The following is a 57,671-nucleotide window of genomic DNA, read 5'->3' as shown; positions in this document are numbered from 1 at the left end:
CTGCTCAGGCCCGGAAGTGGTGGAACTGAACGATAATGTGGTGATCATCGTCGCCGATTCGCAATGGTGGCTTACCGACTGGGACCGCGATCAGAAGATTAATGACGGCTGCGAGATCAGGAACCGCGAGCAGTTCCGGTTTGTATGGGAGAATGTGGTGCGTAAATACCGCAACAAGCACGTCGTGATCGCGATGCACCACCCGCCTTATACCTATGGCCCGCATGGGGGAAGGTTCACCATCAAGCAGCACATTTTCCCGCTTACCGAGCTGAATCCGAAGCTGTACATTCCGCTGCCGGTACTCGGCAGCCTCAGCGCATTGTTCCGCGCGACGATCGGTTCCCGGCAAGACGTCGCCAACAAGCATTATAAGGAGCTCCGCACGGCGGTGCTCGCGGGCGCGAAGAAGAACGGGAAATTCATTTTTGCGAGCGGGCATGAGCATGCATTGGAGTTTATCGAGAATGACGGGCAGGAGTTTATCGTGAGCGGAAGCGGCTCGAAAGTCAGCCCGGTGAGCCTTGGCAAAGGATCGATGTTCTCTTCTTCCAAACTCGGTTTCTCGACATTGAGCTTCTACGCGGGCGGCGAAACCTGGGCCAAATTTTGGGAAGTAACACCGGATGGCAAAGATGCCAAACTGGTTTTTCAGCACAAAGTGAAGGATAAGCAACTGACCGAAATTCCGGATTCGACCATCGCATTTACCGAATACAACCAGCATGCGGACTCGACTACGAAATTCATTGTCAGCAACGAGGTAAAACCGATTGGCAAGATCCACAAGGCGATGCTAGGAGAGCATTACCGGCCATTATACCTCCAACAATACCGATTTCCGGTGCTGGATATGGCTACCTACAAAGGCGGCGTGATCCCTATCAAGCAGGGTGGGGGTAACCAGACCAATTCGCTGCGCCTCCGCGACGGCGATGGCCGGGAATATGCCATGCGCGGCCTTACCAAGGACGTGAGCCGGTTCCTGCCATTTCCGTTCAATCAGATGATCGCGGCGCAATACCTGGTGGAAGATAACTTCCTTTCGACGAACCCGTTTGCGCCCTTGAATATGCCTGCATTGGCGGGGGCGATCAATGTGTATCATACCAATCCAAGAATGTACTATGTGCCTGCCCAGCCCGGGCTGGGAACATTCAACAGCATTTTCGGCGGAACAATGAACCTCGTGGAGGAACGGGCCGACGGTAAGAAATGGAAGAATGCCGATTTCTTCGGGAATCCCGATAAAATCGTGAGTACGCCCGAACTGGTGGAAGCATTGCTGGAAAACAGCAAAAACAAAGTAGATGAATCATGGGCGATCCGCACGCGTTTGCTCGATTTCGTGGTTGGCGACTGGGACCGCCACGACGACCAGTGGGCCTGGGCTTCGACCAAGCAGAAAGACGGTACCATCATTTACCGTCCCATTCCCCGCGACCGCGACCAGGCATTTTCGCGTTACGATGGCTTCCTGACAAACATTGCCCGGCAAACGCTGCCATTCCTGAGGCAATTGCAAACCTACGGTCCCGAGATCCAGAGCATGAAATGGACCACTTGGAGTGCCCGCCTTTTCGACCGCACGTTCCTGAACGAGCTGAGCTGGGAGCAATGGGAGGAGCAGGTGAAGTACATTCAAAAGAACCTTACCGACGATGCTATCGAGGCGTCTTTCAATGACTGGCCGCCCAAAGCGCGCGAAATGGTATCCGCCAAAATGATTGAAGGCCTGAAAGCACGCCGGGCACATTTGATGGAGATCGCACGCACGCACTATGAATTTGTGAGCAAGGAAGTGAATGTGATCGGTACCGAAGAGAAGGAACGCTTCCTGATCGAGCGGATGGACGACGCGCATACGCGTGTGACCGTATATGAGACGGGCAAAGAAGGGCGCATCAAGCACCAGAATTACCAGCGGGTTTTCGAAAATGCGGTGACGCATGCTATTAATATATATGGAAATGGCGACGACGATGAGTTTATCGTAAAAGGCGACGTCCGTAAAGGCGTTAAGCTGCGGCTCATCGGCGGGCTGGGTAAGGACGTTTTCGCAGATAGTGCGCGCGTGAGCGGGGGCGGGAAGAAAACACTCGTTTATGACGATTTAAAAAGCAATACCGTTATCTCGGGCCCCGACACGAAGGACAAGCGCACCAGCCTGTACCGTTTTAATGTGTACGACCGCAGGAGTGCCGACAGCAACTATGATATCACCTTGCCGCTGCCATTGCTCGGTGCGAACCCCGACGACGGTTTCTTCCTCGGCGGGGCGGTGAATATCACCAAATACGGCTTCAAAAAAGAACCCTACGCCTCGGTGCAGAGCATTGGCGGGAGTTTTGCGGTGAGAACGCAGGGTTTCAAAGTCAATTACACCGGCGATTTTATCAATGCATTCAAGAAATTCGATTTTTACCTCGATAGCTATTACCGCGGTCCTCGCTATGCATTCAACTATGCGGGGTTAGGGAATGAAACCGAGCGGCCTGTGGACGATGCCAATTTCTACCGCGTACGCCAGAGTGCATTTTACGTGTATCCTGCGCTCAAAAAACGTTTCGGCGGCCATAATGGCTTTGTTACGTTAGGTCCGGTGTTTGAAGTGAACGACATCCAGGCAACCGGTGGCCGCTACATCACCAGCAGCGAGAATGGCTTGCCGAACGATATTTTCAAAACCAAATATTATAGCGGCGCTAAGTTTACCTTCAATTTCAGCAGTGTCGATAATATCTTTTCGCCGCATACAGGTATCCGTTTCAATGCCGCATTGAACTGGACGGCCGATCTGAAAAGCGACAAAAATTTTACCGGCCTCCGTGCGCAATTTGCCTGGTATACCGCACTCGATCAGAAGGAAAACCTCATCCTCGCCACACAGGCAGGTACGGGTGTGAACTTCGGGAGCGGGTTCCAGTTTTTCCAGATGCCGAACATTGGCGGCAAGTTGGGGCTACGGGGATACCGTACCGAACGGTTCTACGGAAAGAGCTCATTCTGGCACGATACCGACCTGCGTTTGCGCCTCGGCAGCAGCTATAATCCCACGTTACCGCTCACCTACGGCATTTTCGGAGGCTTTGATTACGGTCGTGTGTGGCTGGAAGGTGAATCGTCGGACAAATGGCATTACAACTATGGCGGCGGCATCTGGCTCTCGCCGGTCGACGCGCTGACTATTGCGGTAGGCGCATTCATCCCGAAAGAAAAGAAAGAAGAGAAGCCGCGGATTGCTTTGCAACTCGGGTTCTGGTTTTGAGGGCGGGAGGGGCGACGGCTGACCGCCGACCATGGACCATGGACCGCCGACCATGGACCGCCGACGGCTGACCGCCGACCGCCGACCATGATTTGATCCTGAAAAAACAAGAATAATAGGCCTGCGGCCGAACGCCGACCACGGTCTGGTCGTGAAAAAACAGGAGTAATAGGACGGTCGATGGTCGATGGTCTATGGTCCATGGTCCGTTGTCGGCGGTCAGCGGTCAGCAGTCGGCGGTCACCCGTCGCTCTCGCCCGTCGCCCGGCCGCTATTCCAGCGAATCCCGCAAGGCTTTGGCGCGTTCTTCGAACTGCCTTACGAGGGGAAGGCGATCGGCCGCCCATTGTTTCAACTCGGTGTCTTTGCCGGAGGTCCCTTCGATCTCCATCATTCGTATCACGCGTTCCTGAATCGCGACCATCTGGTTGAGATACAGGGTATCAAGGCTCATTCCGGTTTGCATGGAAAGGCTGTCGAGCTGCTGTTGGCGCTCATCGGAGAGCGTGGTGGGAAGCTGTACTTTCCTGGCTGCGGCGAGCGTCTGTAACTCCTTTCCGGCCTGGGTATGGCTCGCCGTCATTTCTTCGCCGTATTCCTGAATGCTGTCCCGCGTCGTGCGTGATGCGGCTACTTGTCCGGCATTGACCTGAAACAAGGCATCGTCGGCTGCTTCCAGGATAAACTGTTTATCGAGCTCGCCGATCACCGACGGGTCGGTTTTATCGTTGTTTTCGCAGTTTGTAAGGGTGAAGAAGAAGCATGTTAGTGTTAGAAATATGTATCCGCGCATAAACTTCCTGGTTGTTTTGCAACCCGAAGGATAATTATTATGCCAGCGAGATATAAATTTGTAATATTAAATCTACATGACACCTATTCCCGTGAGGGGTTGAATGAATGAATACAGCGCGGCAGGAAGAGTTTGAAGACAGGACGCCGGTGGCTTCTGAGATCATGTACCACGATTTGTTTGCGCTTAACCCGCAGCCCATGTGGGTTTATGACGTGGAAACTTACGGTATACTGGATGTTAACCAGGCTGCGGTGCGGCATTACGGCTTCACCAGGGAGGAGTTCTTGGGGATGACCATCCTGGCTCTGAGGCCTGAAACGGAAATTCCGGTAACGCTGGAAGCCGTAAGCATTGTGCGGAAACACGAGCAGCTTTTCTCATCGGGCGTGTATAAGCACTGCAAAAAGAACGGTGCGCTTATGGATGTCCTCATTCAGAGCAATATCGTTTATGTGAATGGCAGAAAGGCCGAACTGGTACTTGCAACGGACATCACGTCCTGGATCGCCTCGGAGCAGGAGCGCAGGATGTCGGAGGAGAAGTTTAAAGCGATTTTCGACCATACCACGGACGCGATCGTACTTTGCGACGACAATGGCTGCTGCACCGACCTCAACGAGGCAACGCGCCGGATGCTCGGTTATGAAATCAGCGATCTCCGGGGTATTTGCATCGAAGACTTTCTGCAATTACCACAAGAAATGGATTTCAATGTGGTATGGAAGAACTTCCTCAATGGTGAAATTCTCAACGGTTTGATGAAAATCAGGAGGAAGGACGGCACACTGATAACCGGCAGTTTCAATTCCAAATCCAATATTTTACCTGGCTTGCACATGTGCGTGATCACGGATGTGACCGAGAGCCTGGAAAAGAAACGAGAGCTCATGGCGAGCGAGCGGCGGTTTAAAGCATTGGTCCAGGAGGGCGCAGACCTCATTGCGATCCTGGATGAACAGGGAAATTACCAGTTTGTGAGCGAAAGCTGCTATCCCATTCTTGGCATCGAGCCTGGCTTTTTGGTAGGGAAAAATGCATTCGACTGGATCCATCCCGACGACCGCGAGGCTGTACTGGCATTGTTTTTAAAAATCAGGGAACACCGGCAGATCAGGACGGAGCCTTTTCGCTTTAAGGACGGGTTCGGGAAATACCGGTGGATCGTGACCATCGCAACCAATATGACCGATGATCCGGCGGTTGGCGGCGTGGTGGCAAACTCCCGGGACATTACCGATGCCGTAGAGAAGGCGAGGGATCTCGAGGTCAGCAACGAGCGGTACCGGCAACAGAATGAGCGGCTGAGGGAAATCGCGTGGACGCAGTCGCATGTGGTGCGCGCGCCGCTTACGCGCCTGATGGGCCTGGTGGAGCTACTTCAATCCGGCGACACCGCGGGTATGCCGGTCGAGATGGCCCTGGGGCTGATCAAATCCTCGGCGGATGAGCTGGACGAGGTGATCCGGGAAATTGTAAGCAAGGCAGATAAAGTTCAGAACGATGACGAATGACGGGCTTAAAATCCTTTTGGTAGACGACGACAAGATCATGTTGTTTCTTCACGATACCTTTCTCAAAAGAAGCGGCGTATTGTGCGATACCGTGCTTTGCTATAATGGGCAGGAGGCGCTGGATTACCTGGATAGCAACCAGGCGATGGAAACGACGTTTCTGGTGCTGCTCGACATCAATATGCCGGTCATGAATGGCTGGGAGTTTCTGGGGGCCATCCGCGACAGGCCCTATTTGTCGAAGGTGCTGATTGTCATGGTGAGCTCCGCAACCGAAGAGAGCGAGAAGTCCCGCGCGTTGACGTTCGGGCAGGTGATTGATTATCAGCAAAAACCGCTCACTGTTGAAACCTGCCGCCGGATCATTGGCTCGGAAAAATTGAGACGATTTTTTGACAACGTCATACTGGAATAGCCGCATTTGATCCGCAGGGTAATAAAAACCCGTATTTGCGCCTTAAAATGCGCTGTCTTTAATATTTTTAAGGGTATTTTTGGGTTTAAACGTTCAAAAAAGCTCCTATTTGAAAGATATCTACTATTCCGAATCTTTTGAGCAGCTTTGGCAGGAAGAGACGGAAATCAAGACCCGGGTTCAAAACCGGCTGTTCTGCCTGACGTTCCTGGTTTGCAACCCCTTGTCGGCGATCGCCTTTTACCTCTCCGGCGACCCGTTTTTTTACACATTGTTGCCGACCCACCTGCTGTCCGATTCCATCATTCTCGGATACATGTTCCTGAATTACAAAAGGGTGATTTCGGGGCAGCAGATGAGCTTCTATACCTTTGCGACGCTGGTTTGCTTTTACGCGTTTCTCCTATCCAGGCCACATTTCTCGTATGTGCAATCCTGCATCAACCTTACGCTCGCGGTCATATTTGCGGGGCTGGTCCTGCGTTGGCCGCTACGTTACGGCGTGGTTATTTCTGTAATGGCCCTCGTGCTCTATCCGGCGTCGATCCATTTTGTGAGCAATACCTCCCTGTCCGATTTTGTGGAGCAGGGGGCCATTTTCGTAATGGCGGCTCATGTAGTGTTCCCTTTTGTGGTTAAAATGAATTATAACAAGGATAAACGAGAGTTCTACTTCCGCTACACCCTGCAACAGCAAAACGACGCTCTGGAACGACAAAAAACCATTGCCGAGCAGGCTACCCGTGCCAAAACCGACTTCCTGTCGATGATGAGCCACGAGATCCGTACGCCATTGAACGGGATCGTAGGCATGGTGCATTTGATGATGCAGGAAGACAGCGGCGAAAAGCCCAATGACTTACTAAAGACCCTGAAATTCTCGGCCGACCACCTCATGGCGGTGGTGAACGATGTGCTGGATTTCAACAAGATCAACTCCAACCACGTGGTGCTCGACCCGCAGCCGTTCAATCCGTTCGATTTTTTTGATACACTCAAGAAGACCTTCGATCCGAAAGCCAATGAGAAGGGCGTTTCCCTGGTGTTCTCCGTTGATCCCGGATTACCCGTGCAGCTCGTCGCGGATCGCCTTCGTTTAAGCCAGGTGATTACTAATCTGGTGCATAATGCGATCAAATTTACCCCCAAGGGATCCGTTACGCTCGATGTAAAACAGGTGGCCCGTACACCTGAGGCCGTGACCATCGATTTCGCAGTGACCGACACAGGCATCGGTATCCCGAAGTCGGAGCAGCCCGGTATTTTTGAAATTTTTACCCAGGTTCGGGCCAGGACTCACTCCGACAGCGTGAGCGGAACAGGACTTGGCCTGGCCATTTCCAGGGAACTTATGCGTCTGTTCGGCAGCGAAATCCATTTGGAAAGCGAGGAGGGGAAAGGGGCGCGGTTTATGTTTCAGTTATCGATGCCCTACTCGGAGCAGCCGATGGTAGTGAACCAGCCATCGCCCGCGGTGGTAGCCGGCGACATGCCGGAAGTGCGGGTGCTGGTAGCCGACGACAATAAAACCAACCTGGTACTGGCCACGCAACTGCTCAAACGCAGGAATATCCTTCACGACACGGCATCGAACGGACAGGAAGCTTATGAAATGTTTAGTAGGAACCGGTACGATCTCGTGCTGATGGACCTTCGCATGCCCATTATGGATGGTTTTGAAAGCACCGCGCTCATTCGCCAGCTCGATCCCGTTGTGCCTATCATCGCGCTTACGGCTTCGGCCTTCGAAAACGAAAAAGAGCGGGCCATGGCTAATGGTTTCTCAGGGTATTTCATCAAACCTTTTATTCCTCAGGACTTCTACGATTATATCTTTCCTTTTCTGGGAATCGCTGTAAAATAATATTTATTAGGTTTATAGTTATATAAATATAACTTTGGCCCCCAGCTTATGCAGCCCAGCTTGCGCAGCCCGTCCTTGGTATCTGCCTGCATAACCCAGCAAAGAAAACGTTCGATCATGCATGACTAGCGGTGGAAATTCCTCTCAATCCAGGGATACCCGGCTCTGGAAAGAGCTGGTGGAAGGCAGTGACCAGGCTTTGGGGCAGCTGATGCATTTCCATTTCAAAGCCCTGCTCAATTATGGCTTCAAGTTTGTGAAAGACGAAGCCTTCGTCAAAGACTGCATTCAGGAAGTATTTATTGATCTCTGGCACAGCCGCAGGAGAGTGGCTGAACCAATGCACGTCAGAGCTTATCTGCTGGTTTCCCTTCGCCGTAAAATAGCCCGCAACCGCCGCACCATGCGCCTGGCCGACGATTCGCTCCATGACGAATATGCCTTTTCCATGGAGTTCTCTCCCGAATGGTGGATGATCAAAGACGAAACCCTGGCCCGGAAAGCACAGGTGGTTTCGGAAATGCTCGCAGCCTTACCTGTACGGCAGCGGGAGGTGATCTACCTCAAATATTACCAGGAGCTCAGTCGCGAGGAGATTTCGGCTATGCTCAACATAACCCCGCAAACGGTTTCCAATCTGCTCCAAATGGCCTACGGCCAGCTTCGCAAACGCTTCAGTCCATTAGCAATCAGTGCACTTTTGGTGTTTCTATTTATTTGATTTTTAGGTATTTGTGATGTTTAAATAAAAATATTTCAAAAAAATCTGTAAATCATGGTATCTGGAAGGTGCCATTTGTATCTCTTTATCAGAAGCGTTCCCCATCATGAATTATCGACATTATACGGCTACCGATTTTGTTACGGATCCGTTTTTCAGATCCTGGATACTGGAACAGGATTCATCGGCGGCGGCTTTTTGGGAAAACTGGATGAACGAAAACCCGGATCGTCGGGAAGAGCTGGACGAGGCGCGTGCATTGTTGTATGTTTTGGCTGAAAAAGCGTTGTACGTAGGAACGGAAGAGCTGGACGGGCGCGTGACGGACTTGCTCGCACACATAGGCGGGAACGCACAGCGTACGGAAATGCGTACGAGGCCTGCATTCTACCGGTATTGGGGTATTGCTGCTTCGATATGCGCCGTGGTAGGACTCGGCTGGCTCGGATACCGTTCCATGGAAGTAAAGCCGGACAGAGTGGGGGAGTCAGCGACTATGACTGAAAATGTGGCAGGGCATATCGTGCGTTTCAACCAGACTACCAAGCCCATTACGATCCTGCTGGATGACAGCAGCGTGGTAACGCTGGAACCGCAAAGTGAGTTGACATTTCCGGAGAAATTCGCTCCGGAAAAACGGGAGGTGCATTTGAAAGGAGAGGCATTTTTCCAGATCAGCCACAATCCGGAAAGGCCTTTTCTGGTGAAAACAAAAGAACTGGTGACCCGCGTACTCGGGACGAGTTTCACGGTAAGGTCATTTGAAAAAGATCGCAATGCATCGGTTTCGGTCAAAACGGGCCGGGTGTCGGTTTATTCGAAGAAAGATGAACCCGGTGCAGGATCGCCGGAAAAAGTGATGGGCGTGGTGCTGAAACCCAATCAGCGGGTGCTGTTCGACAAGCAGGAATCCCGGTTGGTGAAGGTTATAGTGGACATGCCGCTGAGAGTGAGTGAAATACCGGCGGCGTCACTGGTATTCGATGAGGCGCCGGTTAAAAATGTATTCAAAACGCTCGAAAAAGAATACGGTATCGAGCTGTTTTTCAACGAAGAGTTGCTGTCGGACTGCCAGCTGACGGCGAATCTTTCGGGATTACCGATGTATGAGCAGCTAGACCTGATATGCCGGATCATCCACGCGAAATATGAAGTAGTGGACGGGCAGGTGATCATACATGGCGAAGGCTGCAAAGCCGATTGAAATAATGTTCCGACCTGTTTAATGCCCTACGCTCATGCGGATGAGACGGGAAAATATTGCCTTGTTTTTTCAATACGGAATCAAATTGAAACTGAATATGCCCGGAAATCTACATTTCAAAACTTTTGTGTGGGATATCATGAAACTATCCTTTTTACAGTTGTGCATAATCGTCGTCTTTTCTCATGCGACGTTTAGTCATTACCGTTTACTTGGGCAGGATCTGCTGGAAAGAAGAATAACGCTCAAAATGGAGGATAAGAGCCTCAAAAGTGTACTCTTGTCTATCGAACGGAACTCTGAAGTAAAATTTATTTACAACCCGGCCGAGATACGGTCGTCGACGCGCGTCACGTTTCAGGCGTCGAACGAGCCGTTGGCGGAAGCGCTGGTGAGGCTGTTCAGGCCGCTCTCCATTCGCTACGAGGTGGCGGGAAAGCAGGTAATGCTTTTCAGGGCGGAAAAGAGCTCGTCGGTGCCGTTGCCCGAAGCGGAACCGAAAGAGAATAACAGCGAAGTACTAGCTTCGATCAAAGGAAGAGTGACTGACGAGAAAGGCGAGGGCCTGCCGGGCGTAAGTGTGGTGGTGAAAGGGACTTCCCGAGGCACCACCACTAACTCGGCGGGGCAATATGAGCTGGAACTGGGGCAAGGAGAGAACACGCTGATATTCTCTTTTGTGGGGTATCTCTCGCAGGAAATCCAGGCAGGTGCACGGTCGGAACTGAACGTGGCCATGAAAGTGGATACCAAGGCACTGGACGAAGTAGTGGTGGTAGGGTACGGCGAAATGAAGCGGGCCGATCTTACGACCGCCCAGACTTCCGTTTCATCCAAAGACATTGCACGGACCACCAACACGACGTTGGAGCAAGCGATCCAGGGCCGTGCGGCGGGGGTTTACATTACGCAGAACTCCGGGCAACCGGGCGGCGGTATTTCAGTGAATATCCGCGGGATTAATTCGATCAGCGGCAGTAATGAGCCGCTGTACGTGGTGGATGGCGTGCAAATTCAGGGACAATCGGTGTCATTCGGGGCGCAAAGCTCCTCCAACCCCCTGGCCGGCCTTAACCCGGCTGATATCGAATCGGTGGAGGTGCTGCAAGGCCCCTCCGCCACGGCAATTTACGGCTCGCGCGCGACGAACGGAGTGCTGCTGATTACGACCAAAAGGGGGAAGTCGGGCGATACCAAAATTGCGTATGGTTATCAATTCAGCCTCCAAACACCTCCCAAACCGTTGAAAGTAATGGATTTGCAGCAGTATGCACAAATGGTGGGCGAATACCACCAGCTGGCAGGTGGCGAAACGCCGGAGGAATTCCTCGACCCTTCGTTACTCGGGAAAGGCACCGACTGGCAAAAGGAGCTTTTCAAAAATGCACCTATGCACAAGCACCAGCTGAGCCTCAGCGGCGGTAACGACCGTACAACCTATTATTTGTCCGGCGAATACCTGAAACAGGACGGCGTCGCATTGGGCTCCGGGTTTAACCGGTACGCGTTCCGGCTCAACCTGGATAACAAACCCCGCGAATGGGCGAGCATCGGGGCGAATCTCAGCTTTAACCAAACCAACGACAACCTGACTACGAGCCAGGAAAACATCATCTCGAACGCATTGCAGCTCACGCCCCAGGTGCCTGTGAAGAACGTGGATGGTAGCTGGGGTGGCGGTGATGAAAACAACGGAGCGAATATTTTCGCACCGGTCAATCCCATTGCAATTGCCAACCTGACGACCAACAAGCTGGTCAGGAGGCAACTGCTGGGCGGGCTTAACATCGGTGTGCGGATCGCAAAAGGCCTGCAATTCAAGACTTCATTCAACACCAACCTGGGTTTTTCAAATTCGTCCTACTACATCCCGACCTATAAGATCGGCTGGGCGCAGAATGTGACGGCTTCCTATACCAATGGCTCGGGCGTGAATACCTACTGGAACTGGAACCAACTGTTGGAGTACAACAGGCAGTTTGGCAGACACAATGTGAATGTCATGCTTAGCCACGAAGCGCAGGAATCGAGCTGGAAGAACCTGGGGGGAGGGCGTACGGGCTTTCTTACCAACGATATTCTCGACCTCGCGGCGGGCGATGCGCTTACGGCGAGTAATTCGGGCGGATCGGGTGAATGGGCGATGGAATCGTACCTTGGAAGGCTGAGCTACAACTTCGCGGACCGGTACATTATGATGGGTACTATCCGGCGCGATGGTTCGGCCAATTTTGGCGCCGACAACAAATGGGGCTTCTTTCCATCGGTATCGGCGGCGTGGCGCGTTTCGCAAGAGCCCTTCTTTCATGTGCCGGCCATCAGCGAGCTGAAATTGCGCTTTGAAACGGGTATTACCGGCAACCAGGGCAGCGGTGGCATTTATTCGCCTATGGGCACCGGCACGACGCCTACTACCACCGGCTTCCTGCCTACAAAATACGCCAACGACGGCCTGAAATGGGAAGAAACTAAAACGAACAACTTCGGGATTAATCTGGCATTGTTTCAAAACCGCATTCAGTTTGAATTCGATTATTATATCAAAAATACAGACAACCTGCTGATGGAAAAGCCGTTGCCGTGGTACATGGGTACCAACGGTGTAGGCGCAGTGGGATCTCCGACGGTTAATATCGGTGCGTTGCAGAACAAAGGCTGGGGATTTACGATCAATACGGTTAATGTCAACCGCGGCGGGTTTAAATGGGAATCCAATCTGAACATATCGGGTTTTAAAACGAAGATCAAATCATTTTACTCCGATGCGGCGTTTGTGGACCGGACGTCGTGGTGGCTGGCCGACTGGACCCAACGTTCGGAAGTGGGCAAAGCGCCATGGCTGTTCCGCGGCTACATCGAGGAAGGATTGTTCCAGTCGGTGGAGGAAATTGAAAAGAGCGCATTACCAGTGGATAATAACGGCGTGAAGCTGCCTATCAGCGAAAACAATATCTGGGTGGGGGATGTGAAGTTCAAGGATGTCAACGGCGACGGCATTATCAACGAGAAAGATCAGACGGTGATCGGTAATCCTTGGCCCAAGCTGTTTGCGGGTTTTACCAACACATTTTCCTATAAAGGTTTCGACCTGAGTATTTTACTGACCAGCACCTACGGCAATGATGTGTACAACTTCCTGGGCAAGCTGAACACCAACGCGAGCAATATCAACCTGAGCCGTAATCTGCTCGTGCATGCGATGGATTATGCCAAACCGCTCAAAAACGCCGACGGAACCGTCACGCTCTCGAACCCGGGCACCGACGTGGCCCGCATTTCGAACGGCCCGAACGGCAATTTCGCACGCCATACCGATAAATGGGTGGAGGATGGGTCGTTTATCCGGCTGAAAAACATTTCGCTCACCTACAATCTGCCGGTATCACTGGTATCCCGCCAGAAAATCATCCGGGGAGCGAGGGTATCGGTAGGCGCCCAGAACGTCGCCACACTGACAGGCTACTCAGGTTTCGATCCGGAAGTGGGCGCTTATGTTTCGAGGGATGCCAGCGCTGCGAACCAGGCGGTAGGCCTCGACTATGGCCGCTATCCGCTGACGCCCGTTTACACATTCAGTTTAGGATTGGATTTCTAAAACAGCCGAAAAATGAAATACGCGAAAAACATTTACACGAAGCTGATCGCGCTGCTTCCATTCGCATTGCTGGGCGCCTGTTCGGAAGATTTTCTCGAACGGCCGCCCAAAGATGCCATTGTGGATGCCGGTTTTTACCAGACCGACGACCAGGTGCTGGCGAGCACCTCATTGCTGTACAGCAAGGTATGGTTCGATTACAACGATAAGGCGTCGTATAACCTTGGTGATTTTCGTGCCGGTACCGCGTTTTCGGCATGGAACGACAGGGGAAATGTGCTTTTCAACACCACAGGGAACACGCCTGAAAATGGTTCGGCGTGGCGGTCGTTTTTCATCGTGGTAGGCCAGTCGAACCTGGCTATTCAAAACATTCAGAAATATGCCGGGGCGTCGGTGTCAGAGGTTGTCAAAAAGCACGCTATTGCCGAGGCGCGGTTCATGCGGGCATTGGCCTACCGGTTCCTGGTGATGAACTGGGGCGCTGTGCCGGTGATCGAGAACAATCTCACACTGCTTTCGGATACGACCGTGCAGCGCAACACGCCCAAGAGTGTGTGGAAATTTGTTACAACCGAAATGCGCCAGATTGCAGAGGATCTGCCAGAAAAGCCGATGCGGGTCGGGCGGCTTACCAGATGGTCGGCGGAAGGGATGCTGGCCCGGTTTTACCTCGCACGTGCGGGCGTGGAAGCGAATGCGTCGGGCCAGCGCAACCAGGTATTCCTGGACAGCGCAAAGTATTACGCCGATCGCGTGATAACCCTCAGCGGGGCATCGCTGCTGCCGAAGTACGAAAGCCTGTTCCGGTATCCTTACGATAACAATGCGGAATCACTATTCTCACTGCAATGGGTCTATTCGCCGGGCGCGTGGGGTACGCAAAACTCCACACCGGCCTACCTGGCTTACGGGCCCGACATTGCCAATGGCGATGGCTGGGGAGGTGATAAAGGCGCCACCTGGTGGGTGATGCAGCAGTATGAGGGTATTAAAACCGTTTCTGAAACGGTGCTGCAAGGCCGGACGGTCGACCAACGGCTGAAAGCGACGTTCATGCTGCCGGGCGCGAGCTATCCGGAGATTACCCAAACGATACCCGGCGGAAGCCAGAAACTGGTTTTTCCGTTCGTGGGAACCGATAATAATTTTATCGCTATCAAAAAATACATTACCGGTAAAGCCGTGGATGTGGGCGGGCAGGCTGCGCAGCAAAATTACGGGCATGATACCTACATGATGCGCCTGGCCGAGATGTACTTGACCTACGCGGAGGCGGTATTGGGCAATGCTGCTTCTACCACCGACAGCAAGGCATTGCAGTATTTCAATCACGTGCACACCCGCGCCGGACTCTCGCCGGTTACCGGGGCGCTTACTTTTGATCAGATCTTTAAAGAGCGGATCGTCGAGTTTGCCATGGAAGGAATGGCATGGTACGACCTCGTGAGCCTGCATTATTACAATCCAACCAAAGCGTATGCGATCCTGAATGCGCAGGACCGGGGATTTTTCTTTACCAAACCCGACCGTTTTCCCGATCCGACTTCATGGACTTTCACGAAAACGGCCTGGGCCACTGCAGAGCGGAAAATCGATGCGAACAGCGGCAATTTCCTGCTGCCGATTCCGTCGGCAGAGCTCAGCCAGGCACCCAACCTTCAAAAACCGGCGGTCGATTATCAACGTAAATGATTTTGTCAGGCATTTTTATGAATAGACTATTAAAGCTAAAAAACCTTGCGCTGATGGCCACATTGGCACTGATTGGAGCATTCGGTATCTCTTGCCAGAAGGACGATCTTCCGAACAACGGGGAGCCTGTGATCAACTTTATCCGCGTGACGGACCCGGAGGATGCCGATTCGCTGCTTACCGGGGCGGGGCAGGGCAATCTGATCGCTATTGTGGGAGAAAATTTGCAGGATGCGAAGGAAATCTGGTTCAACGACCAGCGCGCCAGCCTGACGCCCACGTACATTACGAGCACGACAATCCTGGTGTCCGTGCCGACGCAGATCCCGGACGAGATCAGTAACAAAATGCGGATCATCTTCTCCAATGGCAAAATCCTGGAACATAGCTTTGAAGTGAAGATCAGCGAGCCGCTGATATCGGCCATGCTGAGCGAATATGTCCCAGCCGGAGGTGTGGCGACGATCCGTGGTGATTTCTTTTACCAGCCGCTTACTGTGACATTTGCGGGCGGGAAGCAGGGCACACTGGTGAATGTGAAAGATCAGGAAATACAGGTGACAGTGCCCGAGGGCGCTCAGCCGGGCCCCGTGACGATCAAAACCAAATTTGGGGAAACGAAGTCGGACCTGTGGTTCCGCGATAACCGCAACATTTTCCTGAGCAGCGATCCGTTTACCGGCTGGTGGAATGCTGCATTTGTGGTATCGAAGCCCGGCGCAGGGGACCCGCCGTCGATTAATGGGAATTACATCCGTGTCAAAAAAGCGATAGGTGGCTGGCAATGGACTGAGGTAGCCGGTGGCCCGCCGGATGCAATGGGGGCTATCAGCAAGAACATTCCTGACTCGGCGATTCTGAAACCCGCCAATTATTTCCTGAAATTTGAGGTGAATACCATGAAGCCCTACAATAACAATGTACTGAAAATTACGGCGGGCCTGGCAAGCGGCTTCAACGATAGCCAATATACCTGGCTGCCGCCTTACGATACCAAAGGGCAATGGCAAACAGTGGTGATACCGTTCGACGAGATCGCCGCCAGCTACGAAAGCGCAGGTTCGAAACTCGCAGTTAGTGCCAAAGGCTACTACACACGCCTGCTTTTCCACGGCGGCGGAGACCTCGATTGCGATATGGCGTTTGACAATTTCAGGATCGTGCCGAAGGGAGGGGAGTGACGACTGTTGACGGCTGACTGCCGACCGCCGACCGCCGACCGCCGACCATAGACCATGGTCCATGGTCGATCGTCTATGGTCTTCCCCCAACGGGACCTGCTTGCGATCCGCAATCGGCGATCCGCAATCGGCGATCAGCCGTCGGTGGTCGGCGGTCGAATACTCCACATTCTGTATCTTGCGTTTCAAGCTAAACCTGAACCCATGAAACGCAGAAAAGTTATTCAAAGCCTTACCACATTGCCATTAATCGGCTCGTTACCGGTTTCCGGAGAGCGGGTTGAACATGTTTCCCGGAAGAAAAAGCGGGATGTTATTGCCGAGCTCGGTATCCGTTCGTTCATCAATGCGGCCGGAACGCTCACTTATATGTCGGGGTGCATTATGCACGACGAGGTCGTGGAAACGATCGAAAACACCTCCCGGCATTTTTGTATGATCGATGAAGTGCAGGACAAGGTAGGAGAGAAGATTGCCAAATTGGTACATTCGGAAGCGGCGATGGTGACGTGCGGTGCTTTTTCCGCAATGACACTCGGCCTCGCGGGTGTGCTCACGGGCCTGGATGTACGCAAGGTGGAACAGCTGCCGCATCTGGAAGGAACCGGTATGAAGTCGGAGGTGATCTGCCAGAAATCCCACAACGAGCGTTACAACCACGCTTTTTTGAACACGGGCTGTACCGTAGTAGAAGTAGAGACGATTGAGGACGTGGAAAAGGCGATCAGTGAAAAAACAGCATTGCTCCATTTCCTGAACATTACAGCTAATGCCGGGCAGATCAAACACGAGGAATGGCTTGCATTAGGCAAAAAACACAATATCCCCACCTCCATCGATATTGCCGCCGATGTGCCGCCTGTTTCCAATCTTTGGAAATTCAATGACATGGGTTTCGATCTCGTGTTCATTTCCGGGGGCAAAGCCATGCGCGGACCGCAAAGCGCCGGGATATTGATGGGGCGGAAGGACATCGTCGCGGCTGCGCGCCTGAATGCGCCCCCGCGTGGGTTCACGGTTGCACGCGGGCACAAGGTTAACAAGGAAGAAATATTGGGCATGTACGTGGCACTCGAGAAGTTCATTTCCGGCGATCACGACCGGGAATGGAAAGATTGGGAAGCACAAATTGCACGCATCGAAAATGCGGTGAAAGACTTGCCCGGCATTACAACCAAAGTGACTATTCCCGAGCTGGGGAACATCACGCCCACGCTGACAATCAGCTGGGATGACAGCATCGTAAAACTGACGGGCCGCGGGCTGCGTGATAAACTGCGGTTCGGTTCGCCATCTATCGAAGCGGGGTTTTCCGGATTGCCGCTGTATTACTACCAGGCAGGTTCCGATTCGATTGACCCCGCTACGGAAGACTCGCTGAAAGGGGCCAACCTCATCCGCATCACAGCGTGGATGTTGCAGCCCGGCGAAGATAAGGTGGTGGCGCGGAGGTTACGGGAGGAGTTGATGGCTGCTGGCCTTCGGCCGACCACCGACGGCCGACTATGATCTGTGTTCAGCGGTCAGCGGTCGGCTGTCAGCCGAAGGCCTATTCCCTCAGCGCGTTCACCTTTTGATAAAGCTCGATAACCGTGTTGACGCCGAGCTTTTCGAAGATCCTCAGTTTGTAGGTACTTACCGAGCTGCCGGTGATATTCAGAAGTGTGGCGATCTCTTTCGTCCACTTGCCTTCCAGCAGCAGGTCCATTACTTCGATTTCACGTTGTGAAAGTGCGGCGAGCGGATTGCTTTGCCGCATTTCAGGCGTGTTACCGTGAAGAAGGAGCCGCTGTACCATTTCGCTCACGTACCGGCCATTCGTGAGTATGGCCGCGATAGCAGTGCGGATTTCCTTTGTGGACGAACTTTTTGAAAGAAAACCATTTGCGCCCGCTTTGAGATAATGCATGGCATACAGCTCTTCGTCGATGTCCGAGAACACCATAATGGTTACGCCGGGTTGCAGCCGGCGGATCTTCGCGATCATTTGAAAGCCTTCTCCATCGGGTATGTTGATGTCGAGAAAGATGAGGTCGAGCCGGCGGGTGGAAACAATGTGAAGGGCATCCGGAAAGTTATCAGTTTCCCAGGAAGCAACCTCAGGTAGTACATCGCGTATAATGAAAAGGGTTGCAAGCCTAACGATGGAATGATTTTCAATAAGCAGTATGTGTTTCATTTACGAAACGGGTCAAAAGGTGTTTCCCAACGGAATCCGAATGCCGTTCCCGTGCGGTAAATTTAAGTGACCGATCGGTTTGTCTGTGTAGCGTTGACGCAAGTTCGGAATAGAATCTTTTCTGTTGCTATTTAATAAAAGCTACACGTAATGTATTGTTAATCAATTAATTGTATGTGAAAATAGAATTAATTTCAATACTTGCAATAATTGTTTAATTTAATTTGGGTTACTTGTGTAGTAGTTTTAATACTACGCTTGTTTACAAAATTTCTGCGTCTATATTTGTTCAATATATTTTTTACGAAATAGTTCGGGAGGTAAAAATCCGCAACCCCGCCGGCTATGCAGACAAGGTTTCCTTTTTTCGGTTTTCTGTGAATAGGCTAGTACTTCCTCTGACTCTCTTTTGCGTATTTCTCTGTTTGGAAAATGCTTTTTCTCAAAAGGGGTATACCCTCAGGCATTTTACGGATGACAACGGCATGCCGCAGAATAGCGTGCGAAGTCTTGCCGCGGATTCAGAAGGCTTTGTCTGGATCGCTACTGAGAATGGGCTGGCACGTTTTGACGGGCAACGGTTTAATGTATTCGATAAATCGTTTGTGGGCACTACCAGCAACCGCTTTTACATGCTGTCGCCGTCGATGAACCCCACGAGGGCCGGTCGACCGGGGCAACAGAAGCCAGGACACGAGATTTATGCGGCAGCAGACTACAACCAGTTTGTGAAGATCGAGCACGGTATCGCGAAGGTCGATTCCCTTTATTATAAAAGTAAAATTCTGACGCTTCCGCATTTCGATAACGGAAGTCCACAAACGCTTATTTCGGCGGGTATCCCCACCTACCTCCGCGATGTCGCCCGCCCGAGCTACTACATTATTCCCGACAGCTACGGAGAAGGGAAGTATTATGTGATTGACAGCGCTTCGGTACAGCTGTACCATGGCGGCCGCAAATTGTATCAAACGGCATTTGCGACGGATTCGTTGCCGTTGTGGTGGAATTACTTTATGCTGGGTGATCAATTGTACTATGCCGGCGAAAGCGGTAAAGTGTTAGGTATCAATGCGCATGGCGTGCGTGCGGTGCATATCGACGGCGATATTCTTCGTGATAACCAATACGATAGTCAGTTCGAGGGTATGAAAGTTTTTTGGAACATTACATCCGATCAGCTCTTTTTTTACCATCACAAAAAGCTGTACGTCGTCAGCGAAGAGCGGAAACGCGGGCTTACGACGCGGCTGGTGCTGGACGGGTATGACCTGGATGAGCAGGTGATCCAGTCGGTGTACCGCGATCCCGCCACGGAAACGATATTTCTCGGCAGCCCATCCAAGGGCCTGTTTGTGCTGACGAAGCATACATTCGAGGCATTGACCTCCACCGAGCCCGATATTGCGAACGTTTATTATGCAACGGTACCTATGGGCGACCGGAGCATACTCACGCCGATGGGCATAGTACTGAGCAAAGATCCGGCTTCAGGCCAGATTACGACCGGAAAAGTGCCGGTCCTGGAAGCATTGTATATGGGCGACAAACGCAGCTTGTTTTACGATAGGCACGGTTTGCTGTGGGTCAAAATGGGTGATTTCCTCTACCAGGTCGATCTGCAAGCCAACCGAGTGTTGTACAAATTGAATTTCCACACGGAAATCAAGCATATTTATCCCGACCAGGATGGGAAAGTCTGGGTCGCGACAGGCACGAAGGGAATTTTCACGTTGGACCCTTCCGAAAAGGACCCGCAGCCGAAGTTGATCAGGGATGTCATTAAAGGAACCTATTTGCAGACTTTCGGAGACGATATGCTCGTGGGCACTACCACGGGGTTGTATGTGTTCAACCGGCATTCGGGCGAAGCGACTCTCATCAAAAGTACGGAGGGGATTTACATCAAAAGTCTTTACGTGGATAAGGCCAACCGGATCTGGATGACTGCCAACGGCGAGGGGTTGCTGATGTACGGGAAGAACAAACTGACCCGTTTCCCGTTGGATAGGAACCGTTACCTGGGAAGCCCGCATTGCATTGTGGACGATGGACACGGGTTTTTCTGGATACCCACGGATAAAGGCCTGTTCCAGATCGCCATGCAGGACCTGCTCGACTACGTGCGGGCACCATTCGACTTGTTTTACCTCTACCATGCCAAAGAGGAGGGTTTCCTCACGAATGAGTTCAATGGGGGATGCCAGCCCTGTGCCTCGACGCTGAAAGACGGTACTATTTCGCTGCCATCGCTCAACGGCTTGATCTGGTTCCGGCCCGATAAGGTGATCAGGAAAGTGCCTTCGGCAGGTATCGTGCTGGACCGGATTCTGGTGAACAGGCAATGGCTCACGAGCCTGGGCGATACACTGGTGCTACCCGCTAACCCGGTGCAGGCCAGGTTTTTCTTCTCGACACCCTATCATGGCGACGCTTATAACCTGAATCTTTCCTACGCGCTTCTGGATGAGGATGAGCCGGTGCAGCCTTCGGACTGGATTCCAATCCAAAGCAACGATTTCAGCATTGTGTTTTCCAACCTGGGCCACGGGAGGCATACGCTGTTGGTGCGCAAGGTGAATGGTTTCGGAAAAGATAATCACACGATCCGGAAGATCTGCGTGATCGTACCGCCGCTCTGGTACCAGACCTGGTGGGCAAAAATATTGCTCGCGCTGGCGGTAGCGGGAGGTTTTTACCTGTACAACAGTTTCCGCCTGCGTAAAATATCGAAGGAAAAAGCGCGGCTCGAAGAAATCGTCGCGAAACGTACCGAAAGCCTGAACCTCGCGCTGCGCGACGTGGAGGAGTCGAAGAACGAAATGAGCCGGCAATTGCATATGTTGTCGAGGCTGCTCGCTTCGATGACGCACGATATTCAATCGCCGCTGAATTACATAATGCTCACGTCAGGCTCTATCCCGGCTATGATCGACAAGGGCGAGCTGGGAGTGGTTTCGGAAATAGGGCAGGTGATTTCCAATTCCTCACGCCGCATGAGCGACCTGTTGCGCGGCTTGCTCGATTACATCAAAGTGCATGTCTACGGCAACAGCATTCAGTTCGAAAATGTGGCGCTCAGGCAGTTGGTTGAAAATAAATATGAACTGTTTAAAACCGCTAGCGAGCAAAAAGGGAATGTTTTTCAGAACGAGGTCCCTGCCGATCTGACGGCCCGTTCCGACGCCCAGATGCTCGCCATTATGGTTCATAATCTGCTCGATAATGCGGTTAAGTTTACGTATAACGGCACGATCAGGGTCACGGCCGCCATGGAAACCGGTTCGGGTGTTGTAATGCACATTTCCAACCCGGGGGCGGGTATTCCGCTTCATGTGATCGACATTATCAACACACCGGACCGCGAAGATACCGACGAAGAAATGCGGCCGCTCGGACGGAAAACGGGACTTGGGCTACTGATTGTCAAGGAGGTGGCGAAACTGATCGACGTAAGGCTGCACGTGAGCAGCGAAGCAGAGCAAACATGCTTTACCCTGCAATTCAATGCGGCTAGAACTGTTTAAGCAACGAAACCTTTTTAGAAAGTTCGATTGAATCGACCACATCCAGCTTGTTGAAAATACGACGTTTGTAAGTGCTTACGGTATTTTCTTTCACATTCATGATCGCTGCGATCTCCTTGGTCCATTTGCCTTCGGTCAGTAGCTGCATTACGCGCATTTCGTTCGGCGAGAGGCTGGTAATAGGGTTCATTACCTTACCGAAATTGTTGTCTTTGATTGTGTTGAGCAGGATTTGCTGCACCTGGTAACTTACATATTTACCTTTGCTCATCACGGCTTTCAATGCCGCCTTGAACTCGTCGTGCGAAGCTTGTTTGGAAAGAAATCCGTTGGCGCCCGCCTTGATGTAGGGTAACGCGTACACCTGCTCGTCGTACCCCGAATGTATCAGGATGATGATATCCGGCTGTTTGCCGCGGATCATGTTCATCATTTTGATATTCTCGCCGCCCGGAATGTCGATGTCCAGGATGAGGAGGTCAAACCGCTCCCGATCGAGTAAAATGAGGCCTTCGGGGAATGTATCACATTGGGTAACAGTGGCTTTTGAATCAGATTCGGAAATGAGAAGTTTCAGCCCCATCCGGATTAGGGGATGGTCTTCGACGATCAATATCTTCATAAACAGTTGATCAAAGGATACGGATATTAGTGGTTAACTCGCAAATCTAAAAATTTATTGATGCTTCGAGTTGTAGAAATGTATCTACGCCTGCAACGTTTTAACTCTATAAATGCACTGTTGTATACTTAGTAAATTTGTGCATTAATTAACGTTGAGTATCATAAATATCCTTCCGGCGCTGTCGGAGGGCTATTTTATTTTGGGGGAAAGCGGGGCCGGGAGCGACAATCGCTTACCATTACACGACACACACTTTCACGTTCAGAACGGGCCGTTTAAATTTACCCTTATGAACGACCAGCAAAAACAATTCGTCCTTGCTTTCATGGCATATGCCGCCCAGCGCGATCTTCCGCTGGAAAAACTCTGCCGCCTCTCGGGTATCGGACTGGAAGCGCTTGCACTCGGCGGGGCTTTCGAAATAGGACCGAAACAGTTCAACGATCTTTGGCTGAATGCCTGCCACCTGAGTAGCGATCCGCTGTTTGGGTTGCATTTGGGCGAGTCGCTGCAACTGGCCGCATTGGGCATGGTGGGTGAAATTATCAAAAGCAGTACGACGGTCGGCCAGGGAGTGGAACACGCCGTGGCCCTCACGCCGCTGATCACCGATTTGTTTGGCATGACAGTCGGGCACGATGCGCATACATTCACGCTTCGCCTGCATCCGAACGAAAGCCACCGCGCGGCTTCACCCTTTGCCTTTGGGCAAATGGCCAGCTTTTTCCTCGTTTTTGCCGTGCACGAGCTGGATGGGCTCATCCTCGCACGCATACGCCCGGAGCGCGTTAGCATGCCTTTTGCCGATGCCGCTGCCCCGGAGCTGGAACGGGTCCTGCGCTGCACCCCCACCCGTTCAGAAGATGATTATGTCATATCTTTTGACCGTAAATATTGGGATATGCCCATCCTCACGGCCAATTACGCTTTGCAGGAAAGTCTTTTGCAGAAAGTGGGCACAGCGGCGTCCGGCACGGCAGGGACTGATTCGTGGCAAAACAAGGTGCAACAGTATTTGTTGAAAAATGCCTATCTCGGCATCGTTTCGCTGGAAGAAATGGCGGCCAATTTCAATGTAAGCCCACGCAGCCTGCAACGAAAACTGAAAGATGAGCAGGTTACCTATCAGGAACTGGCCGATGAGGTACGCAAATCGCTGGCGCTGCATTACCTGGAAAGCGGAGGGTATTATGTGAAAGAAATATCTTACATGCTGGGATATAATGAGTTGAGCGCTTTCTCGCGGGCGTTCAAGCGATGGACGGGCGTGACGCCGGCGGGGTATCGGAGGGTGTCATAGAAGGTTAGTAGTGGTCAGGAGTAGTCATATGTGGTCATGTATGGTCAGGAATAGTCGGGGACAGTTCGGAATAACCATTGAGTTAGCGTAATTATTATTTCCTGACCTACTGACCACACTTGACAATACATGACTACATTTTATCATTATCGTTTCCGTTTCATTCCCCAACTCCCCACGCCTTATTCGGCAGCGGACCCATTTCCAGTTCAAGCGTTCCGCCGTTCACCAGTTCCTCATGCGTGAATGTGGGAACATTCAATGCTTTGCCGTTCATTTTGGCACTTTGAATGTATTTGTTGACCACCGAGCAGTTTTGGGCAATCACCTTAAATTCCTTCCCGTTGGGCAAATTGATGGTCACTTTCTCAAAAACAGGGCTGCCGATTGTGTAAACCGGTAAACCAGGTGTGATCGGGTAGAAGCCCATGGAAGAAAACACGACAAATGCCGTCATGCCGCCCCCGTCTTCATCGCCGGGGATACCGAAGATATTGTCTTTAAACCAGACGTCGAGGAGGAAGCGAATGCGTTTTTGCGTTTTCCAGGGCGCGTCGGTGAAATTATAAAGATAGGGAATGTGGAAACTCGGCTCATTACCCATTGAATACTGTCCTACCAGGCCGGTCGCGTCCGGGAATTTGGCCCAGAATTCGTATTTGCTGCGTCCCAATCCTTCGCGGTAAAGCTGATCGAGGCTGCTTTCGAATTTCTTTTTGCCGCCCATTAAGCCAATAAGTCCTTTCACATCGTGCTGTACCTGCCATTTGTAAGTCCAGCCGTTGTTTTCATCATAAAAATCGCGGCCGCCCATTCCGCCGTCGAATTTCGGATCGATGGCAATCCATTTGCCCTGGCTGTCTTTGGGGATGAACATTTGCTTTTCTTCATTCCAAAGATTTTTGTAGTTGGTTGCGCGGGCATCGAATTTCTGGAAATCAGCATTTTTTCCGAGATCTTTGGCCAGTTGTCCCACGGCCCAGTCGTCGTAACTACCGCCCAGGGTAACCGCTACTGCCTGACGTTTTTCAAATCCATCGACCAGTTTTACGGTCTCTTTTTCGCCGGGAGTAAGGGCGGGGAAGAAGCCTTTAGAATGATAAATGTCGTCCAGTTCGCATTTAGGGCCATTTCGCCACGGAAGCATGGTCGCCTGCTCGGCATTCTTCTTCATGCCCTCGTAAGCTTTGGCAATATCGAAGTTCTTAAGGCCTTTGCGGTAGCCGTCGAGCAAGGTTACCGAGGAATGAAAGCCGTTCATACATGCGTGATCGCCGAAAAGCACCGGAAATGTGGGCATCCAGCCGCTTTGCTCGTACATATGCACAAATGATTGCAGCATATCTTCCTCTTGCGCGGGATTCAGGATCACACGGAGCGGGTGGTGCGCGAGGTAAGTGTCCCAGGTCCAGTCGTCTACATAAAACGGCCGGTTGCTGGTGTGTACCTTTTTGTCATAACCGCTGTAATACTGATTGTCTTCCGAAATATTCACCATGCGCTCGTAGGTGCGGTAAAGCGATGAATAGAAACTCCGCTTCTGCGCCTCGGTACCCCCTTCCACGCGGATTTGGCCGATTGTTTTTGCCCAAACCTGTTCACCCGCTTTTTTCAGGTCTTCGAATCCGGTGTTTTTTACTTCGGTTTCAAAGTTTTTTTTCGCTTGTTCGGCGCTTACAAACGAAATCGCGTAACGAAATTCGATTGCGGAAGCACTATCCGGGAATGTAATGTAGGCTTTGGCCCTTTTCCCTTTTGCTTCGTCGCCGGATACTACATTTTCACCATTAAGAGAACCTGTTTTACCCGCCTCGCTGAACGTGCCATACAGGTAAACGGGGATATCATCATGGTATATCTCGCGGGCCATGATCTCTTTTCCGCCAGTGAATTTCCAGCTGCCTTCCCCATTGTTGTACTGGTCGAAAAGAATGCTTTTCCGGCCATTCTTCGGAAATTCAAAGCGATAAATGCCAGCCTTTTTGCCAGGGACAAATTCTACTTTTACTTCGTCGTCAATCAGATAAGTGGAGTAATAATAGGGCCGGAGCACTTCAAGGTCGTGATCGTAAGCCATTTTGTGCTTCCAGGAGGCCGCGCTTACCGGCTGAATACTCGGCTGCAACGCAAATGCCTGACCTAGCCGGTGCGATACGATGATGGCCGGAAAGCTCGAAATCTGATCGTCGAGGTAATCCTGGCGGACGGGGAACATCCGCATCATCTGGTTTGGCAGCTGCACGGTGGGCCGGGTAGGTTCCAGGAGCTGGCCTACGTTTCCAACGCGCAGGTCTACGTATTGCAGGTTGTCTTTTTCAGGACTTTTTTGTGCGGGACTGGTTAAAGAATGCAAGCAAAAAGCAAGTATGAACGAGGAATTAGTCAGTTTTTTAAAGGGTTGAATCATGCTTAATCAAATTTTAATGACAGTTTCGGTGCTTCTGTTTTGGTTGGTTATGGTTTTAAAAAGTATAGATAACAGCTTATTCGGGGTTTTCCTGAAAAAACAGGCCCTGTTTGGCGGGTTATTAAAAACCCTGGTTATTGTTTAACTTTAAATTGATATCGTGCAAGTGTAGTTTTGGGAAACGAACACGAATTAAACGCGCGTTACTTAAGAAAAGCTTAACAATCGATTAACAGAACCCTTAAATGCATTGCCAGGAGAAAACTTTTTGTGGTTTTCCCGCCAACCCGCTCTTATGAAATTCAGGTCTATTCTCTTTTATTTTTGGTTAATTGTATTGTCGGGCGTCGTTTTTCAGGCGAAGGGCCAGTCGTACGGGCTTGGTTTCGAGAGTTTTGAAGCAGTACAGGACAAACGCACAGGGCTCGACCTGAGCCCGGACGGACCGATTTGCCTGGACGACGATTTCGAGCTCACATTTGAGCTGTCCTTTTTGAGGAATAAAAAGACCTATTTTGGCTACATCGTCCGCGTCATCGGCGACGACCAGCAGAATATCGACCTGATTTACGACAACAGCTCTGTCAATCAGGACCATTTTAAACTGATCATCGGGGAGCAATTTTCGCCTACCGCGTTCGATTTTCATGGAGATGACCTCTTCGCCAAATGGAACCGTGTCACCTTGCGTTTTCAAAAGCAAAAACAACAGATTACCGTCGTATACGGAAACCGAAGTTTTTCACAACCCGTAAAATATGTAACAAAGGGTTGCTATAAGATCCTTTTCGGTGCCAATCAGTACAAGGAGTTCCGGACGACTGATGTGCCGCCGATGAAAATCCGGAACGTGGAACTGCGTGAAGGCGGATACGTGGCCTATCACTGGCCTTTGGATGAAACGGACGGAGTGAAAGCCACGGAGGAAATCCGGCAAAAAGCTGCGGTAGCCGCCCATCCGATCTGGATTAAAAAACTGCATTATGAATGGAAACTCCTGCAAACGGTGACGCTGAAAGGCTACGTGCGGGTCGGGTTCGACGAAAAAAGCAGCAATGTATTTGTGGTGGGGCAGGATTCGCTTGTACGGTTCAGCCTGGCCGGTAATAGGATGGTGACGATGCCTTACCGAAGCGGAAAACAGCCTGTTTATGTCGATAACCAGGTGCTGTTTGATACCGGCAGGAACCGTTTGTATAACATTTTTCTCAACGAAAAGCAGGTTACAGCCTTTGATACGGCAACGCGCAGCTGGGATAAGAACGACATTCCTGCCCAGGCCAAGACCTATTATCTCCACGCTAATAAATTTCTTTCACCGACCGATTCTTCCATTTACATGCTGGGAGGCTACGGGCATCTCGCTTACAAAAAGGAGGTGCAGCGTTACCACATACCGTCGGGAACGTGGCAGCAGGTTACGCTGGACGATTCCGTTTTCACGCCCCGGTACCTGGCTGCACTGGGCGCTACGCCGGGAGGCGCATATGTGATAGGCGGGTATGGCAGTTCGACCGGCCAGCAAATGCTCAACCCGCGCAATTGGTACGACCTGCTGTATTTCGATCGCGCGAAGCGGAAATTCAGGAAGATTTATGAATTGAAAATGCCGAAAGAGGATTTTGTTTTTGGTAACTCAATGATTATCAATGAACAGGATAGCTCCTATTATGCATTGATTTTTCCGAAGCATCAGTTCAGCTCCGAACTGCAACTGATCAAGGGTTCGCTCAGCCGCCCGGAGTTTACGCCGGTAGGTTCTAAGGTTCCTTATCAATTTATTGATATTGAGTCTTTTGCCGATCTTTTTTATGACAAAGCGAATGGACGCTTCGTTGCGGTGACGCTCTATCGGGATGCGAATTTGCAGACCAGGGTGGCTATTTACTCGCTTTATGCCCCGCCGCTCGAAACCGTGGCCCCGCAAACAGCTTCGGCGGGAGATGCTTCGGGGCGCAGTTTGTGGATCATCGGGGCGATTTTCCTGGCTGCATTGCTGGTATATTGGCTTTATCGTTACATGCCGGGGCAATTGGGAAAGCAAAAGGCGACGAAGGCGCCGGTAGTCGGGCCCGTGCGGGAGTTGGAAGTACTGCCCGAGGCAGAACAGCCGGTAATGGAAGACGAGATTGTCGAAACGGTGCTGCCTTACAAAAGCTGCATTCTGCTGTTCGGTAATTTACAGTTGTATGATGAGGACGGAAATGAGATCACCAAGCAGTTCAGCCCGTTGGTGAAGGAGCTGTTTTTGGTGATATTACTTTATTCTATCCGTTGGGACGGAATCAGCTCGGAGAAATTGAAGGAATTGTTGTGGTTTGATAAGCCATCGGAAAGCGCGCGGAACAACCGGTCGGTGAACATCGCGAAGCTGAAAGCGATCCTCGATAAGATGAAGCATTGCCAGGTGTCGAAAGAGACTGGTTACTGGAAAATCAAAATCGATTTTGAGAAGATCGAGGTCGATTACATGCATTACCTCACGTTGCTGGGGAACCGTAAGCTGCTTACGAAGCAGAGCATCATTGAACTTGCCAGCATCACCAAGCGGGGCAATTTCCTTTCGAATGTGGAATATGAATGGTTGGACAGCTTCAAATCCGAGATTTCGAACGAGATCGTCGATGCTTACCTGCGTTATGCGGCTTCGATCAAAATCGCCGATGATCCTGAATTTCTCGTGAAGCTGGCCAATTACGTGTTCTATTTCGATCCGGTGAATGAGGAGGCCATGATCCTCAAATGCAAGGCGTTGGCGCATTTGGGTAAGCATTCTCTCGCGAAAACCACTTTTGAAAACTTTGCCCGCGAGTATAACCGGATTTATGGGGAAGATTTCAGGAAGGATATGCCCGAAGTGCTGCATTCATGACAAGACGGAGTTCGTGAACGGCGTTTTCGGGCAAGCAGTTTCGGGTATTTTTGTGGTAAGTATCTTATTCGTAAGTTATTATGACGGAATCTCTACTCAATCTTTGCCGCGAAACGACGGGAATGTCCGGTGAGGAACTGGCTATTGTGGAACGATATCTGAAAATCGTCAGACTGAAACGCAAGCAATTCCTGATCAGGGAAGGCAGGCAATACGACTTCATCGGGTTTGTCAGCAAGGGTGCTATCCGCCATTTCACCTGGCGCGATGGCGTGGAAAAAACTTGCAACGTCAACTTCGAAAATCAATTCTTCACCGATTTTGAGAGCTTCTACCGAGGCACGCCTACAACCAATAATTCGTTAGCGATGGAAGATTCTGTCGTCCTGATCCTTTCCAAAACGGACCGGGATCTTTTGCTAGCGGAATGTCCGGCTTTCGAGCGCTTTTCGAGAGTGGTCAGCGAGCAGGCAGCGCAGGAGGCCGCCGAACGTGCCTCGCGGCTCAGCTGGGATCGCCCGGAAGATCGTTACCTGCATTTGCTGGAACATCAGCCTGACTTTGCAAGGCGTGTTCCGCTGAAATATCTGGCCAACATGCTGGGTGTTAGTGCCGAAAGTTTGAGCCGTATACGAAAACGGCTTGCAAGCTCTGTGTTTTCTTGACGATCGTCAAGCATTTGCCGGTCATGTGGGAAATACCTTTGTGTTGTCGCAAGGGAGTTCCTGCGATGTTTGCATTTAACTATTCAGCCATTATCAATGAAAAATGAAATGACTCTTCCGGCGGAGCCGCAGGTGCTTCCGCTCCGGGAAACCGCTCCAATGTTGAAAGCATGGGTCCGCAACCACATTTATGCCAATGCATTAGGCCTGGCCATTCTGCATCCGTTTCTGGCCCATTATTTTACCGGCCCACACGACAAAGCGCTCACTGCCCCGCAGCTGGTCATGCATAATGTCTCGCTCGTTACTTTTATCATGCTGCTCGTTGTCTGGCAAAACCGGGCGCTTCAAAATCATTTTTCTGTCGGTACATTCAGGGGATTAGGGTATTTTCTGTTGTTGGTACCTGCTGCTTTCTGGCTCGGATACTATACATTATATATTCCGTTCGATATCATTTTCATGTATGCGACGATCGGTATCATCAATGCCGCTTTGGTAGGGTCGCTATTGCCTAAACCCCGGCGATGGGCCTGGCAATGCATATTATCTTTTCTGTTGGCCGGAGTAGCCGGTGCCGCTTGCGGCATCGCAGCCTATTTCGCGGGGCTCAAAGACGCCGGTGGCTTCGTGAAAGATTACGGTATGTGGTCATTGATCAGCATTACCGCGGCAATCACCTACGGTTCACTGACGAGGCGGGCCTTGGAGCGGCAGTTAAACGAAATATCCGGGGGGAAATCTGCCTGAAAACAAAACAGAGACTGCCGAACCGGCGGTCTCTGTTTGAATCACCCTTAACCCTCATAAAAATGTAGTGTAGTCCTATTTAGTTTTGGTTGTATTTTGCAGCATTGCGTTTTTGTTGACACCAGCCAACATTTTCAGCTCATTTATCTCTTTTTTTAATTCTGCGATTTCTGCCGTTTGATTTTTCAATTCCCGGACTGATTCGATCAGATGGGGAATCAGGCCCACGTAATTCACCGTTTTAAAGCCATTCTCGTTTTGTTGGACGAGTTCGGGAAAGTACTTTTCCACTTCCTGGGCTATCACACCTGTTTGCAGTTCTGTTCCTCGCTTGGGATCGATCCAGTGATAATGGTAACCGCGCAACTGTGTGATGGCATCGATGCTGCCTTTCAATGGAGTGATATCCCGCTTCAATCGCTTGTCGGAACTAAAAACCTGAAGTACCCCAAGGGGTGTGGAAGCGTTTCCATTTTCATCAATCCAAAACCGCCATGCGCCGTTGAGGTAGAAGCCGATTTGCTTATCCGTTTTCATTCCCATGAAGCCCTCCGGTTTATTTTGAGAGTTATCGAGGTAGAGTCCCGAAGTTGCGTTGTCGTGGCGGATTCTCATGCGTGATCCTACGTCAAGGATAAACTGGGGGCTGACGGCCTTTCCGCCAATGCCGATATTTCCGTTCCGCAGGATTGTCAATGCATTTGAGCGGTTATTGATGTCCAGACCATTACCGATCTGAAACAGCCTGTCTGTCAAACTTCCATTGGGTTGGTCTACTGAATTATTAAAAAGTCCCAGGGCGACGCCGAAATTCGCTTTGGCTATTGTGTGATGTCCAAATGCAACGGCGTAGTCGCCCATGGCCGCAGCGCTGGAACCTATGGCTATGGAAAATGGATTGAACGCCTGCGATGTATGTCCGAGTGCGATTGAATGGTCTTGATGGGCCTCGTTTGAAAACCCCATTGCGATCGCTGATTTTCCTTTGGCACTGCTGACAAAGCCTCCCGATATGGAAAACTCGCCGGTGGAGGAGGAGCGATCACCAAATGCCGTGGAAAAATCGCCGGAAGCTTCTGTATTAAATCCTGAGGCGAAGGTGAAGCGACCTGTTCCCTGATCCTCCCATTTATCGAAATTTGCTCCCGCACGGAAAGCAGCCTTGCCCGGATACCATATCATTCGCGCTCCCGCGCCAATTGGAGGAAGACTTTGTCCATTTTTCAGTTCTCCCGTTTGAACAACCGGTTCGGTATTCCGCCACTTTCCGGATTCATTTGCATAAAGCGAATAAGGAACGCTAAGAAGTTGGGTCATTCCAATGAAATGGAATTTGCCATTGTTTTCATTATCAACCTCCGCTTTGAGAAAAAAAATATCATAGGGCCATTCTACCTGGGAGAGATCGCCACCGCCCGCTCCGACAACTACGGTGAACATGCCGTTTGAGCCGGTTTGAGCAGGTTGAGTTTCTTCAAAAACAACGGGGCCAAGTACCTGACTTTTTATAATACTTATCTTTACAGTTATCGAAGCGTTCTGAAGCGGTTGGCCCATATCATCTACGGCCACTCCCTGGAAGGTGAATTTGTACGGCGCCTGGGCGAGCGCAGCCTGAAAGGTCAATGCCAGACAAAAAAGAACATGCAGGAGAATTCTTCGTTTCATAATTGAGGTTGGATTAGCGATTATCGTAAACTGTTTCGAAAATCGCCGACCGTGTGTGCCAAATACAAAAGCGTTTAGTAGCAGGTATCTTTGGGATTTTAAATGGTCAAACAAAACAGAGACCGCCAAAATAGCGGCCTCTGTATAAACCCCAGTTAACCCTCAGTGAAAAATCAGCTTTGTTGTTTTGCTTCCTACCGGTGTGTCGATTTGAAGCATGAATGATCCGGGATGCGGTAATGTGATGATATGGTTTGTGTCAGGGGTTTCGAATTGGCCTAGTTTGCTACCGAGCTGGTCGAAAAGTATTAACCTTTGTGTCCGTTCGGGCATCTGCACTTTTACTTTGCTCTCGTGTGACGGATTAGGATAAACGTAGAATCTGTCGAGACTTTCTTTTTCTGGAACGATGCGAATGATCCTGCTGTACGTGTAGGAATCGTCGGAATCCACCTGCCTTAGCCGGTAATAGCTGGTCGTCACAAACTCCCGATCGACATACTGGTAACTTTTCTCCGTGGTGGAATTAATAGCCCCGTCTACCCAGCCCAGCAACTCCCAGTTTTTACCATCCGGTGACTTCTGTATCTCGAAGCCTAAGTTGTTCGCTTCCTCGGCAGTTTTCCAATGCAACTCGGCAAGGCCGGCAGCGTTCACTTGTCCCTTGAAACTGATCAGCCTCACCGGAAGCACGGATAAATCTGAAAACGTGTTGAGGCTGCCCAATACCCAGCTGACGCTCACGCCATTGGCCGACCCGGAGCCACTGGCGGCGTAAAGTGCCCCGGGTGAAATTTGCTGTGCCCGCGTATGATATGCGCATAAAGTGATGGCGGTAATGGTTAGAAGTTTTTTCATTTGCTGGTTTGGGTTGAGGTGGCTGATTTTCCTGCCAACAGCTCTTTGACGCTGGCTTCCAATGCGCTGAGTTTTTTATTCATTTCCTGCACCGAGGCCAGTTCTTTTTTCAGGGTGGCGATTTCCTCGGTCTTTTTGTCGAGTTCTTTGACGGCTTCGATCAGGTGGGGAATAAGGCCGATGTAGTTGACGGCCTTGTAACCGTCCTTGTTTGTTGTAACCAACTCCGGAAACCTTTCTTCTACTTGCTGTGCGATCAAACCGGTTTGCAATGATGTGCCCAGTTTGAGATCTTTCCAGTAGTAGTGATAGCCATTTAACCTTATAAGTAACGGTAAACTTCCGGTCAATGTGGTGATTTGCTTTTTTAATCGCCTGTCCGAAGTACTTACCAAAGCTCCGTTGACATAAGCGTTGGAGCCATTTACCCAAAATCGCCAACCATTGTTGACATAAAAGCCGATTTCATCATCTGTTTTCATTCCCACAAAACCGTCAGCATTATTAGCGGAGTTATTAAATTGGATGCCTGCTGTTTGACCGTTATTCCGGATACGCATTCTCCCGGCAATATCGAGGAGATATTCTGGTGCTAGGATGCTGTTGCCAATGCCTACGTTTCCATTTCTTAATACAGTTATTGCATTTGATTTGTTGGCGTCCGATGTTCCATTCCCTAACTGGAATATTCGGTCGGTGGGAAGCGGGTCTCCTGTCGGATCGGAGATATTGTTGTACATACCAAGAGCTACCGATCCGACGGATTTTGCATAAATGCTTTCACCCAGTGCGATGGAACTTTGTGCCAGTGCGGTTGATTGCCGACCTGCGGAAAATGAGAAATCCCCGTTGGCATACGCCGCATTACCCATGGCAAAGGACGATATGCCGCCGGCGTTGGAAAAATGTCCAGCTGCGAAGGAGTTTTCTCCCAACGCAACAGAATTTTTACCGGTAGCAAATGAGTTTAATCCTATGCTTGCATCCTCCCAGAGAGGGCTGAGCGTAATGGAACCCACTCTAAAAGCAGCTTTTTTAGGATACCAGATTAAATTTGCTCCCACTGACGGCGTGGGTAGTGTCGGCCCTGAGCCAATAACTCCGGTCTGCATAACCGGTATATTGTTAACCCATTGTCGCGAAGCGAGCGCGTACGGGACACTTTTTAGCTGAGTAGTCCCGAGGTCGGTAAAATTGGCTCCACCAGAAAGATCAATTTCGGTTTGTATAAAGCAATTATCTGAGCCCCAATTAATATCATCCAAGCCTCCAATTAGCCCCCCAATTATCAAGGTAAAAACGCCGACGGAGTTGGTTTCGACAATTTGGGTTTCAGAAAATACTACTTCTCCGTTAGGGCCATCCTTGTGTATTTTGATCCGGACGGAAACGGTCGCATTAGAAACAGCTTTCCCGTCAGCCCCCCTAGCCACCCCTTGAAAACTAAACTGCTGCGGCGCCTGCGCGTTGGCGGACTGGGGCTTGAACAACATTAGCAGGCTAACCGACAGCAGTATGACGAATATGACTTTGGGTCTACGGGGAAATGCTTTTGAACTCGGCGGCGTCGGGGCGGTGGCGGTTTTTAAATAGCCCGATAAATGAGCGGCTAATTGTTTCATGTGTGTAAAATGTTTTGTGTGATTTCCTTAATTCCGATGGAAATATCGCCGGGTTTCCAACAAAACGTTGCGCGCGATGAATGATCGGCTTCCGATTAAATAGCCTGCGGCAAAAATCCAGTTTTGGTAAAGTGATAAGTGTTCAGTAGGGAATGAGTATAAATATCGATTACTCATCGCTTTCCGCCGGGTGGTAAATAGATTTCTGTGTGTCGCCGGGGATGTCGAAAATTTGGCGAAGGATATATACGTCCGGCCAAAATCTTAAATCCTAATTTATGACACAGCGCGTGAAATCACCTGTTTGGGCTGTCGTGCTACTGCTGATTTGTCTGATTTTACGATTCTGTGATTCGTGGCTGTTCGGGGAAGAAAATAGGAAGAGAAATTTTCCTCAATATCAGCGCTTCCGGCCATCCTATTACCGGAGGGTGGAGTCAAATTTTGATAACAAGTATTTGAAGAAGATGATCAAGGCGCCTGATTCGCTGGGACGGGCATCCTACTTTTTCCGGTAGGCGGCAATCTTCGCATACAGCTCCGCAGGTGAGAACGGCTTGCTGATGTAATCGTTCATTCCCACCGTGAACGCAATATCCTTAATATCCATCATGGCAGAGGCGGTCAACGCGATGATGGGCAGGCGCTGATACTTTTCGCCGGGTAGCTGGCGGATGTGCCGTGTGGCTTCGTAGCCGTCCATTTCAGGCATTTGTAGGTCCATGAGCACGAGGTCGTAATCGTTGGACTGCACCTTTTCGAGGGCAACCAGGCCGTTTTCGGCGAGGTCGTATTTGACATCCCATTGTCTCATAAAGTTCTTCATCAGCAAGACGTTGATGTTGTTGTCCTCGACAATGAGCAACTTCATGCCGTTCAGATTGAAATGGTGTGCGGGTGCGCCGTTGGATTGCCCGGTGAGGTGTTTTTGGCTGATCGGGAACGACAGGCTGAAATAGAATGCCGACCCGTTGCCCGGCTCGCTTTCGACGTGGATCTGGCTGTTTTGCAGTTCCAGAAGCCGTTTGGTGATCGTCAGGCCGAGACCCGACCCCCCGTATTTGCGGGTCGTGTCGGAAGTTGCCTGCGTGAAGCTGTCGAAGATGTTGTCGAGTTTTTCGGGCGGTATGCCGATGCCGGTATCCTCTACGCGAAAGTCGATGGTGACCCTGTCGTCCCGTTGCTCCGCGATGGTCGCTGAAATGGTCACTTTGCCGCTTTCCGTGAATTTTACGGCGTTGCTGACTAAGTTCGTCAGGATCTGGCCCAACCGAGTAGGATCGCCTACGACCGTAATATTGACGTCGTTGCTGACTTTCAGTTTCAGCAAGATGCCTTTTTCGTTGGCTTTTTGGAGAATCCCCGACCGGATGTTTTCCAGCAGTTGAAGGACGTTGAAATCCACCTCCTCGAATTCGATCTTTCCGGCTTCTATCTTGCTGAAATCCAGAATGTCGTTGATCAGCACCAGCAGGTTTTCGGCCGAGAATTTGAGGATGTTGAGATACTCCATCTGCTCCGGCTTCGGGTTCTGTTGCAGCAGCAAATGCGTGAACCCGATCACTGCGTTCATAGGTGTCCGTATCTCGTGACTCATCGTCGAAAGAAACTGCGATTTGGCGATTCCCGCCATTTCGGCCTGTTCCTTGGCTTTAATTAGTTCCTGTTCTGCTTTCTTCTGTTCGTCGATGTCCATAATCGCGCCGTAGAGCTTCGTTACCCTGCCGGTTGCATCGGTAAATGGTTTTCCGATGGCGTGAATGAATTTCACCCGACCATCGGGCAGGACAATGCGGAGGTCGAAGCTCGCGGGCGCCAGGTGGTTGATCGCATCGCGGATATGCGACTTGTACAGCGGCATATCGTCGGGGTGGATCATATTCGAAAACAGCTCGGTGTCTGGGCCGGTGCTGCCCGGTTCGAGGCCAAAAATGCGGAATGCTTCGTCGGACCAATAGTTCTGGCCGGTGATAAGGTCGGCTTCCCAGCTTCCACTGTGTGTGAGCTGTTGCGATTCGGCGAGCATGGCCTCGTTGCGGCGGATCAGTTCTTCCGCGCGTTTGCGGTGGGTAATGTCGTGCCACACCACCAGGAGTACCTTTTTGTTGCTGATTAGCACGGGATTGAGCGTAACTTCCACCGGGAATTCTTCGCCGTCCATTCGCCGGTGGATCCATTCGAAGCGGTTATATCCGTTTTCATATGCCAGCCGGTCCATTTCCACAGACTTTTCCGAGGAGCGCCGGCCGTCGGGCTGGAACTCGGGTGAAAACCTGGCAGGGTGGATCGACAGCAGTTCGCTTTTGTTTTTGCATCTCAGCATTTTCACCGCCGCCTCGTTGCAATCCATGATCCCGTGTTCATCCAGCAGCAAATGGGCGTCGGTAGAATACTGAAATATCACGCTCAGCTTTTCTTCCACGATCTTTCGCTGCGTGAGATCCTGCAAAACGCCATCAAGCTTGCCCGGCTGCTCCTGCTGCATGATGTCGTCGTGAATATCGCTTACCGAGCCCACCATCCTTTCGGGTTTGCCGTCCTCAAACCGTACCGTGCCGCGGCATTCGAAATAACGGTAGCCGTTATGCTTCGTTTTGAGCCGTACGTGAACCAGGTAGGGAACGTTGTTTTCAAACTGTTCGCGGATAGCGTCGGCGACGATCTGCTTGTCGTCGGGATGGACCAGTATTTCAGTAAATTCCTCATAACCAGTTGGTATCTCGTCCGGCTGGTAACCGAGCAATTCGAAAAAGCGGTCCGACCAAACCTGTTTGTTCGTTGCAAAAACCCAGTCCCATATCCCTGCATTGATACCGGCGATGACCATATCGAGCGATTCAGGGGTGAACTTGGATTGCATATCGGATGTATAGAATTAATTCGTATAAAATTAAGACATTTTCCGAATCTCAAAACCCTTAAAAGAACTTTGCTTACTCTTTTACAAAATCCTTTGTGCTGAAAACTTTTTAAGCGGTAAGAATGGATATGTTGGTATTCTGCCGTTGCACGCGTAAATTGGTGGGCATTGAAATGGCGAAAACCTGTATATGAACGCAGAAACGGATGCGTTGAGAAAACGCATTGAGGAACTCGAGGCGGAATTGGACAAGGCCCGGCTGGGTCAAACCGGCGGGGGCGATACACTCGCATATATACAGGAAATGGAGGGACGTTTTCGCGCCATTGCGGATACTGCCCCGGTGCTGATCTGGCTTTCGGCTCCGGATAAGCTTTGCTACTTCTTTAATAAAGGCTGGCTCGATTTCACAGGCCGCACCATGGAGCAGGAGCTCGGAAATGGTTGGGCCGAGGGCGTCCATCCCGACGACCTGGAAAGATGCCTCGCTATCTACATTTCACATTTCGACGCGCGCAAGGAGTTCAGTATGGATTACCGCTTGCGCCGGCATGACGGGCAGTACCGATGGATTTCCGATAAGGGCGTTCCCCGCTACACTTCCACCGGCACTTTTATCGGGTATGTCGGCGGCTGTATGGATATTCATGACCAGATCATGTTTTCGGAGCAGATGGAAATGCAGGTCGAGGAACGCACGCGGCAGCTGAAACACTCGGAGCAATTTCTGCAATCGATCCTGAACACAACCGGAAACAGTATTGCCTCCTATGAGCCTGTACGCAACCCGGATGGCCGGATCATGGATTTCCGCATTGTGTATTCCAACGAGGACCGGTTTGCACAAGACACGGCGGAGGGTTGGCGTCTTGCGGGAAAAACGTGCAGCGAGGTGTACCCCGGTATTTTCAGAAATGGGGTGTTTGAAAAGCTGGTGAAATGCCTGGAAACAGGCCAGCCGGATCATTATCAGATCGATGTGAGAAAGGACGGCGATATCATCTGGTACGAAGCTTCTGTTGAAAAACTTAACGACAGCGTGACCGTAACGACGAGAAATATATCGGAAGAACTCAAATCCGATCTGCAACTCAAAGATCTGAACCGGCAGCTGGCGATACAAAATTCGATTTTCAAACATTCGGAAGAGAATGCCAACATCGGCAGCTATGCCTGGAATGTGGCGACGAATGAACTTGAATGTTCCGATAATTTGTACAGGCTGATCGGTTACCAGCCGCAGGAATTTATTCCTTCTTTCGAACAGTTTCTGTCGTTTCTTCATCCCGAAGACCGCCACCAGGCGATCCGCGACGGAATCCGCGCTTATGAAACGAAGGTGATTGTGCAGAATACCTACCGCGTTATCGCCAAAAACGGTGATGTCAAGCATTTCCGGCTGAGCGGAAACTTCATCCAGGAAGGGGAGAACCATCTGATGATCGGCGCATTGCAGGATGTGACCAAGGATAGCGAGCTCAGCGATGCCCTGCACAAAAAGAACATGGAACTGCGCCGGAACAATGAAGAACTGGCGTCGTTCAGTTACGTGGCATCGCACGATTTGCAGGAGCCGTTACGCAAAATCCGGGCATTCAGCAGCCGGATCCTGGAAAGGGAATCCCAGTATTTTTCGGACAGCACGAACGATTACTTTGCACGCATCATCGCGGCGTCGGTACGTATGCAAAAGCTGATCGAGGCATTGCTGAGCTATTCCGGGACCAGCGGGGTTAATTTCAGATTCGTGGAAACCGACCTGAACAGCATTGTGGACGAGGTGAAAAGCGACCTGGAACAGCTGATCACGGAGAAAGACGCGGTAGTTGAGGTCCAGCGGATGCCGGTTTTGCCTGTAATCCCGGTCCAGTTTCATCAGCTTTTACAGAACCTCATCGGCAATGGCATTAAGTACAGCAGCCCGGACCGCAGGCCAATCGTACGTGTAGGGTATGATATGGTAGAGGACAAGCACGGGCAGGGGGCCTTCTGCCGGATCAGCGTGACCGACAATGGTATCGGGTTCGATCAGCGTTACGAAAACCGGATATTCGACCTCTTCCAGCGACTGCACGGAAGGAACGAGTACGAAGGCACGGGTATCGGTCTGGCTATCTGCAAGAAAATCGCGCAGAACCACCACGGTTACATTACCGCCGAAGGTACACCCGGCGTGGGCTCGGTTTTTCACGTTTACATCCCGACAAACGTGTCGGAACAGTGACAACACATCGAAAAGTTGGATAAGTCGGCGTTTGAATTGTAAAAATCTGATAATCTGACAATAAATACTGCTTCCTTCAAAGTTTCTCTTTCAAAACCCTTGCGTTTTAATTTTCAATAAGTTTACTTTGTCTATCATATTTATAGACTATATAAAATGACTTTGCCTGATTAACCACCAGTCCGGCAAAACATTTGTTCAAACTTCGTATCGTACCTATGAAAGCGAAAGATGTACTTCTTATCCAATCTTCGGAGCTATCCGTGCCGGGAAGGCCGGCTTTCGAGAGGATGGTGGTTTCTAATTGTCCCCGTTTCACAGCTCCGTGCTGTCCATGTTGTTGACTCCCTGACGATTTTCTGAATATTCAGTGATCCGCTGATCCGCATATGAGGCATATGCAGATCATGAACTTCCCGTGTATCCGTACCATTCAGGCATGGCTTGCTTGTGGCTGCGTATATGCATGAAGGTAAGCCCTCTTGTGCCTCGAGTATCCATTTTATTCACCACAAATAATGATCAAACATCTATTCCGCCTGTTCTTGTTGACGGGCTTGGTATTCACAGGTTTTTACCGTGCCGCGGCGCAGGACGCCATTACGGGCGTGGTAAAAGACGAGTCGGGGCAGGGATTGCCCGGCGCGACGGTGGTCGAGAAGGGTTCCGCCAAATATGCCTTGACGGATATCGACGGGAAGTTCAGTATCCCGCCGGCCAAAGAGTTTCCGTTTACATTGCAAATCAGCATTACGGGTTTCCAGCAACAGGAAATCGAGATTTATGAACAGCCTTCCGAGGCCGTGGAAATCGTTTTGAAAACCGCTAACCTGCTCGACGAAGTCGTGGTGGTAGGATACGGTGAGCAGAAACGGAAGGATATTACGGGATCGGTAGCCTCTGTTCCGATCGAGATCAAAAGCCAGCCTGTCGCTTCTGTCGAACGTCTTTTGCAGGGTTCTGTCGCGGGAGCGGTGGTCACGCAGACTTCCGGGCAGCCGGGAGGGGGCGTGAGCGTGCAGATACGCGGGAACAACTCCATCACAGCCGGTAGCGATCCGTTGTACGTAATCGACGGTTTCCCGATCAATAACGACTACGGCCTTACCGACGCCGGCGTAACCGACGGTTCGAAAATCAACCCGCTTTCTTCCATTAATACGGCCGATATCGAGAATATCGACGTTTTAAAAGATGCCTCTGCGACAGCTATTTATGGCTCGCGCGGTGCGAACGGTGTGGTTATTATCACCACCAAGAGCGGCGCGAAGAATAAATCATCCGTTAACTACGATGCCTATTACGGCTCGCAGAAAGTACTCCGCACAATTCCCTTGCTGAATGCGGCGCAATGGTGGCAGCTCAGAAAAGACGCAGCTGCGAACTCCGGCAAAACCGCTTCCATTCCAACCATTTCAGGCTATTCGCTGGATACAACCGGCGCAGGTACCGACTGGCAGGATGCCGCATTCCGCAGCGCTTCCATCCAGAGCCACAACCTTTCCATTCTTTCGGGATCGGATAAAACGAAGCTTGCGATTTCGGGTAACTATTTCAAACAGAATGGTATCCTGCAAAACACTGATTTCCGTCGTTTCTCGGCACGCATTAACCTGGACCACCAGTACAGCGACCGTCTTCGCATTTTTACCAGCCTGAATGCGAGCAATACCAAAGCCAATGTGGCACCGACTGCCATTGTTGGTAACCTGCTGCAAACGCCTCCCTCGTTGCCAATTTATCAGGATAATGGCACTTTTGTCGTGAACAGCCCATTTGAATCTGCATTACAGAACCCCATCAACTCGCTCTACAATCAGCTGAACGAAACCATTACCAACCGTTTCCTGGGTAATGTTTCGGCCGAATATACGATTGCAGACGGTTTGAAGGCCAAAGTGCTCGTAGGCGCCGATATCGTAGGCAACAAGCAGAACCGCTATTTGCCAAGCACCACCGCCGAAGGTCAGGCGCTAAGCGGCGATGCTATCGTAGGTTCGATTTTTACAAGCAACTGGTTGAATGAGAACACGATCAGCTACGATAAAGAATTTAACGAAAAGAACAAGATCAACGCGGTAGCTGGTTTTACGGCGCAGGTATCGGAAAGTAAAGGCGCTATTGCCGAAGCAGCCGGTTTCGCCACAGATGCATTTGAATACAACAACCTGGCAACGGGTATCACCAGCGTCGCCCCGCGTTCATTGGCCAACAAATGGTCGCTGGCTTCGTACCTCGGTCGTGTCAACTACATTTTCGACGAGCGTTACCTGTTTACGGTAACATTCCGCGCGGATGGCTCTTCCAAATTCGGTAGCGGCAACAAATGGGGCTATTTTCCGTCGGCGGCGATCGGCTGGAACGTGAACGAGGAGAAATTCTTCCAGCGTTTCAAAAAGATAAGCTTGCTGAAACTGCGTTTGAGCGCCGGACAGACTGGTAACCAGAATATCCCTGCCTACCAATCGCTTTCGCAGCTGGCTTACTTCCGCTACAACTTCTCTAATACCACCGTTTCAGGTTTCGCGCCGAATACCGTGCCTAATCCTAACCTCGGTTGGGAAAAGACATTCCAGACGGACTTCGGTATTGACCTTGGGTTGTTCAAAAACCGCATTAACATTATCGCGGATTACTATTACAAGAAAACCACTGATCTGCTCCTGACCCGCACGGTGCCAGGCACGTCAGGTCTGTCGGATTTCTACAATGGCCAGGCTTCGGTAGTTTACCAGAACATCGGCGCGGTTTCTAACCAGGGTGTGGAATTGTATATCAATTCAAGAAACACGGAAGGCGCATTCAAATGGAACACGATTTTCATTGTTTCTAAAAACACCAACAAAATCCTGGGCCTCGGCGACGGTGTAGACCAGATCATTCCCGTGATTTCCAACCCGTCTATTGCCAAGGTGGGCTATCCGCTCGGATCGTTCATCGTGTACAAAACCGACGGAATTATTCAGGAAGGTGACGCGCCATTGACCCCTCAGCAAAACAAAAACCCGGGTGGGCAGAAGTACAAGGATATCAATGGCGATGGCGTCATTACGCAGGCAGGCGATCGTGTAGTGATCAAAAACCAACCTGCGTTGACGGGTGGTATTACCAACACATTCAATTACAAAGGTTTCGATTTGACGATTTTCTTCCAGGCGTCGCTGGGCGGCAAGTTGTACAATGCCAACCGCGCAAACCTCGAATTGGGAACGGGCTACGTAAACGGCTCGACCGTGCTGCTCGACCGCTGGACGCCTACCAACACCAATACCGACGTGAAAGCGGCTTATCAAGATCCAGCCATCACCATTTCCGACCGGTTTATCGAGGATGCGACCTACTACCGTTTGAAAAACCTCTCGTTCGGCTACACCTTCCCGAAAGAGTTGCTTTCCAAACTGCGTATCGAGAACCTGCGTGTGTATGTGTCCGCACAGAACCCGAAAACCTGGACGAAATATACCGGCTTCGATCCCGAAGTGAGCTTGAACGGCCAATCGCTGATCAACAAAGGCGTAGACCAGGGTGTGTATCCTAACAACAAATCTTACCAGGTGGGTCTGTCCCTCACATTCTGATAACCACCATTCCAAAATTGATTGAAATGAAAGCATTTAAATATATTCTGTTGGGCTTCACGGCATTCGCTTCGCTATCGTGCGAAGAATTCCTGAAAGAGGAGCCCGAGGCATTTTTGTCGGAAGACCAATACTACAAAACGCAGGCCGACGCGGTGAATGCCGTGAATGCGGTGTATTTCTTCCTGAATTCCGGCGGTTCGTCCGTACAGACGCCTTATAATACACTTTTTAATACGGGCATGAACATGGCCGGTGACGACGAGGATCCGGGACCGGGTGCAACCAACCCCGACGTGCGTTCGCTGTCGGTACTGGCGCATTCGTCGACCAACCTGCGTATTTACGAGCTCTGGCAGCAGCATTACGCGGCGATCAAGAAGGCGAATGTGGTTTTGGAGAAAGTACCCGCCATTCAGTTTGACGAGGCATTGAAAACACGTTTGCTGGGCGAGACCAAGTTCCTGCGTGCATTGTATTATTTCAACCTCGTGCGCCTGTACGGCGACGTCCCGCTGATCCTCGAATACCAGAAATACGTGAATGCCGCCGACTACGCAATCGCGAAATCTCCTTCTGCCGACGTTTACGCGCAGATCGAGAAAGACCTTACCGAAGCGGCATCGGTGCTCCCTGCCACTTATGCATCGCCTAACGTAGGACGCGCGACGGCGGGAGCGGCCAAAGCATTGCTGGCGAAGGTGTACCTCACACAGGCTTCCCTGCCGTTGAAAGTGAGCGCGAAATACCAGAGCGCAGTGAACAAGGCTGAGGAAGCATTGTCGGCCGCTGATGGCGGAACGGGTAATTATGGTTATGACCTGGTTGCGAATTATGCCGAAGTTTTCTTGCCCGCATTCAAGAACAACAAGGAGCACATTTTCTCGGCGCAATTCAAATCCAATTCATTGGCGCAGGGTAATAACGAGTGGCCGCGTTCGATCCTGTCGGGTGTGCCGGGCCTGAACGGTAACTACGCCCACATGGTGCGGTATTACACGCAGGGCAACGACAAGTTTTTCAGCATTTATAAGTTGTTCAAACCAGGCGACAAGCGCCGCGATGTGACGTTCGTGAGAAGCTTTACCAGTCCTTCAAACGGCCGTAAATACGGGCTTCCGATTGCCAATGCGGCGGTACCGAACGATTCGACGCCATTCTGGAACAAATGGGCCGATCCTGCTTCGACGGCGGTTACCAACCAGTCGGCGGCCAACGTACCCATTATCCGCTATGCCGAATTGCTGCTGATTCACGCCGAGGCCGAAAACGAGGCGAACGGTCCGACAACCAAAGCGTACAAATCGCTGAATAAAGTCCGCAAGCGCGCCGGATTGGCCGATCTGACGACCGGCCTCACCAAAGACCAGTTCCGCGACTCGGTGTACCTCGATCGTCGTTTGGAGCTCACTTACGAATACCAGCGCTGGTTTGACCTGATCCGTCAGCGCGACGCGAACTACAACAGCACATTTGTGGCTAACCAGCAGAAAGTGGGCAAAACCAACGCAGCTCCGAAGCACGTCTTTTTCCCGATCCCGCAATCGGAAATCGACAACAACGCACTGTTGAAACAAAATCCGCTTTGGGAGTAGCGCCAGGTTTGTAATCTGTTGGACTTGAATATTGAATGAATAAAAATACTTCCTTTTGGATTCGTCTGGTCTGGGCATTGGCCGTCATTTCGCCGATGCCCGGATTGGCGCAGAAGCAGTCCGGGAAACCCAACATTGTGCTGATACTGGCCGATGATATGGGTTTCTCGGACCTGGGAAGCTTTGGCTCCGAAATTAATACCCCTAACCTGGATAAGCTCGCACAGGAAGGCTTGCGCATTACGCAATTTTATAACAGTGGTCGGTGCTGCCCCTCGCGTGCGGCCCTGCTCACGGGCCTGTACCCGCATCAGGCGGGCGTGGGCGACATGGTGCAGGACAAAGGCACGCCAGCGTACCAGGGATATTTGCGTAAAAACAGCGCTACCATTGCCCAGCTGCTCAAAACGGCGGGCTATAACACCATTGCTTCGGGGAAATGGCACGTGGGGCTGGTACCGTCGGCCTGGGCAGTGAACCGCGGGTTCGATCAGTCGTTTACAATGCAAAACAATGGCAGCAGCTATTTCAACTCCGAGCCGCTTTACAATGACGGACGGACGGTTACCTTTCAATTAAACGGCCGCGAAATACAGCGGTACGACACTTCACGCTATCTCACACAAGCCATTACAGACTTCGCGGTCGAGGCGATTGACCGCGTAAAGGATCAGCAAAATCCATTTTTTTTATACCTGGCCTACAATGCGCCGCATTGGCCGATCCAGGCTTTGCCGGAGGACATTGCCCGCTATAAAGGCAAATACCTGCTGGGTTGGGATGCATTACGCGAGGCCCGCTACCGGAAGCTGGTTTCTTTGGGTATTATTCAAAAAGAATGGAAACTATCGCCTCGGTACGAGAAGGCACCCGGATGGAATACATTATCCGCTGCCGAAAAAGATAAATGGGATACCCGCATGGCCATTTATGCCGCGATGATCGACCGGATGGACCAATGCATCGGGCAGCTTCTCGACAAAGTGAAAGCCATCGGCCGGGAACGGAATACTCTCGTGATTTTCCTGTCCGACAATGGCGGCAGCGGCGATACTGTCCGGGAATGGAATTATGTAACCCAAAAAACCGGGGAGCCCGGCTCGGTGCATTCGATCGACAGCTACGACCCGCCCTGGGGCAATGCGAGCAATACGCCGTTCAGACTTTTCAAAAAGAATACGCACGAAGGCGGTATTGCTTCGCCATTCATCGCCTGGTTTCCGGGAAAAATAAGGAGCAATGCATTGAGCACGCAGGTGAGCCACATTACCGATGTAATGCCCACGCTGCTTGAATTGGCGGGTATCCGGTATCCCGAAACACTGGCGAATGAAAAACTCACTCCGCTCGTGGGCAACTCTCTGACGCCATTATTTCAACAACCTCAGGCCACGCAGGCGAAAACCATTTTCTGGGAGCACGAAGGCAGCCGGGCCATTCGCAAGGCCGACTGGAAACTCGTAGCGGAAATAAACCAGCCGTGGGAATTGTACGATCTCAAAACCGACCGGAGTGAAACCGTCAACCTCGCCGGCCGCTATCCTCAGAAAGTGAAGGAGTTGGAAAAGGAATACCTCGAATGGGCCGCGAAAGTGGGAGTAGTGGATTGGAATACGATCAAATAGGAGTTGGATATGGATTTAAAATACATTCAAAAACAGTTTGTGATGAAAAAAATATATCGTCCGTGGAGTCAATTATCGCTCGGTGCGCTGGCTGTGCTGGCTGCGAGCGGTGTACAGGCACAATATGCCCCGACGCCCGCTTACCAGGGTAAAATCGGTAAGACAGTAGCCGAAACGCAGCAGTCGTGGCCGGAGAAGAAGAAGGCCGCAAAAGGTTCGCCTAATGTGGTTTGGATTTTGCTGGACGACATCGGTTATGGTGCCATCAGTACTTTCGGCGGTTTGATTAATACACCAACGCTGGACAGCCTGGCTAACAATGGTTTGCGGTATACCAATTTCCACACGACTGCCATTTGCGCACCCACGCGTGCGTCTCTGCTCACGGGCCGTAACCAGCATTCGGCGCACATGGGGCTTTTTCCCGAAACTGCCATTGGCACACCGGGTTACGACGCGCTCATCCCGTTTGAGAAAGGTACCATTGCCGAAATCCTGAAAGACAATGGCTACAACACATTTGCATTGGGAAAATGGCACATTACCCCGCTGGCTGATCTCACGCCGGCCGGGCCGTTCAACCGCTGGCCTACCGGGCGCGGCTTTGAGCAGTTCTACGGATTTCCATCGCGCGGCAGTATCGACCAGTGGCACCCTGAGCTTTGGGAAGGCACGCACCGTGAGGCAGACCGGCAGGATGGTAAGCATTTCAACGAGTTGATCGCGGATCGGGCCATTAGTTACCTCGCCAGCCAGAAGTCGGGGAATCCGGACAAACCGTTTTTCCTGTATGTAGCAACCGGTGCGGGCCACGCGCCGCATCAGGTGGCCAGGCAATGGTCGGATAAATACAAAGGCAAGTTCGATGCGGGTTGGGACGCTTACCGCGAGCAGGTGTTGGCGAATCAGATCAGGCTCGGTGTGGTTCCAAAAACCGCCAAGGTACCGCCGCGTAACCCTGGTGTAAAAGATTGGAATTCACTTGGCGCCGAGGAGAAGAAACTCTATGCAAGGTTTATGGAAACCTATGCAGGCTTTTTGGAATACACTGACTATGAAATTGGTCGGGTGATTAACCATATCCGCGAAGCGGGCGAGCTGGATAACACCATCGTGATCGTGTCGGTAGGTGACAATGGCGCGAGCAAAGAAGGGACATTTGTAGGTACCGTCAACAACTTCGGTACCGGCATTACGGAAGAGGAGCGGTTGAAAAAGAATATTGAGCAGATCGATCTGATCGGTACCGAGTTTTCGAAGGTTAACTATCCGCTGGGCTGGGCTGCTGCCACCAATGTACCGTTCCGTCACTGGAAACAGGATGCCAATTCGGAAGGCGGCACGCACAACCCGCTCATCGTTTTTTATCCCAAAGGCATCAAGGAAAAAGGAGGTATTCGCAACCAGTACGGCCACGTTTCGGATATTTTACCTACTACATTGGAACTGCTGAATATCAAGGCGCCTGTGGTACTGAACGGCATCAAGCAAGATCCGATAGAAGGTACAAGCCTGGCGTACAGCCTCAACGATGCGGGTGCGAAAAGCCGTCACACGGTTCAATACTACGAAATCCGCGGCTCGCGCTCTATTTATAAGGATGGCTGGAAAGCCGGGTCCCTGCACGTAAAAGGTCAGGATTTTGAAAAAGACCAATGGGAGCTCTATAACCTCAACGACGATTTCAATGAAACGAACGACCTGGCCGCTTCCAATCCGGCGAAGTTGAAGGAGCTGAAAGCACTGTTTGATAGTGAGGCTTTGAAATACAATGTATACCCGTTGAAGGATGGTACCGAGCCATTTACATTACCTACTGCGTATAATAATGTAGACAAGGTAGCGCTTTACCCGGGACAGTCGACGATCATAGATGTGGCGAGCCCGTTCGCACTAAAACGTTCGTTCTCGATCGTGGCTGATGCGGTATTGTCGGGCGTGGCAACGGAGGGTGTGCTGCTGTCGAGGGGCGGCGCGGCAGGCGGATTGAGCTTTTTTATTCAAAATCAGAAATTGCAGTTTGCTTACGCCGTGGGTGATGGCAACAAATATGTGGTAAGCTCATCGAATGCAACATTGCCCGCCGGCAAAGTAGAATTGAAAGCCAGCGTCCAGTACGATCAGAACGGCGGTGGGGTGGTGACTTTGTATGTCAATAATGCAAAGGTAGGAGAGGGAGTACTCGCTAAAACTTCGGATGCATTGTACCTGCACGAGGGTGTGAACGTAGGTTTCGACGACCTCACACCGGTAGGGGATACTTACAAAGTGCCTTTTGCATTCACAGGCAAAATCAGTAAGGTCACCATCGACCTCGCACCGACGCAGCAGGCGGTTTTGGGCGCGAAATGAGGGTTTTGATTTGTTGTTACATGCCTTACGGCATTTGCGAGGTGGCGTGTAACAATTCCATACTACCAATATTACATGCCTGACGGCATTTGATATGACTAAGTCGCGTAGCGACGTAACATTGTTAGAAAAAAGGACAATGCCAATGTTTTCGAAAAATCGCGTAGCGATGTAACAACAATGCAAATGCACAAACTGACCCGCAAAATCCTTCTGGCGATACTAATCATCGCATTACGTCCGGCCTTGGCGCAGGACCGGCCTAACATCCTCTGGATCGTGAGCGAGGACAACACCATTCTGCTAGGCAGCTACGGTGATAAGTTCGCCACGACGCCCAACCTGGACCAATTCGCAACGGAGAGCATTCGTTACAAAAATGCTTTCTCGACGGCTCCCGTGTGTGCGCCCTCGCGTAACACGCTCATTACCGGCATGTACCCGCCCTCGCTCGGGACTGAGCATATGCGGAGTACGTATCCGTCGCCCGCGTTCGTGAAGTTTTTCCCGAAATACTTGCGCGAGGCCGGTTATTATACGACCAATAATGCCAAGAAGGATTACAACACGCCGGATCAGCTGGATGCCTGGGACGAATCGAGTAACAAGGCTACTTACAAAAACCGGAAGCCGGGGCAACCGTTTTTTGCCGTTTTTAACCTGAATGTTTCGCATGAGAGCTCGCTGCATGAGCCGCTGCCTGCATTGAAACACGATCCGGAAAAAGTGCCGTTGCCGCCTTACCACCCCGCAACGCCCGAGCTGAAACACGACTGGGCGCAGTATTACGATAAGTTGGAGGAAATGGACCGGCAGTTTGGCAAGTTGTTGCAGGAGTTAAAAGACGAAGGCCTGGCCGAGAATACCATTGTATTTTACTACGCCGATAACGGCGGTGTGCTGGCCCGCAGCAAGCGGTTTATGTACGAGTCGGGCTTGCATGTGCCGTTGATCGTCCATTTGCCGCCGAAGTATGCGCATCTGGCCACCCAGAAGCAGGGTAGCGTATCCGACAGACTGGTTACTTTCCTGGATTTTGCACCGACGGTACTCAGTCTGGTGGATATCAAAGTCCCTGATTATATGCAGGGAGGGGCGTTTTTGGGTAAGCAGCAGAAGCCGGAGCCGTCCTATGCATATGGTTTCAGGGGAAGGATGGATGAGCGGATCGATATGTCGCGGTCGGTGCGTGACAAGAAGTTTCGATACATCCGGAATTATTTGCCCAATAAAATCTACGGACAGTACCTGGAATATCTCTGGCGTGCGCCTTCCGTTAAATCCTGGGAGGACCTTTACAAAGCAGGTAAGCTGAATGCCGTGCAATCCAAGTTCTGGGAGCAAAAGCCTGCCGAGGAACTGTTTGACGTCGACGCCGACCCGCACAACATCCATAACCTTGCAGGTGATCCGAAATACCAGAAGGAGCTGACGAGGTTACGGAATGCCAATGAACAGTGGATTAAAAGCTACAAGGACGTCGGTTTTATTCCGGAAGCGATTATTTACGAGATAGCCAAAACGACGCCCCTGTATGATTATGCGCGAAGCGGCAAGTATGATCTGAACAAGATCGCAGCGATCGCTGACCAGGCTTCTTCACGGAATCCCGCTAATACGCAGGCGTTGATCAAGGCGCTGGTCGATGCTGACGCATCCGTACGCTACTGGGGCGCTACGGGTCTTACGGTGCTAAAAGCCGCATCAGGTAAAGTTGCATTGCAAAAAGCATTGAAAGATCCGGAAGTATCAGTGCGCATTGCCGCCGCGGAGGCGCTTTACGTAACGGGCACGGATAAACCGGGGGCCATCGCCGCATTAACCGACGCGTTGAAAAGCGATAATCCTTATGCCCGTTTGCAAGCCCTGAATGTCCTGGACCTGACCGGAAAGGATGCTGCACCTGCCCTTCCCGAGACGGAGAAGATTTCGGAACAGAAGGCGGAAATGTTCGATTATGACATCCGTGCGGCGAAGGTGCTGCTCCAAAACTACAAAAGCTCAAAATAAAAAGTCGATAGCCGAGGCCAACCACCGAAAGCAGTAAATCACTTTTAAACCCAATTTCAATGAAAACTTTCAGACCATTGTTCGCATTGGTATGGCTGCTTCTTGCCCATACCGCATTGCATGCGCAAACTGCGCCCAAGCGTGACCTCGTTTCATTCGAGGAATTTGAGGCAAGGCTTGCGAAAGCAGGCAAAAATGCCCAGATTCTCGACGCCCGCCTGCCCGAGGAATACGCGCAGAACCACCTCGAAGGCGCCACGAGTTTCAGCGTCGCCAACGAAGCCGATTTTTCGAAAGCCATCGCTAAGCTCGACAAAAACAAACCGACCTTCATTTACTCCATCGCTAATGGCCGTAGCGGCAAGCTCGCCGAAGACCTCCGAGATAATGGGTTCAGCGACGTTACCGAACTCCCGGGCGGACTGAGCAAATGGATAGGCTTGGGTAAACCGGTCGTATCCACGGTAGGCCCCGGCCTTTCGCTGAGCGACTACCAGGCATCCCTGAAATCCGACAAGCTTGTGCTCGTCGATTTCGGTTCGCGCTATTGCGGCTCCTGCAAAAAACTGGCTCCCATTGTGGATTCCATCAAACATGAGCAGGCCAGTTCCGTAAAAGTGATTAACATCGAGGCTTATGAAAACAAGGCGCTCACCAAAGAGTTGGGCGTAACCGCATTACCGACTTTGATTCTTTACCGGGGAAACCAGGTAGTTTGGAAAAAGAGCGGCGTTACGCCGAAAGGGGAGATTGAAAGGGTGTTGGCGGAGGCGAATTTGTGATGATATTACTGAGTTCGGCCACCTGTTTAGGATAGCAGGTGGCTGATTTATTTCGGGAAACTATATTTAGTCTTTTTTCTGAGCATAATGATCATCCCAGGGGAAAGGTGGTTTGAGCTTTGATAACATTTCGGCCGCTTCGCGGTTTCTTCGTTGAAGACCAGGAGAGTTTTTGATAGCGGCGATGATTCTTTCCTTGTCTTTAAGCAGTTCTTCCATCCAGGCTTCACTCTCCATTTCCTTGTGCTTTTCCATGTGCGTGTTCATTGGTTAATTTGATTAAAGTTAGATATTTATTTGATTTTGACCAATATCTGGTCGTATTGGTTGCCAACAACATATTTTTCAAAATTCCCTGCCTTGCCACCCCAGAAAGTGAACTCAACTGAAAGCTCTGCCCAATTCGAGTTGATTCCTCTCTGATAAAGTACATTGCGGTGATTCTTGCCATGCAAGACCGACTTTTGATCAATGTATCCCTGGAATGACAGAGCACAATCAGGGTGTTTCCTGAGAAATTCCATAGCAATTCTTGCGACTGTTGCTATGACCTTGGGCATATCGCCGTTGCCACTTCTAACCGAATCATCGAGAGTCCATTCCTCATCATCTCTGACAACATCGCCAAATCCGAGGTTAAATAATGGATTGAAATGTTTTTCTGGATGATAGGGTAACGGGCTAATCAGCACTGCTTTCAGAATTTTTCCGCGAATGCCCTCACTGACAAATGCGTAGATAAAATCTCCCTCAAGGTTAAGAAATGGATAAGTGTCTTTGTTCATGTCAATAGCGTGCGTAAACAAACCCAAAGCACACTACTACAAATCGTCTATCCTTAATTCAAGCGCAACTTATCCTCCGGCATAAAAAACGCCCATCCGGTTTACCGAATGGGCGAGTCGCGTAAAAAAAGCAAAAACTTAGAATATAAACTTCGTACTCAAAAAGTTAGAAGTATCCTCGTGCACGATTTCGTTGATCAACTGCTTGTTCGCGGCGTTCATTTTGAAAGCTACAAGGGAGCGGATCGAGAATGCGCGGATCGCGTCGGGGACGGACAGGGTACCTTCGGCGCTGTCTTTACGACCAGTGAAAGGGAACACATCCGGGCCACGCTGGCATTGGGTGTTGATGTTCACACGGCTCACCTGGTTCACCAGCGGGTCGATCAGCGAGGCTACTTCGTCGGCATTGTTGCTGAAAATACTTACTTGCTGTCCGTGGGTGGAATCGATGAGGAACTCGATGGTTTCTTCGAGGTCGTCGAATGGAACCACCGGCACGATCGGGCCGAACTGCTCTTCGTGGTACAGCTTCATTTTGCTGTTTACCGGGTAAACAACAGCCGGGTAGAAGAACGAGCCTTCCGATTTGCCGCCGTTTTCGTTAACCACTTTTGCACCGTGCGCTTCCGCGTCGGAAATGCAGTCGTTGAGGTATTCGATTTTATTGGTTTCGGGCAGCGGGGTGAGTGCGACGCCTTTTTCCCACGGCATACCGAATTTGAGCTCTCCAACTGCCGCGCTGAATTTTTCGAGGAATGTATCGGCTACGCTGCGGTGCACCCAGATGATTTTCAAAGCGGTACAACGCTGACCATTAAACGACAGCGACCCGGTGATGATTTCTTTCACGGCAAGGTCAAGGTCGGCCTCAGGCGTGACGATCGCAGCATTTTTCGCATCCAGACCCAATACTGCGCGCAGGCGGTTCACTTTCGGGTGCGATTTTTTCAATTCGTTGGCCACTTTGCTGGAACCGATCAAGGTCAGGACGTTGATCTTGCCGGATTGCATCAATCCCGGAACAATGGCATTACCACGGCCGTAAATCACGTTTACAACACCTTTCGGGAAACAATCGCGGAAAGCTTCCTGTAACGGGTAATGCAGCAGCGTACCGAATTTCGGCGGTTTGAAGAGCAGCGTATTACCCATGATCAGTGCGGGGATCAGGGTGGTAAATGTTTCGTTGAGCGGGTAGTTGAATGGCCCCATACAAAGCACCACGCCCAGCGGGGAGCGCCGTACCTGTGCTGCAATGCCGTCGACGATATCGAAACCGGACGAGTCGCGATCCAGGTTTTTGAGGGAGTCGATGGTGGCATATATGTATTCAACGGTGCGATCGAATTCTTTAACGGAATCAGCAAATGACTTACCGATTTCCCACATGATGAGCTTGACGATAATGTCTTTTTTCTCGATCATCCGGCCGGTAAACTGTTCTACGCAGTGGATGCGTTCGGCTACGCCCATCGTAGGCCATTCGCCGCGGCCGCTGTTGTAGGCGGTTACGGCTGCTTCCAATGCTTCCGATGCTTCGGTAGCGGTACACAACGGGTAGCTGCCGATCAGTTTGCGTTCGAGGCCATTGGCTGTTTGCACGGCAATCGGTGAGAAAACTTCATGGAAAGGACCGTCCCAGGCCTTCATTTCGCCATTGCAGAGGTACTCGCGCTGGTGAATCAGGGATGGCAGGCTGTACTCCGCAGGAATGTCCTTTTCTTCAACAAAGATGTTCCTTAACGTGGAATTGAAATCCATTGAATCAGATTTTTGTGGATAAGAATTGATTTAAAAAAAATGCGCACTTGGATATGACGAAGTTTCGCAATTATATCCTTATCAACAAGTCGGATTTTGACGAAGTTTTATCTAAACCTGATTTCTTCTTGTCATTTTGAAAAAGCGCGTCATCAGGAAAATCGATGCCATCGTCAGGCCGAGGATCAGCCCCAGCCACATGCCCGAAGCCCCCATCCCGAAATGGAATGCAAGCGTGTAGCCAACCGGGATACCAATCACCCAATAAGCAATCCCGATCAGGATAGTGGGTGTTTTTACATCCTTAATACCCCTCAGCAAACCGGCCCCGATGGCCTGGGTGGCGTCCGAAATCTGGAAAACGGCTGCGAAAAGGAGTAGTAATGCGGCTAGCATCGCCACCTCGGCGTTATCGTTGAATGCGAGCGGCAAATGGTTACGCAGCAAGCCGAACGTGATCGCACAGAATGTGCCGTAAATCAATGCGGTAACGAGTGTACTTTTTCCAATGACAAAAATCTTCGCCCAATCATTGCGCCCGAGCGCATTGCTTACGCGTATGGAGCCCGCCTGCGCGAGGCCCATCGATACCATAAATGTGAACGACGCGCTACTCAGAGCGATCTGGTGCGCAGCCTGTGCCACCGCACCCAGGGTTCCGATGATAATACCCGATACCGCAAATGCCCCCGCTTCCATACCGATCTGCAAGCTGCTCGGTACCCCGATATGCAGCAGCTCGCGCCAGGTTTGCCATTTGAAATACCATTGATTACGACCTACGGCAATGTATTTTTCAAAAGTTTTGTGTTTTAAAATCACAAATAACAAAGCAAGGAACATCATGCTGCGGGTAATGAGCGTCGCCCAGCCTGCGCCTTCGAGTTCCAGGCGCGGGAAGCCCCAGTTGCCGTAAATGAGCAGCCAGTTGAGCAGGATGTTGACAGGCATGCCGGCCAGGGAAAAGATCATCGCCGTGCGGGTGTGTTCCAGTCCGTCGGCAAACTGCTTCAAAGTCATGAAAAGCAGCATCGGGATAATGGAAAGGCCCATTAGGCGCATGAATGGAATGGCGAGCTCCACCACCTCGGGGTCCTGGCCGAGGTTATGCAGGTAATCTTTTCCAAAAAGCAATGTGATGGAAATAGCCAGGGCGGTGAGCGTGCAAAGGCAAAAACCATTGAACAGGTAATGCGAAACCTGCTGTGCGTCGCGGCGGCCGTTGGCGAGCGATACCATTTGCGAAACGGAGATCGTCATCCCGATCCCGATCACGAACGGAATGTTCATCGCATTAATGACCAGCGCGGCCGCGGCCAGTTGTTTGTAGCTGATGGCGCCGACCATGGCGCTGTCGATGAGGTGAAGTGCCATTTGAGCCAGTTCACCGATGATAATGGGGAATGCTAATTTTAAAGTTTGTGATGCTTCGTTCTTCATGGCTTTGTGTGGGTCTGCAAAAAGACTGCAAAGGTACAAAAATCCGACGGAGGCTCAGAATCTTCATTTTAATATATCATTACGGTAGAGTAAAACGGGAACGTAAACCGGTTTGTATGAGTAGCAATTTTTAAAAGCATTTGAGAAAATACTACAACAGAATAATGGCTATCAAAAGCAGTTTGAAGAAGGGATTTCGTCAGCGGAAGTCGCATGGTTTTGTGGGGTTAGCATTGATTCTCGGGATGTTGGGAATGACGCCCGTCCTGGCGCAGAATAGTGGGAAATTGAAGGTTACAGGCAAGATTGTCGACGGCGGGAGCAATGCGCCGCTGGGCTATGCGAGCATCCGGCTCTTCAAAACGACCGACAGTTCGTTCGTCTCCGGTGCGATCACCGACGAGACGGGAGGGTTCGTAGTGGATATCTCCGCAGGTACCTATTATGCATTGTCGGAATTCATCGGTTATAAACCCCATTACACTACTAATATAAAAGTGAGTGCAGCCAATTCTCCGCTGGACCTGGGCTCGATTAAAGTGGCGGCTTCGGCCCAAACGCTCGACGAGGTGACCGTCCAGGCCGAGAAGAGTTCGATGGAGTTATCGCTCGATAAAAAGATATTCAACGTAGGGAAAGACCTGGCGAATGCGGGTGGTACTGCGGTGGACATCCTGACAAACGTCCCGTCCGTGGCCGTGGATGTGGAGGGGAACGTCAGCCTGAGGGGGAGCGGTAATGTGCGTATTCTCATCGACGGCAAGCCTTCCGGGTTGGTGAGTATTAAAGGCGCGAGCGGACTGGCGCAGTTGCAGGGCAGCATGATTGAGCGTGTGGAGATCATCACCAATCCATCGGCGCGTTACGAAGCCGAAGGTATGGGTGGTGTGATCAATATTGTTTTGAAAAAAGAGCGGAAGGAGGGCATTAATGGCTCGTTCGACATTATCACGGGGCACCCTACCAATTTTGGTGGTGCCGCTAACGTCAATTACCGGCGGAAAAACCTCAATTTCTTTATTAACTACACCATGTCGTACCGGAATACGCCCGGTAAAAATTATGTGTACCAGGAGGTGTACCGCAACGATTCAACCTTCATCATGGAGCGCGATATGAAAAGCAATCTGAAAGGTATGGCCAACAGCGCGCGCGGCGGCATCGATTATTATTTCAATTCCAAAAACGTCCTCACGGGCGCATACACGTGGCGCACGAGCAAGGGTAAGCGGTTTTCGACACTCAATTACCGCGATTACGTGTCGAACCTCAACAATATGACGAGCTACACGCGCCGGACCCAGGATGAAACCGAAACGGAGCCGAACTCGGAGTACGCATTGACCTACAAGCGGACGTTCAACCGGAAAGGGCAGGAGTTTACAGCCGACGTACGCTACCTCGACAACTGGGAGGATTCGGACCAGTATTACCACGAGAATGTATACAAGCCGGATGGCAGTCCGTCGGGCATTCCGCCGTTATTGCAGCGCGCCGTGAACTATGAAACGGAGAAGCAACTGCTTTTTCAGGCCGATTACGTGCATCCTTTTGGGAAAGATGGGAAGATCGAAGCAGGGGGAAGGAGCAGCTCACGGGACATGACCAACGATTACACCGTGACGCAGCAGACCAGCGACGGTGGCTGGGTTACATTGCCCGGGCTTACCAATGATTTTCTTTATGAAGAGAATATCAATGCGTTGTATGGTATGGTCGGCAATAAAACCGGCAAGTTTTCCTACCAGGGAGGTGTGCGTGCCGAGTGGACGGGCGTTACCACCACATTGAGGACGACCAACGAGGTAAATGCCCGTAAATATGCGAACCTCTTCCCGAGCGTGCACGTCACCTATGATTTTGCCAAACAGAATGCATTCCAGCTGAGTTATAGCCGCCGCGTCCGCAGGCCGCAATACAACGACCTCACACC

35 protein-coding genes (2 of these 35 running past the window's edge) are annotated in these 57,671 nt (G+C 51.0%); 23 read left to right on the top strand and 12 right to left on the bottom strand.

Annotated elements, in window-relative coordinates; all coding sequences use genetic code 11:
- Positions 1-3,268, top strand: partial view of a metallophosphoesterase gene (locus J2Y43_RS21615; RefSeq protein WP_309987565.1) — the 3' portion only. It extends 524 nt beyond the left edge of the window; 3,268 of the gene's 3,792 nt are visible here — the last part of the coding sequence; the start codon falls outside the window, past its left edge; the stop codon is at positions 3,266-3,268.
- 271 nt (positions 3,269-3,539) lie between these two features.
- Here J2Y43_RS21615 and J2Y43_RS21610 read toward each other — a convergent pair whose 3' ends face one another.
- On the bottom strand, positions 3,540-4,061 hold the full coding sequence (locus J2Y43_RS21610; protein WP_309987568.1) for a DUF4142 domain-containing protein: 522 nt from the start codon (positions 4,059-4,061) through the stop codon (positions 3,540-3,542).
- Positions 4,062-4,168: 107 nt separating this feature from the next.
- Between J2Y43_RS21610 and J2Y43_RS21605 the strand changes: the two genes are divergently transcribed.
- From J2Y43_RS21605 to J2Y43_RS21565, 9 genes are all read left to right on the top strand, one after another.
- Positions 4,169-5,575: a PAS domain S-box protein gene (locus tag J2Y43_RS21605; protein WP_309987572.1), complete on the top strand. Its 1,407-nt coding sequence runs from the start codon at positions 4,169-4,171 to the stop codon at positions 5,573-5,575.
- The gene (locus J2Y43_RS21600; protein WP_223403365.1) at positions 5,565-5,990 is read left to right on the top strand and encodes a response regulator; all 426 of its coding nucleotides are present in this window, start codon (positions 5,565-5,567) and stop codon (positions 5,988-5,990) included. The genes J2Y43_RS21605 and J2Y43_RS21600 overlap by 11 nt, the downstream gene beginning before the upstream one ends.
- A gap of 109 nt (positions 5,991-6,099) precedes the next feature.
- The gene (locus tag J2Y43_RS21595; protein ID WP_309987576.1) at positions 6,100-7,854 is read left to right on the top strand and encodes an ATP-binding protein; all 1,755 of its coding nucleotides are present in this window, start codon (positions 6,100-6,102) and stop codon (positions 7,852-7,854) included.
- Positions 7,855-7,975: 121 nt separating this feature from the next.
- Positions 7,976-8,575, top strand: a complete 600-nt coding sequence (locus J2Y43_RS21590; protein ID WP_309987579.1) for a sigma-70 family RNA polymerase sigma factor — start codon at positions 7,976-7,978, stop codon at positions 8,573-8,575.
- A gap of 106 nt (positions 8,576-8,681) precedes the next feature.
- Entirely contained in the window at positions 8,682-9,779 is a 1,098-nt protein-coding gene (locus J2Y43_RS21585; RefSeq protein WP_309987582.1) for a FecR domain-containing protein, read from the top strand.
- 97 nt (positions 9,780-9,876) lie between these two features.
- Complete coding sequence (locus J2Y43_RS21580; RefSeq protein WP_309987585.1) at positions 9,877-13,374, top strand: TonB-dependent receptor; 3,498 nt, start codon at positions 9,877-9,879, stop codon at positions 13,372-13,374.
- A gap of 12 nt (positions 13,375-13,386) precedes the next feature.
- Positions 13,387-15,069 (top strand): RagB/SusD family nutrient uptake outer membrane protein, encoded by a 1,683-nt coding sequence (locus tag J2Y43_RS21575; protein WP_309987588.1) that lies wholly within the window; start codon positions 13,387-13,389, stop codon positions 15,067-15,069.
- Between the two features lie 17 nt (positions 15,070-15,086).
- Positions 15,087-16,250, top strand: coding sequence for a glycan-binding surface protein (locus J2Y43_RS21570; protein WP_310226614.1), 1,164 nt, complete (start codon positions 15,087-15,089; stop codon positions 16,248-16,250).
- A gap of 204 nt (positions 16,251-16,454) precedes the next feature.
- Positions 16,455-17,759, top strand: a complete 1,305-nt coding sequence (locus J2Y43_RS21565) for an aminotransferase class V-fold PLP-dependent enzyme (RefSeq protein WP_309987593.1) — start codon at positions 16,455-16,457, stop codon at positions 17,757-17,759.
- Between the two features lie 40 nt (positions 17,760-17,799).
- Here J2Y43_RS21565 and J2Y43_RS21560 read toward each other — a convergent pair whose 3' ends face one another.
- A complete protein-coding gene (locus J2Y43_RS21560; protein WP_309987596.1) occupies positions 17,800-18,429 on the bottom strand; it encodes a response regulator transcription factor in 630 nt (209 codons plus the stop codon).
- 485 nt (positions 18,430-18,914) lie between these two features.
- Here J2Y43_RS21560 and J2Y43_RS21555 point away from each other — a divergent pair, with 485 nt between their 5' ends.
- Positions 18,915-21,956: an ATP-binding protein gene (locus tag J2Y43_RS21555; protein WP_309987599.1), complete on the top strand. Its 3,042-nt coding sequence runs from the start codon at positions 18,915-18,917 to the stop codon at positions 21,954-21,956.
- Here J2Y43_RS21555 and J2Y43_RS21550 read toward each other — a convergent pair.
- A complete protein-coding gene (locus J2Y43_RS21550; protein ID WP_309987602.1) occupies positions 21,943-22,578 on the bottom strand; it encodes a response regulator transcription factor in 636 nt (211 codons plus the stop codon). The genes J2Y43_RS21555 and J2Y43_RS21550 overlap by 14 nt on opposite strands.
- A 292-nt stretch (positions 22,579-22,870) precedes the next feature.
- Here J2Y43_RS21550 and J2Y43_RS21545 point away from each other — a divergent pair, with 292 nt between their 5' ends.
- Positions 22,871-23,881, top strand: coding sequence for an AraC family transcriptional regulator ligand-binding domain-containing protein (locus J2Y43_RS21545; protein WP_309987606.1), 1,011 nt, complete (start codon positions 22,871-22,873; stop codon positions 23,879-23,881).
- Positions 23,882-24,041: 160 nt separating this feature from the next.
- On the opposite strand, the gene J2Y43_RS21540 is transcribed toward J2Y43_RS21545, so the two are convergent.
- On the bottom strand, positions 24,042-26,288 hold the full coding sequence (locus J2Y43_RS21540; protein WP_309987612.1) for a GH92 family glycosyl hydrolase: 2,247 nt from the start codon (positions 26,286-26,288) through the stop codon (positions 24,042-24,044).
- A 295-nt stretch (positions 26,289-26,583) separates the two neighbouring features.
- On the opposite strand from J2Y43_RS21540, the gene J2Y43_RS21535 reads away from it, so the two are divergent.
- The 3 genes from J2Y43_RS21535 (at position 26,584) to J2Y43_RS21525 (ending at position 30,575) form a co-directional block, all read left to right on the top strand.
- Entirely contained in the window at positions 26,584-29,160 is a 2,577-nt protein-coding gene (locus tag J2Y43_RS21535) for a galactose oxidase (protein ID WP_309987616.1), read from the top strand.
- Between the two features lie 80 nt (positions 29,161-29,240).
- Positions 29,241-29,825 carry a Crp/Fnr family transcriptional regulator gene (locus J2Y43_RS21530; protein ID WP_309987618.1) on the top strand — a complete coding sequence of 195 codons (585 nt, stop codon included), beginning with the start codon at positions 29,241-29,243 and terminating at the stop codon, positions 29,823-29,825.
- A gap of 96 nt (positions 29,826-29,921) precedes the next feature.
- On the top strand, positions 29,922-30,575 hold the full coding sequence (locus J2Y43_RS21525; RefSeq protein WP_309987624.1) for a hypothetical protein: 654 nt from the start codon (positions 29,922-29,924) through the stop codon (positions 30,573-30,575).
- A 75-nt stretch (positions 30,576-30,650) separates the two neighbouring features.
- Here the strand turns inward: J2Y43_RS21525 and J2Y43_RS21520 are convergent, their stop codons facing one another.
- The 4 genes from J2Y43_RS21520 to J2Y43_RS21505 all read right to left on the bottom strand — a co-directional run bounded on the left by J2Y43_RS21520 (position 30,651) and on the right by J2Y43_RS21505 (position 37,583).
- Positions 30,651-32,243, bottom strand: coding sequence for a tail fiber domain-containing protein (locus tag J2Y43_RS21520; RefSeq protein ID WP_309987627.1), 1,593 nt, complete (start codon positions 32,241-32,243; stop codon positions 30,651-30,653).
- 162 nt (positions 32,244-32,405) lie between these two features.
- The gene (locus J2Y43_RS21515) at positions 32,406-33,101 is read right to left on the bottom strand and encodes a T9SS type A sorting domain-containing protein (protein ID WP_309987630.1); all 696 of its coding nucleotides are present in this window, start codon (positions 33,099-33,101) and stop codon (positions 32,406-32,408) included.
- A complete protein-coding gene (locus J2Y43_RS21510) occupies positions 33,098-34,723 on the bottom strand; it encodes a tail fiber domain-containing protein (RefSeq protein ID WP_309987635.1) in 1,626 nt (541 codons plus the stop codon). The genes J2Y43_RS21515 and J2Y43_RS21510 overlap by 4 nt, the downstream gene beginning before the upstream one ends.
- 502 nt (positions 34,724-35,225) lie before the next feature.
- Positions 35,226-37,583, bottom strand: coding sequence for a PAS domain-containing protein (locus J2Y43_RS21505; protein ID WP_309987640.1), 2,358 nt, complete (start codon positions 37,581-37,583; stop codon positions 35,226-35,228).
- Positions 37,584-37,773: 190 nt separating this feature from the next.
- On the opposite strand from J2Y43_RS21505, the gene J2Y43_RS21500 reads away from it, so the two are divergent.
- The 7 genes from J2Y43_RS21500 to J2Y43_RS21470 all read left to right on the top strand — a co-directional run bounded on the left by J2Y43_RS21500 (position 37,774) and on the right by J2Y43_RS21470 (position 51,749).
- Entirely contained in the window at positions 37,774-39,807 is a 2,034-nt protein-coding gene (locus tag J2Y43_RS21500; protein WP_309987643.1) for a PAS domain-containing protein, read from the top strand.
- Between the two features lie 518 nt (positions 39,808-40,325).
- On the top strand, positions 40,326-43,385 hold the full coding sequence (locus tag J2Y43_RS21495; RefSeq protein WP_309987647.1) for a TonB-dependent receptor: 3,060 nt from the start codon (positions 40,326-40,328) through the stop codon (positions 43,383-43,385).
- Between the two features lie 26 nt (positions 43,386-43,411).
- A complete protein-coding gene (locus J2Y43_RS21490) occupies positions 43,412-44,980 on the top strand; it encodes a RagB/SusD family nutrient uptake outer membrane protein (RefSeq protein WP_309987651.1) in 1,569 nt (522 codons plus the stop codon).
- Between the two features lie 35 nt (positions 44,981-45,015).
- Positions 45,016-46,605, top strand: coding sequence for an arylsulfatase (locus J2Y43_RS21485; RefSeq protein ID WP_309987655.1), 1,590 nt, complete (start codon positions 45,016-45,018; stop codon positions 46,603-46,605).
- A 42-nt stretch (positions 46,606-46,647) separates the two neighbouring features.
- Positions 46,648-48,957 (top strand): arylsulfatase, encoded by a 2,310-nt coding sequence (locus J2Y43_RS21480; RefSeq protein WP_309987658.1) that lies wholly within the window; start codon positions 46,648-46,650, stop codon positions 48,955-48,957.
- Between the two features lie 186 nt (positions 48,958-49,143).
- Positions 49,144-50,967 (top strand): sulfatase-like hydrolase/transferase, encoded by a 1,824-nt coding sequence (locus tag J2Y43_RS21475; RefSeq protein WP_309987661.1) that lies wholly within the window; start codon positions 49,144-49,146, stop codon positions 50,965-50,967.
- 59 nt (positions 50,968-51,026) lie between these two features.
- The gene (locus J2Y43_RS21470; RefSeq protein WP_309987664.1) at positions 51,027-51,749 is read left to right on the top strand and encodes a thioredoxin domain-containing protein; all 723 of its coding nucleotides are present in this window, start codon (positions 51,027-51,029) and stop codon (positions 51,747-51,749) included.
- Between the two features lie 66 nt (positions 51,750-51,815).
- On the opposite strand, the gene J2Y43_RS21465 is transcribed toward J2Y43_RS21470, so the two are convergent.
- The 4 genes from J2Y43_RS21465 to J2Y43_RS21450 all read right to left on the bottom strand — a co-directional run bounded on the left by J2Y43_RS21465 (position 51,816) and on the right by J2Y43_RS21450 (position 55,738).
- Complete coding sequence (locus J2Y43_RS21465) at positions 51,816-52,016, bottom strand: hypothetical protein (RefSeq protein ID WP_309987666.1); 201 nt, start codon at positions 52,014-52,016, stop codon at positions 51,816-51,818.
- A 26-nt stretch (positions 52,017-52,042) separates the two neighbouring features.
- On the bottom strand, positions 52,043-52,534 hold the full coding sequence (locus J2Y43_RS21460) for a DUF6934 family protein (protein ID WP_309987671.1): 492 nt from the start codon (positions 52,532-52,534) through the stop codon (positions 52,043-52,045).
- Positions 52,535-52,672: 138 nt separating this feature from the next.
- Positions 52,673-54,298 (bottom strand): NADP-dependent glyceraldehyde-3-phosphate dehydrogenase, encoded by a 1,626-nt coding sequence (locus J2Y43_RS21455; RefSeq protein WP_309987674.1) that lies wholly within the window; start codon positions 54,296-54,298, stop codon positions 52,673-52,675.
- A 111-nt stretch (positions 54,299-54,409) separates the two neighbouring features.
- Positions 54,410-55,738, bottom strand: coding sequence for an MATE family efflux transporter (locus J2Y43_RS21450; RefSeq protein WP_309987677.1), 1,329 nt, complete (start codon positions 55,736-55,738; stop codon positions 54,410-54,412).
- A 164-nt stretch (positions 55,739-55,902) separates the two neighbouring features.
- On the opposite strand from J2Y43_RS21450, the gene J2Y43_RS21445 reads away from it, so the two are divergent.
- Positions 55,903-57,671: the 5' portion of an outer membrane beta-barrel family protein gene (locus J2Y43_RS21445; RefSeq protein ID WP_309987680.1), read on the top strand. 697 nt of this gene lie beyond the right edge of the window; only the first 1,769 of its 2,466 coding nucleotides appear in the window; the start codon lies at positions 55,903-55,905; its stop codon lies beyond the right edge, outside the window.

Origin of the sequence: Dyadobacter sp. BE31, from assembly GCF_031457695.1 — a bacterium.
Classification (GTDB): Bacteria; Bacteroidota; Bacteroidia; order Cytophagales; family Spirosomataceae; genus Dyadobacter.
Note: the sequence above shows the minus strand (reverse complement) of the source record. Positions and strands in the feature narration are given on the sequence as shown.

Bases quoted from the DNA above. Each gene is read 5' to 3' on its own strand.
- J2Y43_RS21570 (WP_310226614.1), top strand. From the start codon at position 15,087: ATGAATAGACTATTAAAGCTAAAAAACCTTGCGCTGATGGCCACATTG.
- J2Y43_RS21485 (WP_309987655.1), top strand. From the start codon at position 45,016: ATGAATAAAAATACTTCCTTTTGGATTCGTCTGGTCTGGGCATTGGCC.
- J2Y43_RS21540 (WP_309987612.1), bottom strand. From the start codon at position 26,288: ATGATTCAACCCTTTAAAAAACTGACTAATTCCTCGTTCATACTTGCT.
- J2Y43_RS21465 (WP_309987666.1), bottom strand. From the start codon at position 52,016: ATGAACACGCACATGGAAAAGCACAAGGAAATGGAGAGTGAAGCCTGG.
- J2Y43_RS21470 (WP_309987664.1), top strand. From the start codon at position 51,027: ATGAAAACTTTCAGACCATTGTTCGCATTGGTATGGCTGCTTCTTGCC.
- J2Y43_RS21535 (WP_309987616.1), top strand. From the start codon at position 26,584: ATGAAATTCAGGTCTATTCTCTTTTATTTTTGGTTAATTGTATTGTCG.
- J2Y43_RS21480 (WP_309987658.1), top strand. From the start codon at position 46,648: ATGAAAAAAATATATCGTCCGTGGAGTCAATTATCGCTCGGTGCGCTG.
- J2Y43_RS21555 (WP_309987599.1), top strand. From the start codon at position 18,915: ATGCCGCAGAATAGCGTGCGAAGTCTTGCCGCGGATTCAGAAGGCTTT.
- J2Y43_RS21565 (WP_309987593.1), top strand. From the start codon at position 16,455: ATGAAACGCAGAAAAGTTATTCAAAGCCTTACCACATTGCCATTAATC.
- J2Y43_RS21450 (WP_309987677.1), bottom strand. From the start codon at position 55,738: ATGAAGAACGAAGCATCACAAACTTTAAAATTAGCATTCCCCATTATC.
- J2Y43_RS21605 (WP_309987572.1), top strand. From the start codon at position 4,169: ATGAATACAGCGCGGCAGGAAGAGTTTGAAGACAGGACGCCGGTGGCT.
- J2Y43_RS21600 (WP_223403365.1), top strand. From the start codon at position 5,565: ATGACGAATGACGGGCTTAAAATCCTTTTGGTAGACGACGACAAGATC.
- J2Y43_RS21500 (WP_309987643.1), top strand. From the start codon at position 37,774: ATGAACGCAGAAACGGATGCGTTGAGAAAACGCATTGAGGAACTCGAG.
- J2Y43_RS21505 (WP_309987640.1), bottom strand. From the start codon at position 37,583: ATGCAATCCAAGTTCACCCCTGAATCGCTCGATATGGTCATCGCCGGT.
- J2Y43_RS21560 (WP_309987596.1), bottom strand. From the start codon at position 18,429: ATGAAACACATACTGCTTATTGAAAATCATTCCATCGTTAGGCTTGCA.
- J2Y43_RS21530 (WP_309987618.1), top strand. From the start codon at position 29,241: ATGACGGAATCTCTACTCAATCTTTGCCGCGAAACGACGGGAATGTCC.
- J2Y43_RS21475 (WP_309987661.1), top strand. From the start codon at position 49,144: ATGCACAAACTGACCCGCAAAATCCTTCTGGCGATACTAATCATCGCA.
- J2Y43_RS21510 (WP_309987635.1), bottom strand. From the start codon at position 34,723: ATGAAACAATTAGCCGCTCATTTATCGGGCTATTTAAAAACCGCCACC.
- J2Y43_RS21590 (WP_309987579.1), top strand. From the start codon at position 7,976: ATGACTAGCGGTGGAAATTCCTCTCAATCCAGGGATACCCGGCTCTGG.
- J2Y43_RS21585 (WP_309987582.1), top strand. From the start codon at position 8,682: ATGAATTATCGACATTATACGGCTACCGATTTTGTTACGGATCCGTTT.
- J2Y43_RS21525 (WP_309987624.1), top strand. From the start codon at position 29,922: ATGAAAAATGAAATGACTCTTCCGGCGGAGCCGCAGGTGCTTCCGCTC.
- J2Y43_RS21455 (WP_309987674.1), bottom strand. From the start codon at position 54,298: ATGGATTTCAATTCCACGTTAAGGAACATCTTTGTTGAAGAAAAGGAC.
- J2Y43_RS21550 (WP_309987602.1), bottom strand. From the start codon at position 22,578: ATGAAGATATTGATCGTCGAAGACCATCCCCTAATCCGGATGGGGCTG.
- J2Y43_RS21515 (WP_309987630.1), bottom strand. From the start codon at position 33,101: ATGAAAAAACTTCTAACCATTACCGCCATCACTTTATGCGCATATCAT.
- J2Y43_RS21545 (WP_309987606.1), top strand. From the start codon at position 22,871: ATGAACGACCAGCAAAAACAATTCGTCCTTGCTTTCATGGCATATGCC.
- J2Y43_RS21580 (WP_309987585.1), top strand. From the start codon at position 9,877: ATGCCCGGAAATCTACATTTCAAAACTTTTGTGTGGGATATCATGAAA.
- J2Y43_RS21460 (WP_309987671.1), bottom strand. From the start codon at position 52,534: ATGAACAAAGACACTTATCCATTTCTTAACCTTGAGGGAGATTTTATC.
- J2Y43_RS21520 (WP_309987627.1), bottom strand. From the start codon at position 32,243: ATGAAACGAAGAATTCTCCTGCATGTTCTTTTTTGTCTGGCATTGACC.
- J2Y43_RS21610 (WP_309987568.1), bottom strand. From the start codon at position 4,061: ATGCGCGGATACATATTTCTAACACTAACATGCTTCTTCTTCACCCTT.
- J2Y43_RS21495 (WP_309987647.1), top strand. From the start codon at position 40,326: ATGATCAAACATCTATTCCGCCTGTTCTTGTTGACGGGCTTGGTATTC.
- J2Y43_RS21490 (WP_309987651.1), top strand. From the start codon at position 43,412: ATGAAAGCATTTAAATATATTCTGTTGGGCTTCACGGCATTCGCTTCG.
- J2Y43_RS21575 (WP_309987588.1), top strand. From the start codon at position 13,387: ATGAAATACGCGAAAAACATTTACACGAAGCTGATCGCGCTGCTTCCA.